The 54709-nt window shown below is 72.3% G+C and carries 49 protein-coding genes, 3 pseudogenes and 1 riboswitch; of the genes and pseudogenes, 33 read left to right on the plus strand and 19 right to left on the minus strand.

Going from position 1 to position 54709, the window contains the following annotated elements:
* Positions 1 to 124 precede the first annotated feature (124 nt).
* Positions 125 to 1330 (minus strand): ornithine--oxo-acid transaminase, encoded by a 1206-nt coding sequence (rocD, locus tag RZ84_RS22145; protein WP_043265746.1) that lies wholly within the window; start codon positions 1328 to 1330, stop codon positions 125 to 127.
* A gap of 170 nt (positions 1331 to 1500) precedes the next feature.
* Positions 1501 to 1591: riboswitch (ZMP/ZTP riboswitch) on the plus strand.
* A gap of 38 nt (positions 1592 to 1629) precedes the next feature.
* Between rocD and glyA the strand changes: the two genes are divergently transcribed.
* The 3 genes from glyA to RZ84_RS22160 all read left to right on the plus strand — a co-directional run bounded on the left by glyA (position 1630) and on the right by RZ84_RS22160 (position 4759).
* Complete coding sequence (glyA, locus tag RZ84_RS22150; protein WP_043265747.1) at positions 1630 to 2946, plus strand: serine hydroxymethyltransferase; 1317 nt, start codon at positions 1630 to 1632, stop codon at positions 2944 to 2946.
* A gap of 77 nt (positions 2947 to 3023) precedes the next feature.
* Entirely contained in the window at positions 3024 to 4037 is a 1014-nt protein-coding gene (gene trpS, locus RZ84_RS22155) for a tryptophan--tRNA ligase (RefSeq protein WP_043265748.1), read from the plus strand.
* A 113-nt stretch (positions 4038 to 4150) separates the two neighbouring features.
* Positions 4151 to 4759: a 2'-5' RNA ligase family protein gene (locus RZ84_RS22160; protein WP_043265749.1), complete on the plus strand. Its 609-nt coding sequence runs from the start codon at positions 4151 to 4153 to the stop codon at positions 4757 to 4759.
* Positions 4760 to 4781: 22 nt separating this feature from the next.
* Here the strand turns inward: RZ84_RS22160 and RZ84_RS22165 are convergent, their stop codons facing one another.
* Together RZ84_RS22165 and RZ84_RS22170 are read right to left on the minus strand one after the other, a co-directional pair.
* Complete coding sequence (locus RZ84_RS22165) at positions 4782 to 5537, minus strand: decaprenylphospho-beta-D-erythro-pentofuranosid-2-ulose 2-reductase (protein WP_043265750.1); 756 nt, start codon at positions 5535 to 5537, stop codon at positions 4782 to 4784.
* 10 nt (positions 5538 to 5547) lie between these two features.
* On the minus strand, positions 5548 to 6930 hold the full coding sequence (locus tag RZ84_RS22170) for an FAD-binding oxidoreductase (protein ID WP_043265751.1): 1383 nt from the start codon (positions 6928 to 6930) through the stop codon (positions 5548 to 5550).
* 243 nt (positions 6931 to 7173) lie between these two features.
* Here RZ84_RS22170 and RZ84_RS22175 point away from each other — a divergent pair, with 243 nt between their 5' ends.
* Genes RZ84_RS22175 through RZ84_RS22190 form a run of 4 tightly spaced genes read left to right on the plus strand, consistent with a single transcriptional unit; the run spans position 7174 to position 10322 of the window.
* Positions 7174 to 7737, plus strand: coding sequence for a phosphatase PAP2 family protein (locus RZ84_RS22175; RefSeq protein WP_043265752.1), 564 nt, complete (start codon positions 7174 to 7176; stop codon positions 7735 to 7737).
* A complete protein-coding gene (locus RZ84_RS22180; RefSeq protein WP_043265753.1) occupies positions 7730 to 8701 on the plus strand; it encodes a decaprenyl-phosphate phosphoribosyltransferase in 972 nt (323 codons plus the stop codon). The genes RZ84_RS22175 and RZ84_RS22180 overlap by 8 nt, the downstream gene beginning before the upstream one ends.
* Positions 8702 to 8745: 44 nt before the next feature.
* Positions 8746 to 9228 carry a GtrA family protein gene (locus RZ84_RS22185; RefSeq protein ID WP_043265754.1) on the plus strand — a complete coding sequence of 161 codons (483 nt, stop codon included), beginning with the start codon at positions 8746 to 8748 and terminating at the stop codon, positions 9226 to 9228.
* A complete protein-coding gene (locus RZ84_RS22190; protein ID WP_043265755.1) occupies positions 9225 to 10322 on the plus strand; it encodes a YihY/virulence factor BrkB family protein in 1098 nt (365 codons plus the stop codon). Before RZ84_RS22185 ends, RZ84_RS22190 begins: the two co-directional genes overlap by 4 nt.
* Before the next feature lie 186 nt (positions 10323 to 10508).
* Here the strand turns inward: RZ84_RS22190 and RZ84_RS22195 are convergent, their stop codons facing one another.
* Both RZ84_RS22195 and RZ84_RS22200 read right to left on the minus strand, forming a co-directional pair.
* Entirely contained in the window at positions 10509 to 11993 is a 1485-nt protein-coding gene (locus RZ84_RS22195; protein WP_078894075.1) for a D-alanyl-D-alanine carboxypeptidase family protein, read from the minus strand.
* A gap of 824 nt (positions 11994 to 12817) precedes the next feature.
* The gene (locus RZ84_RS22200) at positions 12818 to 13081 is read right to left on the minus strand and encodes an SCO4848 family membrane protein (protein ID WP_043265756.1); all 264 of its coding nucleotides are present in this window, start codon (positions 13079 to 13081) and stop codon (positions 12818 to 12820) included.
* Between the two features lie 590 nt (positions 13082 to 13671).
* On the opposite strand from RZ84_RS22200, the gene RZ84_RS22205 reads away from it, so the two are divergent.
* The 3 genes from RZ84_RS22205 (at position 13672) to RZ84_RS22215 (ending at position 16234) form a co-directional block, all read left to right on the plus strand.
* On the plus strand, positions 13672 to 13980 hold the full coding sequence (locus RZ84_RS22205) for a hypothetical protein (protein WP_043265757.1): 309 nt from the start codon (positions 13672 to 13674) through the stop codon (positions 13978 to 13980).
* Between the two features lie 46 nt (positions 13981 to 14026).
* A complete protein-coding gene (locus RZ84_RS22210) occupies positions 14027 to 15526 on the plus strand; it encodes a hypothetical protein (protein WP_043265758.1) in 1500 nt (499 codons plus the stop codon).
* A gap of 189 nt (positions 15527 to 15715) precedes the next feature.
* Positions 15716 to 16234 carry an FBP domain-containing protein gene (locus RZ84_RS22215; protein WP_043265759.1) on the plus strand — a complete coding sequence of 173 codons (519 nt, stop codon included), beginning with the start codon at positions 15716 to 15718 and terminating at the stop codon, positions 16232 to 16234.
* A 101-nt stretch (positions 16235 to 16335) separates the two neighbouring features.
* Here the strand turns inward: RZ84_RS22215 and RZ84_RS22220 are convergent, their stop codons facing one another.
* The gene (locus tag RZ84_RS22220) at positions 16336 to 17109 is read right to left on the minus strand and encodes an alpha/beta fold hydrolase (protein ID WP_043265760.1); all 774 of its coding nucleotides are present in this window, start codon (positions 17107 to 17109) and stop codon (positions 16336 to 16338) included.
* Positions 17110 to 17297: 188 nt separating this feature from the next.
* Between RZ84_RS22220 and RZ84_RS22230 the strand changes: the two genes are divergently transcribed.
* Complete coding sequence (locus tag RZ84_RS22230) at positions 17298 to 17741, plus strand: MerR family transcriptional regulator (RefSeq protein WP_052230091.1); 444 nt, start codon at positions 17298 to 17300, stop codon at positions 17739 to 17741.
* Between the two features lie 162 nt (positions 17742 to 17903).
* Here RZ84_RS22230 and RZ84_RS41550 read toward each other — a convergent pair.
* From RZ84_RS41550 to RZ84_RS22255, 6 genes and pseudogenes are all read right to left on the minus strand, one after another.
* Positions 17904 to 18005: pseudogene (locus RZ84_RS41550) on the minus strand (HAD family hydrolase); the annotation flags it as partial.
* A 137-nt stretch (positions 18006 to 18142) separates the two neighbouring features.
* Positions 18143 to 18916 (minus strand): succinate dehydrogenase iron-sulfur subunit, encoded by a 774-nt coding sequence (locus tag RZ84_RS22235; RefSeq protein WP_043265763.1) that lies wholly within the window; start codon positions 18914 to 18916, stop codon positions 18143 to 18145.
* A complete protein-coding gene (gene sdhA / locus RZ84_RS22240) occupies positions 18916 to 20670 on the minus strand; it encodes a succinate dehydrogenase flavoprotein subunit (RefSeq protein WP_043265764.1) in 1755 nt (584 codons plus the stop codon). Before sdhA ends, RZ84_RS22235 begins: the two co-directional genes overlap by 1 nt.
* A 33-nt stretch (positions 20671 to 20703) precedes the next feature.
* Complete coding sequence (locus tag RZ84_RS22245; RefSeq protein ID WP_043265765.1) at positions 20704 to 21192, minus strand: succinate dehydrogenase hydrophobic membrane anchor subunit; 489 nt, start codon at positions 21190 to 21192, stop codon at positions 20704 to 20706.
* A gap of 6 nt (positions 21193 to 21198) precedes the next feature.
* Positions 21199 to 21579 (minus strand): succinate dehydrogenase, cytochrome b556 subunit, encoded by a 381-nt coding sequence (gene sdhC, locus RZ84_RS22250; protein WP_043265766.1) that lies wholly within the window; start codon positions 21577 to 21579, stop codon positions 21199 to 21201.
* Positions 21580 to 21761: 182 nt separating this feature from the next.
* Positions 21762 to 22319: a 2-oxo-4-hydroxy-4-carboxy-5-ureidoimidazoline decarboxylase gene (locus RZ84_RS22255; protein ID WP_078894079.1), complete on the minus strand. Its 558-nt coding sequence runs from the start codon at positions 22317 to 22319 to the stop codon at positions 21762 to 21764.
* A gap of 395 nt (positions 22320 to 22714) precedes the next feature.
* On the opposite strand from RZ84_RS22255, the gene RZ84_RS22260 reads away from it, so the two are divergent.
* The 3 genes from RZ84_RS22260 to RZ84_RS38300 all read left to right on the plus strand — a co-directional run bounded on the left by RZ84_RS22260 (position 22715) and on the right by RZ84_RS38300 (position 26787).
* Positions 22715 to 24418, plus strand: a complete 1704-nt coding sequence (locus RZ84_RS22260; RefSeq protein ID WP_043265767.1) for a beta-N-acetylhexosaminidase — start codon at positions 22715 to 22717, stop codon at positions 24416 to 24418.
* A 540-nt stretch (positions 24419 to 24958) separates the two neighbouring features.
* Positions 24959 to 25696 (plus strand): RNA polymerase sigma factor, encoded by a 738-nt coding sequence (locus RZ84_RS22265; RefSeq protein ID WP_043265768.1) that lies wholly within the window; start codon positions 24959 to 24961, stop codon positions 25694 to 25696.
* Positions 25696 to 26787 (plus strand): hypothetical protein, encoded by a 1092-nt coding sequence (locus tag RZ84_RS38300; RefSeq protein WP_043265769.1) that lies wholly within the window; start codon positions 25696 to 25698, stop codon positions 26785 to 26787. Before RZ84_RS22265 ends, RZ84_RS38300 begins: the two co-directional genes overlap by 1 nt.
* 246 nt (positions 26788 to 27033) lie before the next feature.
* On the opposite strand, the gene RZ84_RS22275 is transcribed toward RZ84_RS38300, so the two are convergent.
* Positions 27034 to 27411 (minus strand): peptidoglycan-binding domain-containing protein, encoded by a 378-nt coding sequence (locus tag RZ84_RS22275; protein ID WP_078894081.1) that lies wholly within the window; start codon positions 27409 to 27411, stop codon positions 27034 to 27036.
* Between the two features lie 100 nt (positions 27412 to 27511).
* On the opposite strand from RZ84_RS22275, the gene RZ84_RS22280 reads away from it, so the two are divergent.
* From RZ84_RS22280 to RZ84_RS22285, 3 genes and pseudogenes are all read left to right on the plus strand, one after another.
* Positions 27512 to 29092 (plus strand): acyl-CoA mutase large subunit family protein, encoded by a 1581-nt coding sequence (locus tag RZ84_RS22280; RefSeq protein ID WP_043265770.1) that lies wholly within the window; start codon positions 27512 to 27514, stop codon positions 29090 to 29092.
* Positions 29093 to 29216: 124 nt separating this feature from the next.
* A pseudogene (locus RZ84_RS36930) lies at positions 29217 to 29381 on the plus strand (zinc ribbon domain-containing protein); the annotation flags it as partial.
* A gap of 86 nt (positions 29382 to 29467) precedes the next feature.
* A complete protein-coding gene (locus RZ84_RS22285) occupies positions 29468 to 29692 on the plus strand; it encodes a hypothetical protein (RefSeq protein WP_043270542.1) in 225 nt (74 codons plus the stop codon).
* 19 nt (positions 29693 to 29711) lie between these two features.
* Here RZ84_RS22285 and RZ84_RS22290 read toward each other — a convergent pair whose 3' ends face one another.
* Positions 29712 to 30440 carry a FadR/GntR family transcriptional regulator gene (locus tag RZ84_RS22290; protein ID WP_052230094.1) on the minus strand — a complete coding sequence of 243 codons (729 nt, stop codon included), beginning with the start codon at positions 30438 to 30440 and terminating at the stop codon, positions 29712 to 29714.
* A 165-nt stretch (positions 30441 to 30605) separates the two neighbouring features.
* On the opposite strand from RZ84_RS22290, the gene RZ84_RS22295 reads away from it, so the two are divergent.
* Together RZ84_RS22295 and RZ84_RS22300 are read left to right on the plus strand one after the other, a co-directional pair.
* Positions 30606 to 31121: a gluconokinase gene (locus tag RZ84_RS22295; RefSeq protein ID WP_043265771.1), complete on the plus strand. Its 516-nt coding sequence runs from the start codon at positions 30606 to 30608 to the stop codon at positions 31119 to 31121.
* Between the two features lie 87 nt (positions 31122 to 31208).
* Positions 31209 to 32636, plus strand: a complete 1428-nt coding sequence (locus RZ84_RS22300) for a GntT/GntP/DsdX family permease (protein WP_043265772.1) — start codon at positions 31209 to 31211, stop codon at positions 32634 to 32636.
* A 104-nt stretch (positions 32637 to 32740) separates the two neighbouring features.
* On the opposite strand, the gene RZ84_RS22305 is transcribed toward RZ84_RS22300, so the two are convergent.
* Positions 32741 to 34288 (minus strand): FAD-dependent monooxygenase, encoded by a 1548-nt coding sequence (locus tag RZ84_RS22305; protein WP_052230095.1) that lies wholly within the window; start codon positions 34286 to 34288, stop codon positions 32741 to 32743.
* A 74-nt stretch (positions 34289 to 34362) separates the two neighbouring features.
* Here RZ84_RS22305 and RZ84_RS22310 point away from each other — a divergent pair, with 74 nt between their 5' ends.
* Positions 34363 to 35043 (plus strand): TetR/AcrR family transcriptional regulator C-terminal domain-containing protein, encoded by a 681-nt coding sequence (locus RZ84_RS22310; protein ID WP_043265773.1) that lies wholly within the window; start codon positions 34363 to 34365, stop codon positions 35041 to 35043.
* Between the two features lie 39 nt (positions 35044 to 35082).
* On the opposite strand, the gene RZ84_RS22315 is transcribed toward RZ84_RS22310, so the two are convergent.
* Genes RZ84_RS22315 through RZ84_RS22325 form a run of 3 tightly spaced genes read right to left on the minus strand, consistent with a single transcriptional unit; the run spans position 35083 to position 38605 of the window.
* Positions 35083 to 36258 (minus strand): acyltransferase family protein, encoded by a 1176-nt coding sequence (locus RZ84_RS22315; protein WP_043265774.1) that lies wholly within the window; start codon positions 36256 to 36258, stop codon positions 35083 to 35085.
* The gene (locus tag RZ84_RS22320) at positions 36255 to 37616 is read right to left on the minus strand and encodes an alpha-2,8-polysialyltransferase family protein (protein ID WP_043265775.1); all 1362 of its coding nucleotides are present in this window, start codon (positions 37614 to 37616) and stop codon (positions 36255 to 36257) included. The genes RZ84_RS22315 and RZ84_RS22320 overlap by 4 nt, the downstream gene beginning before the upstream one ends.
* Positions 37616 to 38605: a glycosyltransferase family 2 protein gene (locus RZ84_RS22325; protein WP_043265776.1), complete on the minus strand. Its 990-nt coding sequence runs from the start codon at positions 38603 to 38605 to the stop codon at positions 37616 to 37618. The genes RZ84_RS22320 and RZ84_RS22325 overlap by 1 nt, the downstream gene beginning before the upstream one ends.
* A gap of 188 nt (positions 38606 to 38793) precedes the next feature.
* On the opposite strand from RZ84_RS22325, the gene RZ84_RS22330 reads away from it, so the two are divergent.
* The 12 genes from RZ84_RS22330 (at position 38794) to RZ84_RS22385 (ending at position 53074) form a co-directional block, all read left to right on the plus strand.
* Positions 38794 to 40158, plus strand: coding sequence for a DUF6716 putative glycosyltransferase (locus tag RZ84_RS22330; RefSeq protein ID WP_043265777.1), 1365 nt, complete (start codon positions 38794 to 38796; stop codon positions 40156 to 40158).
* A 35-nt stretch (positions 40159 to 40193) separates the two neighbouring features.
* Positions 40194 to 41405 carry an acylneuraminate cytidylyltransferase gene (locus tag RZ84_RS22335; RefSeq protein WP_043265778.1) on the plus strand — a complete coding sequence of 404 codons (1212 nt, stop codon included), beginning with the start codon at positions 40194 to 40196 and terminating at the stop codon, positions 41403 to 41405.
* Between the two features lie 97 nt (positions 41406 to 41502).
* Positions 41503 to 42453 carry an N-acetylneuraminate synthase family protein gene (locus tag RZ84_RS22340; protein WP_043265779.1) on the plus strand — a complete coding sequence of 317 codons (951 nt, stop codon included), beginning with the start codon at positions 41503 to 41505 and terminating at the stop codon, positions 42451 to 42453.
* A gap of 167 nt (positions 42454 to 42620) precedes the next feature.
* Positions 42621 to 43703: a hypothetical protein gene (locus tag RZ84_RS22345; RefSeq protein WP_043265780.1), complete on the plus strand. Its 1083-nt coding sequence runs from the start codon at positions 42621 to 42623 to the stop codon at positions 43701 to 43703.
* Positions 43704 to 43842: 139 nt separating this feature from the next.
* Positions 43843 to 45054, plus strand: a complete 1212-nt coding sequence (locus RZ84_RS22350) for an amidohydrolase (RefSeq protein WP_043265781.1) — start codon at positions 43843 to 43845, stop codon at positions 45052 to 45054.
* A 254-nt stretch (positions 45055 to 45308) separates the two neighbouring features.
* Entirely contained in the window at positions 45309 to 46340 is a 1032-nt protein-coding gene (locus RZ84_RS22355) for a BMP family lipoprotein (RefSeq protein ID WP_043265782.1), read from the plus strand.
* Between the two features lie 198 nt (positions 46341 to 46538).
* Complete coding sequence (locus RZ84_RS22360; protein ID WP_043265783.1) at positions 46539 to 48053, plus strand: ABC transporter ATP-binding protein; 1515 nt, start codon at positions 46539 to 46541, stop codon at positions 48051 to 48053.
* A 44-nt stretch (positions 48054 to 48097) separates the two neighbouring features.
* Positions 48098 to 49279, plus strand: a complete 1182-nt coding sequence (locus RZ84_RS22365) for an ABC transporter permease (RefSeq protein WP_052230529.1) — start codon at positions 48098 to 48100, stop codon at positions 49277 to 49279.
* Complete coding sequence (locus RZ84_RS22370; RefSeq protein WP_043265784.1) at positions 49276 to 50556, plus strand: ABC transporter permease; 1281 nt, start codon at positions 49276 to 49278, stop codon at positions 50554 to 50556. The genes RZ84_RS22365 and RZ84_RS22370 overlap by 4 nt, the downstream gene beginning before the upstream one ends.
* Before the next feature lie 46 nt (positions 50557 to 50602).
* Positions 50603 to 51004, plus strand: coding sequence for a cytidine deaminase (locus RZ84_RS22375; RefSeq protein WP_043265785.1), 402 nt, complete (start codon positions 50603 to 50605; stop codon positions 51002 to 51004).
* A 101-nt stretch (positions 51005 to 51105) separates the two neighbouring features.
* Complete coding sequence (locus tag RZ84_RS22380; protein ID WP_043265786.1) at positions 51106 to 52383, plus strand: thymidine phosphorylase; 1278 nt, start codon at positions 51106 to 51108, stop codon at positions 52381 to 52383.
* Between the two features lie 97 nt (positions 52384 to 52480).
* Positions 52481 to 53074, plus strand: coding sequence for a Uma2 family endonuclease (locus RZ84_RS22385; RefSeq protein WP_052230096.1), 594 nt, complete (start codon positions 52481 to 52483; stop codon positions 53072 to 53074).
* A gap of 95 nt (positions 53075 to 53169) precedes the next feature.
* On the opposite strand, the gene RZ84_RS22390 is transcribed toward RZ84_RS22385, so the two are convergent.
* The gene (locus RZ84_RS22390; RefSeq protein WP_043265787.1) at positions 53170 to 54489 is read right to left on the minus strand and encodes an MFS transporter; all 1320 of its coding nucleotides are present in this window, start codon (positions 54487 to 54489) and stop codon (positions 53170 to 53172) included.
* Positions 54490 to 54584: 95 nt separating this feature from the next.
* Here RZ84_RS22390 and RZ84_RS41555 point away from each other — a divergent pair.
* Positions 54585 to 54709 (plus strand): annotated as a pseudogene (locus RZ84_RS41555) (LysR family transcriptional regulator); the annotation flags it as partial.

Raw genomic sequence — 54709 nt, forward strand, 5'->3', positions numbered from 1 at the left:
GCAGTGCTGTTCGTGCCTGAGGGCAGTGGTGCCGTGAAGGCGTGCCCGTTTCCCTGCTCGGCCTGCCGCCGGGCGGGCCGGCAGGTGCCCGGCGGGCCGCCCGGCCCTGACCCGCCCGTCGCCCCTACGCCCCCAGCACCCCCCGCAACCGTCCCAACCCCCAGTCCAGGTCCTCCTTGCTGATCACCAGCGGTGGGGCGATCCGGATCGTCGCGCCGTGGGTGTCCTTGACCAGGACGCCGCGGGCCAGCAGCCGTTCCGAGACGGCGCGGCCGTCGCCGCGCGACGGGTTGATGTCCACCCCGGCCCACAGGCCGCGCCCGCGGACCGCGTCGACCGCGCCGCCGTCCACCAGCGGCGCCAGTTCGCGGTGCAGGTGGTCGCCCAACTCCGCGGCCCGCTGCTGGAATTCGCCGGTGCGGAGGATCGCGATGACCTCCAGCGCGACGGCGCAGGCGAGCGGGTTGCCGCCGAACGTGGAGCCGTGCTCGCCGGGCCGGAACAGTCCGAGCACCTCGCGGGAGGACACCACCGCCGACACCGGCACCACACCGCCGCCCAGCGCCTTGCCGAGTACGTACACGTCGGGCACCACGCCCTCGTGCTCGCAGGCGAAGGTCCTGCCCGTACGGCCCAGGCCGGACTGGATCTCGTCGGCGATGAAGAGCACGTTCCGGTTCCGGGTCAGTGCGCGGACCCCGGGCAGATAGCCGGGCGGCGGTACCAGGACGCCCGCCTCGCCCTGGATCGGCTCCAGCAGCACCGCCACCGTGTCGTCGTCGACCGCCGCCTCCAGCGCCGCCAGGTCGCCGTACGGCACGATCGCGAAACCGGGGGTGTACGGGCCGAAGTCGGCGCGCGCCTCGGGGTCGGTGGAGAAGGAGACGATGGTCGTGGTGCGGCCGTGGAAGTTGCCGCCGGCGACGATGATCTTCGCGCGGCCGTCCGGGACGCCCTTGACCCGGTAACCCCACTTGCGGGCCGTCTTGATCGCGGTCTCGACGGCCTCGGCGCCGGTGTTCATCGGCAGCACGAGTTCCATCCCGCAGAGCTCGGCGAGCTGGGTGCAGAAGTCGGCGAAGCGGTCGTGGTGGAAGGCGCGGGAGGTGAGGGTGACCCGCTCCAGCTGGGTGCGTGCGGCGTTCAGCAGGCGGCGGTTGCCGTGCCCGAAGTTCAGCGCGGAGTACCCGGCGAGCAGGTCCAGATAGCGCCGGCCCGCCACATCCGTCATCCAGGCGCCCTCGGCGGTGGCCACGACGACGGGGAGCGGGTGGTAGTTGTGCGCGCTGTGGGCCTCGGCGGCGGCGATGAATTCTTCCGGGGACGTCACGGGGACTCCGATCGGTAGGCCGTACGGGCCGGTGCGGTGGTACGGGCGGCTGCGCTCCGGCCCCGGCAGCCGTGCTCCGGCCCCCTCCCATTGTTCCCGCCGGGCGGGAAGGGCGCCCGGTCAGGCCGTACGGGCCCGAACGCATCGGGCGGGCAGCCCGTAGACTTCCCGGTGCGCACCGCGACTGGCGTACGGGGAAGCGACCCCGAGGGAGCGGTGCGCGGCGACAGACGCGAGGTGCCGCCCGCCTGGGTACCCCGGGACCACGACCGACCCGATCGATCGCCCCGGAGGACGCCATGACGGCACATCCCCCCGCCCATCCCGCGCCGCCTGCCCCCGCCCATCCCGCCCTGCGGACCGCCGATCCCGAACTCGCCGCGCTGATCGGCGCCGAGGAGCGGCTCCAGGCCGACACCCTGCGGCTGATCCCCAGCGAGAACTACGTCTCGGCCGCCGTGCTGGAGGCCACCGGCACCGTCCTGCAGAACAAGTACAGCGAGGGGTACCCGGGCCGCCGCTACTACGAGGGCCAGCAGAACATCGACCTCGTGGAGACCCTGGCCGTCGAGCGCGCCAGGGCCCTCTTCGGCGTCGAGCACGCCAACGTCCAGCCGTACTCCGGCTCGCCCGCCAACCTCGCCGCCTACCTGGCCTTCGCCGCGCCCGGCGACACCGTGCTGGGCATGTCGCTGCCGATGGGCGGGCACCTCACGCACGGCTGGGGCGTCTCGGCGACCGGGACGTGGTTCCGCGGCGTGCAGTACGGCGTCCGCGGCCCTGTGACATCGGAAGGGGGCGGCCGGATCGACTTCGACGAGGTCCGCGACCTGGCCCGTAAGGAGCGCCCGAAGATCATCTTCTGTGGCGGCACGGCCGTGCCGCGCACCATCGACTTCGCCGCCTTCGGCGAGATCGCCCGCGAGGTCGGCGCGGTGCTGGTCGCCGACATCGCCCATATCGCCGGCCTGGTGGCGGGCGGCGCCCACCCCTCGCCGGTCCCGCACGCCGACGTGATCGCGACCACCACCCACAAGACCCTGCGCGGTCCCCGCGGCGCCATGCTGATGTCCCGCGCCACGCACGCCAAGGCCATCGACAAGGCCGTCTTCCCCGGCCTCCAGGGCGGCCCGCACAACCACACCACCGCCGCCATCGCGGTCGCCCTGCGCGAGGCCGCCGCCCCCTCCTTCCGGGACTACGCGCACGCCGTCGTCGCCAACGCCAAGGCGCTCGCCGAGGCGCTGCTGGCCCGCGGCTTCGACCTGGTCTCCGGCGGTACCGACAACCACCTGGTGCTGATCGACCTCACCTCCAAGGAGGTCCCGGGCAAGGTCGCCGCCAAGGCGCTGGACCGGGCCGGGATCGTCGTGAACCACAACACCGTCCCCTTCGACCCCCGCAAGCCCTTCGACCCGTCCGGGATCCGGATCGGCACCCCGTCGCTGACCTCGCGGGGACTGGGGACCGAGCAGATGCCGCGGGTCGCGGAGTGGATCAACCGGGGCGTCTCGGCCGCCGCCAAGGGCGACGAGGAGGCGCTGGCGGCGATCCGCACCGAGGTGGCGGAGCTGATGGCCGCGTATCCGGCGCCGGGCCTCGCCACCGCCGGCTGAGCGGCCCGGTGAGCGTCGGCCGAGCAGGCCGGCGACCGCCCGCCGGGGAGTACCGCGGACCTGAGACAATCGGTGCCATGGCTCACCATCGTCCGCGTGTACTCTCCGGTATTCAGCCCACGGCCGGCTCCTTCCACCTCGGCAACTACCTCGGTGCGGTGCGCCAGTGGGTGGCGATGCAGGAGTCCCACGACGCGTTCTACATGGTGGTCGACCTGCACGCGATCACCGTTCCGCAGGACCCGGCGGAGCTGCGCCGCAACACCCGGGTCGCCGCCGCCCAGCTGCTGGCCGCCGGCCTCGACCCGGAGCGCTGCACGCTCTTCGTGCAGAGCCATGTGCCCGAGCACGCGCAGCTCGCCTGGGTCATGAACTGCGTCACCGGCTTCGGCGAGGCGTCCCGGATGACGCAGTTCAAGGACAAGTCGGCCAAGCAGGGCGCGGACCGCACCACGGTCGGCCTGTTCACCTACCCGGTGCTGATGGTCGCCGACATCCTGCTCTACCAGGCCGACCAGGTGCCGGTCGGCGAGGACCAGCGCCAGCACCTGGAGCTGACCCGCGACCTCGCCGAGCGCTTCAACACCCGCTTCGGCCAGACCTTCACGATGCCGAACCCGTACATCGTCAAGGAGACGGCGAAGATCTTCGACCTCCAGGACCCGACGATCAAGATGAGCAAGTCGGCGTCCTCGCCCAAGGGCATCGTCGACCTCCTCGACGACCCCAAGGTCACCGCGAAGAAGATCAAGAGCGCCGTCACCGACACCGACACGGTGATCCGCTTCGACCGCGAGGCCAAGCCCGGCGTCAGCAACCTGCTCACCATCCTGTCCACCCTCACCGGCCAGGACATCCCCTCGCTGGAGCGTTCCTACGAGGGCAAGATGTACGGCGCGCTGAAGACCGACCTGGCAGAGGTGATGGTCGACTTCGTCACACCGTTCCGGGACCGTACGCAGGAATATCTGGACGACCCCGAGACGCTGGACACGATCCTGGCCAAGGGCGCCGAGAAGGCCCGCGCGGTGGCGGCCGAGACCCTCGCCACCGCCTACGACCGGATCGGGTTCCTGTCGGCCAAGCGCTGACCGAACCGGACAGGGCCGGGGACGCCGCCACGTAAGGTGCGTCCCCGGCACACTGAGCAGGAAGCGTGGGCGCCCGCGCGGGGCGCACCGCGAACGTCAGGAGGGAGAACGCAGTGGGGACCGTCACGCTCGGCGTTTCGCTCGCGGTCCCGGAGCCGCACGGCAGCTTCCTCCAGCGGAAGCGCGAGAGCTTCGGGGACCCGGCCGCCTCCGGCATCCCCACCCACATCACCCTCCTCCCGCCGACCGAGGCCGACGCCGCGGCACTCCCCGGCATCGAACGGCACCTCGCCGAGGTGGCCGCCGCCTGCCACCCCTTCCCGCTCCGCCTGGAGGGCACGGACACCTTCCGGCCGCTCTCGCCCGTCGTGTTCGTGAAGCTGGCCGAGGGGGTGGGCGCGTGCACCGTCCTCCAGGCCCGGGTGCGCGCCGCCTCCGGGCCGTGCGCCCGCGAGCTCCAGTTCCCGTACCACCCGCACGTCACCGTCGCGCACGGCATCGCCGAGGACGCCATGGACCGCGCGCAGGCCGAGCTCGCGGACTTCTCCGCCACCTGGACGGCCGGCGGCTTCGCGCTCTACGAGAAGGGGCCCGACGAGGTCTGGCGCCTGGAGCGCGAGTATCCGTTCGCCGGCGCGGGCCGCACCGGCGGTCCCGCGGTGGCGGTGCCCCGGCAGCCCGGCCAGGCGGACCGCTCGCGCCCGCCCGCGCCCTCCCGCTGAGCGGACGCCCGCCCCGGCCGGCTCACAGCGGCAGCCGGCGGAACACCGCCCGCGGCACATGCCGCAGCACCGCCATCACCCCGCGCAGCGCCCCCGGCACCCACACCACCTCGCTGCGCCGCCGCAGCCCGTGCTCGATCGCCTCGGCGACCGCCTCCGGCGTGGTCGCCAGCGGCGCGGCGGGCAGCCCGGCCGTCATCTTGGTGTGCACGAAGCCGGGGCGGACGACCAGTACGTGCACGCCGGTACCGTGCAGCGCGTCGCCGAGGCCCTGGGCGAGGGCGTCCAGGCCCGCCTTGCTGGAGCCGTAGACGAAGTTCGAGCGGCGGGCCCGTTCACCGGCGACCGAGGACAGCACCACGAGGGAGCCGTGGCCCTGGCGGCGCAGCGCACGGCCGCAGATCAGCGCGGCGGACAGCGCGCCGGTGTAGTTGACGGCGGCCACCCGGACCGCGCCGGCCGGCTCCCGCTCGTCGCGCGGCTGGTCGCCGAGCACACCGAACGCCAGCAGCACCATGTCGAGGTCGCCCTCGGCGAAGACCTTGCCGAGCACCTCCTCGTGGCGGTCGGTGTCCAGCGCGTCGAACGGGACGGTACGGACCTCCGCGCCGAGTGCGCGCAGCCGCCCGGCCGACGCCTCCAGCGCCGGGGAGGGCCGCCCGGCCAGCCAGATGGTGCGGGTGCGCCGGGCGGCCAGGCGCGCGGCGGTGGCCAGCCCGATCTCCGAGGTGCCGCCGAGGACGAGGAGGGACTGGGGGCTGCCGAAGGCGTCTTTCATGGGAGCGTCCTCACGGGTGGGTCCGGAGCCGGTGGGCGATGCCGAGCCGGCGGGCGAGGTCCGAGGTGAAGACCCCGCGCGGGTCGAGCTCGGCGCGCAGGGCGCGGAAGTCGGGGAGCCGGGGGTACATCGCGGTGAGCAGGTCGGGCCGCAGCCGGGAGTCCTTCGCCAGGTAGACCCGGCCGCCGGCCGCCGCGACCCGCTCGTCCAGCTCGTCCAGGAAGCCGCCCAGGCCCGGCAGCCCGGCCGGCACGTCCAGCGCCAGCGTCCACCCCGGGGCCGGGAACGACAGCCAGCCCGGATCGGCGGCCCCGAAGCGTTTGAGGACCGCGAGGAAGGACGGGCAGCGCCGGTCCGCGATCCGCAGCACGATCCGGCGCAGCGCGTCCTCCTGGCCGTACGGCACGACGAACTGGTACTGGACGAAGCCGCCGTGCCCGTAGACGCGGTTCCAGTACGGCAGCCCGTCCAGCGGGTGGAAGAAGGCGGCGAGCCTGCGGAGTTCACCGGTGCGGTGGAGCGGTGCGGTGCGGTACCAGAGCGCGTTGAAGAGCGCGACGGACTGCCGGTTGAGCAGCCCCCGCGGCAGGTGGCGCGGGGTGGGCGGCAGCTGCGCCGGGCGGAAGGCGAGCGGATCGCGGCGGGCGCGCGGCGGCAGCGCGCCCGCGGGTGCGTGGTCGCCGCGGGTGAGGACCGCCCGGCCCAGTGTCCGGCCGCGCGCCAGCAGGTCGATCCAGGCGACGGAGTAGCGGTAGCGGTGGTCCCCGGCGTCCAGACGGGACATCACATCGTCCAGGTCCCGGGCGCGTTCGGTGTCCACCGTCATCAACGAGGTCTGTACGGGCAGGAGTTGGACGGTCGCGGCGAGGACGACACCGGTCAGCCCCATTCCGCCGCAGGTGGCGGCGAAGAGGTCGGAGCCCGGGGCCGCGGTGCGCACCTCGCCGTCCGCGGTGAGCAGTTCAAGGGATCGCACATGCCGGGAGAAGGAGCCCGCGACATGGTGGTTCTTGCCGTGGATGTCGGCACCGATGGCGCCGCCGACGGTCACATAGCGGGTCCCCGGCGTGACCGGTACGAACCACCCCAGCGGCAGCAGCACCCGCATCAGCCGGTGCAGGCTCACGCCCGCTTCGCAGACCACCACCCCCGCCTCCGCGTCGACGGACCGGATGCGGTCCAGGCCCGTCATGTCCCAGACGGTGCCGCCGGCGTTCTGCGCGGCATCGCCGTACGCCCGGCCGAGCCCGCGCGGAATGCCGCCGCGCGGGCCGCAGCCGTGCACCGCGGCGACCGCCTCGGCCACCGAGCCGGGCCGGACGATCCGGGCCGCGGTGGGGGCGGTGCGGCCCCAGCCGGTGAGGGTGCGGGACGCGATGTCGGGTAGCGGCATGGCAGCGACGGTAGTGCCGCGGACCCGGAGGGATCTGCCCGGGTAACCGCATGTTTCCCCGACTCGCTCCGAAAAGAGTGATTAATGGCGTGGATGGGCTAATCACCGGGAAACCCGGCCCCCGGCCAGAGACAGTCGGAAGGGACCACGACCACCGCCCGCCGAGCCCCCTGCCCGAAAACCCTGCCCGCCGAGACCCATACCGCCGACGCCCCGACCCGCAGACGCCCTCATGGAGACCGGATGGACCACCGCCTGCTCCTGGCCCTGCGCGACTGCGGCACGAACCCGCGGATCGCGACCGCCGCCCGCGCCCTCTCCCGTATCGGCGAACACGGCGCGCTGTGGCTCGCCGCCGCACTCGCGGGCGCCGCCGCCGACCGGCCGCGGCGCGCCGCCTGGCTGCGCGGCACCGCCCTGATCGGCACCGCCCACCTGGCCGGCGCGGCCGTCAAACAGGCCGTCCGCCGCCCCCGCCCCCGCCTCCCGGACCGGCCGCCCCTCGTCGGCACGGTGGGCGGCCACTCCTTCCCCAGCGCACACGCCACCTCCGCCGCCGCGGCCGTCGTCGCGCTGCGCGGACTCGGCCCGCCCGGTACGCGCAGCGGCGCCGGTCTGCGGACCGCGCTGCCCGTCCTGGCCGGCGCGGTCTGCGTCTCCCGGGTGGTGGCCGGCGTCCACTACCCGACCGACATCGCGGCCGGCGCCGCCCTCGGCGCGCTCACCGCGCGGCTGGGGGCGGGATGGATGCACGCGGCGGCGGGGGTGCCGGGGACCGGCGCGGCGCGCGGCGGCCCCCATGGCTGAGCGCACCGCCCTCATCGACGACCAGCCGCGGCAGCCCGGCCCGTCGGCCGCCCCGGGAGCCGCGCCGGTCCGCCGCCCGCGCCCGCCGCGTCTGCCGCTCGCCCTGCTGCGCACCGCGCGCCCGCACCAGTGGGTCAAGAACGTTCTCGTGGCCGCCGCCCCGGCCGCCGCGGGCCGCCTCTTCCGTTGGCACACCCTCGCCCAACTGGCGCTGGTATTCGTCCTGTTCACCGCCGCCGCAGCCGCCGTCTACCTGATCAACGACGCCCGGGACGCCGCCGCCGACCGCGCCCACCCCGACAAGTGCCGCCGCCCGGTCGCCGCCGGCGAGGTCCCCGTCCCGCTCGCCCACGCCCTCGGCGGACTGCTCGCACTGCTCGCCCCGGCCGCCACCGCCGTCCTCTGCAACCCCGCGACGGCGGTGCTGATCGCCGTCTACGTCGCGATCCAACTCGCCTACTGCGTCCGCCTCAAGCACGTCCTCGTCGTCGATCTCGTCGTCGTCACCAGCGGCTTCCTGATGCGCGCGATGGCCGGCGGACTGGCGCTCGGGATCCCGCTCTCCCGCTGGTTCCTGATCACCGCGGGATTCGGCGCGCTGTTCATGGTCGCCGCCAAGCGCTACTCCGAGGCGGTCCGGATGGCCGGCGCGAAGGGCGAGACCCGGGCCCTGCTGCGCGAGTACACCGAGGGCTACCTCCGCTTCGTCTGGCAACTGGCCGCCGGCGGCGCGATGCTCGCGTACTGCCTGTGGGCCCTGGAGAGCGGCCGGCCGGACGCCGGCCTGCTGCCCTGGCGCCAGCTGTCGATGGTGCCGTTCCTGCTCGCCGTCCTGCGCTACGCGGTCTTCGCCGACCGGGGCACGGCCGGCGCCCCCGAGGACGTCCTCCTCCGCGACCGCGCCCTGGCCGCCATCGGCCTCGGCTGGCTCGCGGTGTACGCGATGGCCGTCGCCCACGTCTGACGTCTCCCCTCTCCGGAGGGAGGGGTATCCGCGGAGGAATTCCGATGAGCGAACGCCGCACTCCCCGGCCCGCCGCGGCCCCCGTGCGCCGCGGGCTCTGCGCCGAACTGCTCGGCTTCGCCCTCGCCGGCGGCTGTGCGTACGCCGTCGACCTGGCCCTGTTCGTGTGGCTGCGCGGTGCGGTCGGCGCCGGGCCGGTGTACGCGAAGACGCTGTCGTTCCTCGCGGGCTGCCTGGTCGCCTACGCGGGCAACGCCGCCGGCACCTACCGCGGCGCCGCCACGGACCACAGCCGCCCGCGGCAGCTCGGCGTCTTCGTCGTGGTGAACCTGGCCGGCGCCCTGGTCCAACTCCTCTGCCTGGGCGTCTCGCACTACCTGCTCGGCCTGACCTCGGCGCGCGCCGATGTGGTCTCCGGCGCGGGCATCGGCATGGCGCTGGGTACGTGCCTGCGCTTCTGGGGTACGCGGAAGCTAGTGTTCCGGATCGGCCGGGACACCTGCCACGGGAGGGCGACGCGGGCATGAAGGGCGTACGGGGCGAACGGGGTGTTCCGGGGGACGGGAACGAGGACGGGAACGGCCACGGGGACGGCGGAGGGGATCGGAAAGGGGCCGGGGGAGGAGCCGGGGGACGGGACGGCGGGGCCCGCGAACGGCCGGAGTCCGGCGCGAGCGGTGAGCCCGGCGCGGACCGGGGGGCCGGCGAGGAGGCCAATCCGTTCGCCTGGCTGACGCGGCTCCCCGTCGTCGGCCCGCCGCTGGCCCCCGCCGTCGACCGGCTGCTCGCCACCCACCTCTGGCGCGCCTACGCGCGGATGCTCCGCGTCCACTGGACCCGGCTCGCCGCCGCCATCACCTTCACCAGCTTCATCGCGCTCTTCCCGCTGCTCACCGTCGCCGCCGCGATCGGCGCCGCCACCCTCACGGACGGGCAACTGCACAAGCTGGAGGCCAAGATCGCCGAGCAGATCCCCGGCATCTCCGGCCAACTCGACCTCGCCGCACTGGTCGAGAACGCCGGCACGGTCGGACTGATCGCCGGCGCGACCCTGCTCTTCACCGGCATCGGCTGGGTCCAGTCGCTGCGCGACTGCCTGCGTGCCGTATGGGAGGCACCCGAAGAGGAGGGCAATTTCTTCCTCGGCAAGCTCCGCGACGGCGCGCTGCTGCTCGGCCTCGGCGCGGTCGCCCTGGTCTCGGTCGGCTGTTCGGCCTTCGCGTCGGCGGCGGTCGGCAGGGTGGCCGAGGCGATGGGGCTGCCGGCCGGCGGCGCGGCCAGCGTCCTGCTGACGGCCGCCGGCTTCTGCATCGCGGTGCTCGCCGACTTCGTGCTGCTCGCGTACGTGCTGACCAAGCTCCCCGGCGCCCATCCGCCGCGCCGCGCCGTGATCATCGCCGGCCTCATCGGCGCGATCGGCTTCGAGCTGCTGAAGCTGCTGCTCAGCGGCTATCTGCGGGGCGTCGCGGCACGCAGCATGTACGGCGCGTTCGGCACCCCGATCGCGCTCCTCCTGTGGATCAACTTCACCGCGAAGCTGCTGGTCTTCTGCGCGTCCTGGACGGCGACCCGGCCTTCGGCGCCCCGGCGTTCGGGAGCGGGGCCCGCCTCCGGCGCCTAGTCCCTGTGCCTTGTCGTCAAACTCCCGTCGTCCGCCCGCAGGGCGGGGCGGGCGGCGTCCGGTGCAGCGAGAGCACGTGCAGGGCGGCGGCAGGCAGGCGGGGGTTTGACGACAGGGCCCAGCGCCGGTCCGAGCGCTCGCGGCGCTCGGACCGGGGGCGGGGGGCGGGCTCCGGCCCCGTCCGGCTCACTTCCGCCGATGGCCCCGGGAACCCCCGGAACCTCCGGGGCCCTCGGAACCTCCGGCGTCCCCGGGGCCCCCGGCGTCCGCGGGCCCCTCCGCACCGCCCCGGCGTGCCGCCGCCAGCGTCCGTCGCCTCCGTACCGCCACCGCGACCACGCTGAGCAGCACCAGCGCCCCGCCGGCGATCCCCGCTGCGGTCAGGGCGCCGCCCGAGCCGTCGGTGGAGTCCAGCGCGGCCTGCGCACTGCGGTCGCCGTCCTTCGTGCCGCCGCTGCCGCCGTTCGCGTCCTTCGGGTCGACCAGGTTGCCGACCGGTTCCACCTTGCCGTCCGCGGCGAAGCCCCAGTCGAAGAGCTTGGCGGCCTCCTTGTACGCCTCGTTGTGGACCCTCTTCTCCGGGTGCATGACCGTGACCAGGAGTTTGCGGTCACCGTGCTGGGCGACACCGGTGAACGTCGACCCGGCATTGGTCGTCGACCCGTTCTTCACCCCGGCGATTCCCGGATACGGCTTGATGTCGTAATCCCCGCTGAGCAGCCGGTTGGTGTTCTGGATCCCGAATGTCGCCCGCTTTCCGTCCTTGCCCTCGTCGCCCGGGAACTGTGCGCTGGCGGTGGAGCAGTACTCCCGGAAGTCGGCGTTCCGCAGTCCGGCCCGTGCGAAAAGGCTCAGGTCGTACGCGCTGGACACCTGCCCCGGCGCGTCATATCCGTCCGGGGTGACGACATGCGTATCGGTCGCGCTCAGCTCTTTCGCGCGCTGCTGCATCTCCTTGACCGTGGCCTCGGTCCCGCCGTTCATCGCGGAGAGCGTGTGCACCGCGTCGTTTCCGGACCGCAGGAATACCCCCAGCCACAGATCGTGGACGGTATAGGTGAGGTTCTCCTTTATCCCGACGAGGCTGCTGCCGGCGCCCATTCCCGCCAGGTCGGCCGCCTTGACCGTGTATTTCTTGGTCTTCGGGAATTTCGGCAGCACGGTGTCCGCGAACAGCATCTTCAGCGTGCTGGCGGGGGCGAGCTGCCAGTGCGGATTCTTGGCGGCCAGCACCTGTCCGGACTCGGCGTCCGACACGATCCACGAACGGGCGGTGATCTGGTCCGGCCCCGGAAGCTTCGGCGCCCCGTCCTTCGGCTGCACCTGTACGCCGGGCAGGCCCAGCCGGTCCCCGCCGACCTGCGACATCTTCGCGGGCGGCACCGGGGCCTTGGGCGGCTGCCCGCCGTCATGGGGCCGGGCGTACGCGGTGCCCGCCAGCAGTGGCGACGCCAGCAGCGCGGACGTCGCCAGCGCGGCGACCGCCCGTACGGGAGTACCCGAGCGCGACCCCGGGGACGGGGTCGCGCGCGGACCGGCGGACCGGGCCGGTCGGCCGTCGGGCGCGGCGGAATCGGAGTCGGGACCGGAGGCGGCACCCGCGGCGGAAGCAGAGAAGGTCGTCGGCACGTCCGTGAACGTACCCGCCCTGAGCCGCATCGCCGAACGCATGCCACGGAAGAGTGCCCCTCCCGACGGCCGGATGGAGCCGCGGTCGGCAGGGGAACCCGTGAAGCTCTCGCGCCCCGTGTCCTGGTTCCCGCTCGCCTTCGGGGCGGGGAGCTGGTGCATCTGGTTCACCTTTCACAAACAACTAACCGTCACGGCCCGGGGACCGGTCGAAAGGGCAGGTCAGAGCGCATGACACGGTGCGTGTCGGGGCCCGGCGGCGAGCACCTGGCCACGGTTCGCACCGCCGCGTACGGCCGACGGTCCGCCGCGTACGCCGGGCGGTCCGCCGCGTACGCCTGACGGTCCACGGCACGCCCCGACGCCTCCGAAGCGTCGCCCGAAGCGCGGGTCGCCGCCGCTGGGGCGCCGGCCGGCGGTCGGGGTCGGCAGGTGGTCCACAGGTTCAAAGACGCCGGCCGGTCCCGTGAGGATCCCGAAGCCCTCGGTCAGCGACGTGAATCACTCAGGGACGCGGGGCGCGCCGGCGAGGTCGACGTGGGCAGGGCAGGTCCGCACCGAGGGCCCGACGAACCGGTCAGGTGACGGGCGACCATGGAGCGGTGGGCGGGCAACCGTGGAGCAGCAGGCGGACACCCATGGGGCAGCAGGCGGACGCCCGTGGGGCAGCAGGCGGGCAACCAGGGAGCGGCACCGGGCGTCCGAGGGCGGCAACCGCCCGCCCGGACAGTGGAGTTGGGCACCGTGACCGCGCCGGCCGTCCGGACTCCGGGCCGGGCACCGCCCTCGCAACCTGTTCGGGTGAGCCCGCCCCACCGGTCGGTCCGCCGGTCGGTCCGCCGGTCGGTCCGCCGCGCGGGCCCCGCTCAGCCCTCCGCGGGAGCCTGCTGTGCCGACTCCCGGCGGAGTGCGCGAAGACCCCGGAGCCCGATAACGCCGATTGCGGTCCCCAGAATGAACGACACGATGGCCAGGGCGAGGTGGACCCAGAAATACGCGGTGGGGTTCCCGTGATCGAAGGCCAGTCCGCTGGCGTCCTTGATCAAATTCTTGACGAAGGTCACCCAGACCACCCATGACCAGGCGCCGAAGGCGAGCAGGAACCAGGAGACGGGGCGGCTGAGCTTCATGGGAATGTGTCCTCTGCTGCGGGGAGCCTTGCCCTGCCAGTATCCGACCGGCGGCACCGTGCCCTGCCGTCGGGGGTGCTCATCGTGAGTTACGGGCGAATCCCTTAGTTACGGGCGAATCCCTTCGCCCGGAAGCCCCGGAAGGGTGCCGGCGGCTCGCGCTCGACGGTGCCGGATGATCCGGCCGCGCGCTTCCGGGTTCGCCGGCGGCTCGGCGTGCTGTCCCCGCCCCGCCCTGCCCCGCCTCCCGCCCGGCACTGCCGCGCGCAGAGTTGACTGACGGTAAGTCAGCATGCCTACCAGCAGGCCCGGTTGAACAGTATGGGATGGGGGCTCCGCGCTACGGATCGCGCCGTGGTGGGTATGAGGAGTACGGGCGAGCGGGGGCCCTGCGGACCCTTGGTAACGACCTGTCTGTCAATGGCATTCGGAAATCGCCATGAATCGGACAGTTCACGACTTCCGATCTTGCTATTCGGACCGCCGACTCCCTAATCTGGATTGTCTTTACGGTGTCCTTAACGCGGTGGCTTCGCGGGGCGGTGCGAAGGAGCGGGCAGGGCGCGCGGGGAACGGGGAGAGCAGCGGAAATGGCTGAGCAGTTCAAGGTCGACCTGGAAGAGCTGGACACCGTCGTACGCCGGCTCAGGCGCCTTCAGCGCGATATGGACGACCCCGGCCAGAAGGTGAAGTACAGCACGACGATCCCGAAGTCGGCGTTCGGGATCGATTTCCTGGAGGCGGGGGAACTCGCCGGCGCGCACGACAACATGCAGGAGTACATGTCGCAGGTCATCGCGGCGCTCCAGGAGCTCCTCCACAAGTTCGGGGAGAAGACCGAGGCCAGCCGGGGCGCGTACGAGGACCTGGAGCACACCACCAGGTCCATGAACGGCTGACTCCGTGGCGGCGCGGCGGCGAGAGTGACGACGAAGGGGGGCGGGCGTGGCTGACGCCCGGCAGGAGTACGGCAGCGCCGGGGCGGCGGCGCAGCGGCGCACGGAGGCGGAGCGGGAGGAGCGGCTCGCGTCGCTCGCGGGGCAGGCCCACACCCCGCGTTCCCCGTCCGGTTTCCAGCACCGGACCATCGACGAGCTCCGGCGGATGATCGAGAACGCCAACCCGGCGGCCGTCGACACGGCGGGCCTGCACTGGCGCTCCGCCGCCGACGGGATCGGCGGCCAGGACGGACACGGCGGCATCCGGAAGTCCTTCCTGGACGCCGTCGACCACGCCTCGGCGCACTGGGAGGGCTCGGCGGCCCAGGCGTTCCGCAGGGAAGCGGCCAAGGTCCTGGCGAAGATCGACCGGACGTATGCGCACGCCAGGGTCGTGGAGCGCACCCTGGTCGGCACCCGGGGCACCGGGCCCGAGCACGGCGTCGCCCACAATCTGCGCGAGGCCAAGCAGGCCATGGCGAAGATCCACGACCCGGGCACGGCCGGCAGTGCGCTGGAGGCCGGCGACGACAGCCAGTTCCAGCGGGACATGGCCAACCCCAAGATGGACACCCGCACGGCGCTGGAGCTCAACCGGGGCAGCCTGCCCATGAGCAAGCAGCGCCAGGTCGAGGCGGCCATCGTGATGGACGAGCTGGCCGCCAACTACCACGGTCACGCCAAGGTCCTCAGGGAGAGCTACGACCCGCGGGGTGTGGCCGGCGACTGGCCCAAGCACCCCTCGTCGAGCCCGTCGCCGGCCCCCGTGAACGTGTCGGTGGCGGGTGGCAGCGTGGAGCACCAGCCGGCGCGGCAGGCGCCCAACGGCGCGGGCGGCGGTGCCGTGCCGGCCGGGTTCGACGGCCCCAAGGCCAGCCGGCCCGAGGTGCCGACCACCACCGGTCTGGCCGGTGTGCAGGGCGGCACCCTCGCCCCGCCGCACGGCGGCACCGGCGCGGTCGGGGCGGTCGGCGCGGTCGGTCCCGTTGGTGCCGGCACGCCGGGCGGCGGGCACGGCGGGGTCTCCGGTCCGGGCGGTGGCTTCCCCGCCGGCGCGATTCCGCCGGGCGTCCTCGCCATACCGGGCGCCGGTACGGGCTCCGGCAGCCCGCGCGCGACCGGGGGCGGGGTCCGCAACCCCGGTGCCCGCACCGCCGGGCGTCCCGGTGGCACGGCCGGTGGCACGGCCGGTGGCGGCGCGGTGCCGGCCGGCGGCGGCGCCAAGGGCCGGGCGGGCGCGCCGGGTTCGGCCGCCGGACGCGGTGGTGCGCCGGCGCGGGCCCGCGGTGGCGCGGCCGGCACACCGGGCGGTCCGGCGGGCGGCACCCGGCAGGGCGGATCCGCGCTCCACCGCAGCCGCGGCGGTGCGAAGGCGGCCGAAGCGGGCACCCAGGGGAAGGGCAAGGCCGAGAAGGAGCGCACCGGTGGGCAGCGGCCGGACCACCTCATCGAGGACGAGGAGCCCCGCGCGCCGGAGCGCACGGTGGCGCCCCGCGTCATCGAGTAGTCGGGAGTACCCGTAGCACCGGGAGTACCGGGAGCACGCGTAGTACCGGGAGCACGCGTAGTACCGGGACACCGGAGTACCCGGAGCACCGGGAGCGGACGGCGCCGCCACCGCCGACCCGGCGTGCGGCGCCCGGCGGGGGATAAATCGGGAGACGGCCTCCCGGCCGCCCTGTTAGCTTCCCCGTCCATGGACCCCGTAGGTGAAAAAGCGATACGTACCTCCTTCGTCAACTGCTCGAAAGGCGAGGCGAACCGGATCAATCTGCCGGCACTGCCGGACGTCTCCTGGGGGGACCTGGACTTCCTGGGGTGGCGTGACCCGGGCGCCCCGGACCGCAGCTATCTGGTCGCGCCGCGCGGTGACGGGCTGATCGGCGTCACGCTGCGGGTGCCGCAGGGCGTACGGCGGACCTTCACCAAGACGACGGTGTGCTCGGTCTGCCTGACGGGGCACCCCGGTTCCGGGGTCAGCCTGCTCGCCGCCCGCCGCGCCGGTCCCGCGGGCCGCCAGGGCAACACTGTGGGGACGTACCTCTGCGCCGACCTCGCCTGCTCCCTTTACGTCCGCGGGCGCAAGCGGTCCCAACTGGCCGGCCGGCACGAGGAGACGCTTCCGCTGGCGGAGCGGATCGCCCGTACGGTGCGGAACCTGGACGCCTTCCTGGACAAGGTCCTGGAGGGCGAGCACCGGGGGCCCGCCAAGTAGACGGCCCCGGCTCCCGGCCCCCGACCCCGGCCCCGGCCCCCGACCCCGGGGGCCCGGCCCGCCCGCCGGTCCCCGGGCGCTGCCCACGGCCCGCGCGCTGCTCACAACCCGTGCTCGGCGAGGAAGTCCGTGATCAACGCCCGCCACTCCGCGCCCCGTTCCACCATCGGCAGATGGCCGCTCGCGATCTCCGCGTACGCGGCTCCCGGTATGTGGTCGGCCAGGTAACGGGAGTGGTCGGGGTGCAGCAGCCCGTCCCGCGTCGTGGCGATGACCAGGGTCGGGACCGAGATGCCCGGGAGGTCGGCGGTGGTGTCCACGGCCCGGACGAGGGCCGCCTGCTCGGCCGAGCCGCGCGGCGGCAGTGCCGGGTCCGGATCGAGAACGGCCGCCAGTTCGGCCGGCGGCAGCGCACTGAGGTACTCGGGCGCCAGCCCGCTCAGCGCGCGGGCCTGCGCGAATCCGGCGTAGTCGCCCCGGTCCAGGAGGCTCAGCCACAGGTCCAGCCAGATCCGCGCACGGGCGTCCGGCTTCGCCAGGCCCGCGGTCAGGACGAGGCCGCGCACCCGTTCGGGGTGGCGCGCGGCGGCCCGTACGGAGACCGCGGTGCCCATGGAGAAGCCGATCAGGGTGAAGGTCTCCAGGCCCGCCGCGGTGGCCAGCGTGACCACCGCGTCGGCCAGCGCGTCCAGCTCCAACGGGCCGGTGGCGCGCGGGGTTTCGCCGGACCCCGGGTAGTCGGGGGCCACCACGCGGTGGCCGGAGGCGGTGAGAGCGGGGATGAGGGTGCCGTAGTTGTCCCGGACGCTGCCGGTCGCGCCGTGGGCGAGCAGCACGCCGGGGCCGGCGGCCGGGCCGGCGAGGGCGGTGGACAACGGCGGCAAAGCAGCCGGCACGGAACCCGAACCGGAACCCGAACCGGAACCGGAAGCGGACGTCGGAGAGGAAGCGGACGGAACCTGCGATACGGGATTTCGCGAAACGGGAATCTGCGTCATGCGGAAGACGTTGCCGTTTGACACCGGTGTCAAGGTCAAGCCGGCCCGGGGGAGAGGAGCACCACATGACGGACGCGGCGCGACAGCAGACCGGGAAGCGGCCGGCGGACCGGGTGCGCATCGGCGAACTGGCCCGCCGCGCCGGCGTCAGCACCCGTGTGCTGCGCTACTACGAGCAGCGCGGCCTGCTCCCTGCCGAACGTGACACGAACGGCTACCGAACCTACGCCCCCGACGCCGTCGAGGCCGTTGCCCGCATCCGCGAACTGCTCGCCACCGGCCTGAACACCGAGTCCATCCGCGCCCTGCTCCCCTGCGCCCAGGGCGGCCCGGGATTGCAGCCCTGCACGTTGTCGTGGCGCGTCGTGGAATGCCAAATGGTTCAACTCGACACAGAAATAGCCGAGTTGCAGCAACGTCGTGCCGCCCTGGAGGCGTACGCCGAGACCATGCGCAAACGCCGCGCCCAGGACGAGGCACCGGCGACGATGGCACTACGGGAGGCGTGACGATGCGCGCGCCTCACGGGGCCCGGCCCGCCCCGCGGCGCGCACGACGACCTGCCCGCGACTGCCCCTCGCGAGGTGATGTGCCATGTGATGCGCCAACAGCCACTGGCAGTCCCGGGCGAGCTGGTGCAGCTGAACGTGCGCCGAACTCCGGGTCCTGCAAAGTGTGTGCCGACTGACGCCGAGCCAGTCGGCACACGCGCCCCACCCGCGGTCGTCGCGGATGAGGGTTTCACCTACGTCGAACGCCACCGCACGGATCACGCGGGCAGCCTACGCCGGGGCAGCTCGCGCCCATGGCCGCTGCCTGGCCGTACGGTCCGCGACACGGCAGAGCGCCCCGCCCCTGCCGAAGCAGGCGCGGGGCGCTCAGCCAAGTCCCGCAGGGCTCGACCCGGCCGTCAGAAGCGGCGGGTGATCAGCGCCCGCTTGACCTCCTGGATCGCCTTGGTGACCTCGATACCGCGCGGGCAGGCGTCCGTGCAGTTGAAGGTCGTACGGCAACGCCAGACGCCGTCCTTGTCGTTGAGGATTTCGAGCCGCTGCTCGCCGCCCTCGTCGCGCGAGTCGAAGATGAAGCGGTGCGCGTTGACGATCGCCGCCGGGCCGAAGTACTGGCCGTCGTTCCAGAACACGGGGCACGAGGTGGTGCAGGCCGCGCACAGGATGCACTTGGTGGTGTCGTCGAAGCGCTCGCGGTCCTCGGCGGACTGGAGGCGCTCGCGGGTCGGCTCGTTGCCGGTCGTGATCAGGAAGGGCATCACGTCCCGGTACGCCTGGAAGAAGGGCTCCATGTCGACGACAAGGTCCTTCAGCACCGTCAGGCCCTTGATGGCCTCGACGGTGATCGGCTTCTCGGGGTTGATGTCCTTGATCAGCGTCTTGCAGGCCAGGCGGTTGCGGCCGTTGATGCGCATGGCGTCGGAGCCGCAGATGCCGTGGGCGCAGGAGCGCCGGAAGGTCAGCGAACCGTCCTGGTCCCACTTGATCTTGTGGAGGGCGTCCAGGACGCGCTCCTTGGGGTCGATCTCCAGCTGGAAGTCCTGCCAGCCGGCGTCCTCCGAGACCTCCGGGTTGAACCGGCGGATCCGGAAGGTGACGCTGATCAGGTGCGAAGCGTCGTTCTCGGCCGCGTCCAGGGCCGCGGAGTGCTTGTCGATGGTCGGGGTGCTCATCAGTACTTACGCTCCATCGGCTGGTAGCGGGTCTGCACGACCGGCTTGTAGTCGAGCCGGATCGACTCGGAGCCGTCTGCGCCCACCTCGCGGTACGCCATGGTGTGCCGCATGAAGTTGACGTCGTCGCGGTTGGGGTAGTCCTCGCGGTAGTGGCCGCCGCGGGACTCCTTGCGGGCGAGGGCCGACACCGCCATGACCTCGGCCAGGTCGAGCAGGTTGCCCAGCTCGACGGCCTCCAGCAGGTCGGTGTTGAACCGCTTGCCCTTGTCCTGGATCGCCACGTTCCGGTAGCGCTCGCGCAGTTCGGCGATCTTCTCGACCGCGGTCTTGATGGTCTGCTCGGTACGGAACACCATCACGTTGGCGTCCATGGTCTCCTGGAGCTCCTTGCGGATCTCGGTGACCCGCTCGCCTCCGGTGGAGTTGCGCAGCCGCTCCACCTGGTCGGCGACGAGCTTCGCCGGGTCCTCGGGAAGCTCGACGAAGTCGGCGGTGGCCGCGTACTGCGCGGCGGCGATGCCGGCCCGGCGGCCGAAGACGTTGATGTCCAGAAGGGAGTTGGTGCCCAGGCGGTTGGCGCCGTGCACGGAGACGCAGGCGACCTCGCCGGCGGCGTACAGGCCCGGGACGACGGTGGTGTTGTCGGCCAGCACCTCGCCCTCGACGTTGGTCGGGATGCCGCCCATGGCGTAGTGCGCGGTCGGCTGGATCGGGATCGGGTCCGTGTAGGGCTCGATACCGAGGTAGGTCCGCGCGAACTCGGTGATGTCCGGGAGCTTGGCGTCCAGCTGCTCCGGCGGCAGGTGCGTCAGGTCCAGGTAGACGTGGTCGCCGTCGGGACCGCAGCCGCGGCCCTCGCGGATCTCCGTGTAGATGGAGCGCGAGACGACGTCACGCGAGGCGAGGTCCTTCATGACGGGCGCGTACTTCTCCATGAAGCGCTCGCCGTCCTTGTTGCGGAGGATGCCGCCCTCGCCGCGCGCACCCTCGGTCAGCAGGATGCCCATCCGCCAGATGCCCGTCGGGTGGAACTGGAAGAACTCCATGTCCTCCAGCGGCAGTCCGCGGCGGTACGCGGCGGCCTGGCCGTCACCGGTCAGGGTGTGCGCGTTGGAGGTCACCTTGAAGAACTTGCCGGTGCCGCCGGACGCGAAGATGATCGCCTTCGCCTGGAAGACGTGGATCTCGCCGGTCGCCAGCTCGTACGCGACGACGCCCGCGGACTTCTTGACGCCGTCGACGTCCTGGAGCAGCAGGTCGAGCACGTAGAACTCGTTGAAGAACTCCACGCCCTCCTTGACGCAGTTCTGGTACAGCGTCTGGAGGATCATGTGGCCGGTGCGGTCCGAGGCGTAGCAGGACCGGCGGACCGGGGCCTCACCGTGGTTGCGGGAGTGGCCGCCGAAGCGGCGCTGGTCGATCGTGCCGTCCGGGGTGCGGTTGAACGGAAGGCCCATCTTCTCCAGGTCGAGGACCGAGTCGATGGCCTCCTTCGCGAGGATCTCGGCGGCGTCCTGGTCGACCAGGTAGTCGCCGCCCTTGATCGTGTCGAAGGTGTGCCACTCCCAGTTGTCCTCCTCGACGTTCGCGAGGGCGGCGGCCATACCGCCCTGGGCGGCGCCGGTGTGGGAGCGGGTCGGGTAGAGCTTCGTCAGCACGGCGGTGCGGCTGCGCTTGGTCGACTCGATGGCCGCGCGCATGCCGGCGCCGCCGGCGCCGACGATGACGGTGTCGTACTTGTGGATCTTCATTGATTGGTACCTCGGTCCCTCGTGGCCCGGCGCCTAGCGGATGTTCGGGTCGAAGGTGAAGATCACCAGCGTGCCCAGAAGGACGGTGAACACCGTGGCGGTGTAGAGCAGCATCTTCAGCCAGAAGCGGGTGTTGTCCCGCTGCGCGTAGTCGTTGATGACGGTGCGCAGGCCGTTGGCGCCGTGCAGCATGGCGAGCCAGAGCATGCACAGATCCCAGCCTTGCCAGAACGGCGAGGCCCAGCGGCCGGCCACGAAGGCGAAGCCGATCTTGGAGACGCCGCCGTCGAGCACCAGCTGGATCAGCAGGTGGCCGAGGACCAGGACGACGAGCACGATGCCGGACAGCCGCATGAACAGCCAGCCGTAGAGCTCGAAGTTGGTGCGGGTCGCCTTCGGGGTCTTGGCGGTGCGCTTGCGCGGCGGCTCGATGACCGGTGCGGGGTTGTCCACGTCGTAGAGCGAGACGCCGTCGGACGCGCCTCCCGCGGTGGCACCTGCGGTGGTGGATTCAGCAGACATCTCGCGTCAGCTCCCGAACAGCGTGCGCAGCGTGTGCTGGAGCACGGGGTAGAAGGCACCGGCCATCAGCACGACCCAGACACCGACAACGGTCCACAGCAGCTGCTTCTGGTACTTCGGGCCCTTGGACCAGAAGTCCACCGCGATGACCCGGAGACCGTTGAGCGCGTGGAAGAGGATGGCGGCGACCAGGCCGTACTCCATCACGTTGACGATGGGCGTCTTGTATGTCGCAACGACGTTGTCGTACGCGTCGGGCGAGACGCGTACGAGAGCGGTGTCGAGGACGTGGACGAACAGGAAGAAGAAGATGAGGACGCCGGTGACTCGGTGAGCCACCCAGGACCACATGCCTTCCCGGCCGCGGTACAGCGTTCCAGCCGGCACGGAAGAACCCTCCGGGAGCGGGGACTAGGGCCGCGCCGGCTTCTGTGTCGGTCGGGCCCGGCCGGGTACGGTCCACCGGCCGCTCGTCATCGTATCGACGCGCTGTCGGTTCCTCGCGCGGGGGTCCTTAGGTGTGATCAAACAGGCACCAACGGGCTATCACACAAGTACGAAACGGGATATCACCGGCAATTGGCCGCAAGTCGCGCCAGTCGGCCGCGGGCCAGCCGGCGCAATTCCTCCGCGGTGACCGACCGCTCCTGGTCCGGTGCGTTGCCCAGCCGGGTGCGCAGCGCGTACAGCGTCCGGTCCAGCAGTTCCTCGTCTCCGTAGCCGTCCAGGCAGAGCGTGAAGACATGGCGGAAGCGGCGTTCGTACTCGGCGTGCGCGGCGCGCAGCGCGGTGGCGGCGGCGCGGGTACCGGGGCCGCGCTCGGCCCGCGGGAGCGGGGCGGCGGACTCGCGCGCGAGGGCCCCGGCCACCTCGGCCGCGGTGAGGTCGTAGCCGGCCTCGTCGCCGGCGGCCAGCAGGGAGCCCGGGTCCGGGTAGGGGCGGTGCGCGGCGATCCGCTCGGCCCAGCGGCGGCAGCCGCAGCACGCCAGCAGGGCGGCCACCGCGGCGTCGTGGGAGAGGGCGTTGAAGCGGTCGAGACCGCGCTGCTGGGGGTGCGCCGGCGGCGGCGCGATCCGGCTCTGCCAAGGTATGCCGCACCTCTGGAGGTGCGGATGCGGCCGCGTCATCGGGCGGGCGGCCGGGGTGTCGCCGGACAGCGTGGGCTCCTCGGACGGATGAGATCGGATGCGAAGGGGTCTGTTCGACGGGTGCGGAAGGGGCGACTGACGGAAGCTGGAGGGGCGCTTGAACGGAAATGAACGAAAAGCCTGATACGTACGGAAGTGGAGGCGGGTGCGGTGATCTGACCGACGATGACGATGCGGCACCCGGCGGATTTCCGGCGGTCCAGCAGCCCCCCGGAAGGGGGTGAGCGGCGGATTGCCCACGCTAACGACGCTTGTCGGCCACTGTCCGATGGATGCGCGATTTTCACCCGGATGAGAGAGCTTTTGCGCGCTCGGTGGACAGCCCGTTCCGCGCTCCTGGCAATACCTTCGCCCCGAAAAGTGAGGATTGCACGATGTCGAACCCGATGCGGCTGCCGCAGTTCCTGCGGCCCTCGGCCTCCCCGCCGTCCCCTCGGAAGCGCCGCCGCAGCAGCGGCCCGGCGGCCCGGTCCGCGGCGCTGGCCGCCCCGGTGCTCGCCGGAGCGCTGCTGCTCGGCGGCTGCTCGGGGGCGGCCGATTCCCAGTCCCCGGGGCGCGTCGCCTCCGAAGGCCGTGCCGCGCCCACCCCGACCTGGGCGAAGGTGACCGGTCCGCCGCACATCGTCCCGGCCGTACGGGAGTTCCGCCCGGCCGACGGAATCGGCTGGCGTCCGTCCAAGGGCGCCAGGGTGGTGGTACCGGCCGGGGAGAAGAGCACCGTCGCCGGTGAAGCGCAACTCATGGCCAAGGATCTCGGCGGGCTCCAGGTTGTGTGGGGAGAGCAGACCGTACGGCCCGGGGACGTCGAGGTGAAGCTCACCGGGAAGGACACCGGCCGGCCGGACACCGCACCGCCCGCGCGCACCGCCGACGAGTCCTACACCCTCACCGCCCGCGGCACCCGGCTCACCCTCACGGCCCCCACCGGCGCCGGAATCTTCAACGGCACCCGCACCGTCAAGCAGGCCGTCCGCACGGCCGGCGGGCTCCCCGAGGGCACCATCGACGACCGCCCGGACCGACCGGAGCGCGGGATGATGCTGGACAACGCCCGCAAGCCGTTCACCGCGGACTGGATCGAGGCCCGCATCCGGCAGCTCGCCGACCTCAAGCTCAACGAGCTCCAGCTGCACTTCTCCGACGACCAGGGCTTCCGCATCCAGAGCGACAGCCACCCCGAGATCGTCTCCGCGGACCATCTGACCAAGGGCCAGGTGCGCCACCTGGTGAAGGTCGGGCAGAGCCTGCACGTCTCGGTCATCCCGGAGATCGACTCGCCCGGCCACCTCGGCGCCGTGCTGGACCACTATCCCGACCTCCAGCTCCGCAGCGCCTCCGGCAGGGTGGTGCGCGGTGCGATCGACATCTCCAACCCGAAGTCCGGCGAGCTGGTCGACTCGCTGCTGAAGGAGTACGCCCAGCTGTTCCCGGGTCCGTACTGGCACCTGGGCGGCGACGAGTACCAGGCGCTGACGGCGAGCGACCCGGCGTCGTCGTATCCGCAGCTCGCCAGGGCCGCGCGGGACAGGTACGGGTCCGGCGCCACCATCAAGGATCTGGCGACCGGCTGGCTCAACGACCGGCAGAAGACCGTCCAGGCGGCCGGCAAGAGCCGGATCGAAGCCTGGAACGACGGCTTCTTCGCGGACGGCAAGGTGGCCGCGGACAAGAACCGCACGGCCGTCTACTGGACCGGCAAGGAGATCGGCGCCCGCGACCCGGCCGGGTACCTCGACGAGGGCCGCACGGTGCTGAACGCCAACGACGAGTACCTCTACTACGTGCTCGGCGAGCCCAACAACTTCACCTATCCGACCGGTGAGCGGATCTACCGGAGCTGGACCCCGCGGGTGCTGCGCGGCACCTCCCCGGTGTCCGCGCCGGCGAGTGCGACCGGGCCCGACCGTATCCCGGGCGGGCGGTTCGCGGTCTGGTGCGACCACTCGCAGGCGCAGACCGCGCAGCAGATCGCGGACGGCATCCGGCTGCCGCTGGCGGCGCTGGCGCAGAAGACCTGGGACCCGCGGACCCCCGCGCTGTCCTGGGCGGACTTCAGGGCGCTGGCGAACCGGGTGTGAGCGCTCCGGGGAGAAGGACCGGAGACCGGATACGAGGGACGGCCGGGGCCGCCACCCCCCACAGGAGAGGCCCCGGCCGTCGCTCTCGGGGAGCCCGCGACGGGCTCCTAATCGTTACAGCGCCGACGGGCCGAAAAGCGTCACACGGGGTACGGGCGGCGGCACGGCCAGTGGTCTGGACGCGGGCCGGGCAGGGCCCGTAACGTGCCAGAACGCGCCGGTGGGCGCACTGATCACGGCCGTTCCGGCGGCCGAAGAACGGCCAGTTAACCGGGAGTTCAGATGGAATCGTGCGCGCGTGAGGTTTGTGCGCCGAACGTCCCAAGAGGTGGGCCGGGTGCCGGAAGACCGATCTCACGGGTTACCGTCAGCAGACGCGGCCGGATTACCGGCGGTCCGCCGAGCGGCTGAGCGAGGCGATCGCGCGGCGGCCACGGCAGGACGGACGACGAACCATCGGCACCATCAGCGAAGAACCAGCGACAGCGCGAAGCGGCAAGGACCGGGCGGCGGACATTCAGCGTGCGACAGGATGGACCCGTGCGAGGGGACGACATTCAGCCGGACGACGGTCGGCTGACGGTTGCCGTACAGGCGGCGCAGGACGGCGACGAGGCGGCCTTCCGGCTCGTCTACCGCGCAGTACATCCCAGACTTCTCGGGTATGTACGGACGTTGGTGGGCGAAGCGGACGCGGAAGACGTGGCGTCCGAGTCCTGGCTCCAGATCACCCGCGACCTCGCCCGCTTCAGTGGCGACGCGGACCGCTTCCGCGGCTGGACCGCCCGGATTGCCCGCAATCGCGCGCTTGACCACATTCGGATGCGCGGACGCCGCCCGGTCATCGGTGGCGACGAGAGCGAACTCGCCGACACCCCCGGCGCGTCCGACACCGCGGGCGAGGCGCTGGAGGCGCTGGGCACCGGCCACACGCTCCGGCTGATAGCGCGGCTGCCGCAGGATCAGGCCGAGGCGGTGACGCTGCGGGTGGTCGTCGGGCTGGACGCGAAGAGCGCGGCACAGGTCCTGGGCAAGCGGCCCGGGGCGGTGCGCACGTCGGCACACCGCGGGCTGCGCAAGCTCGCCGAACTGCTGGCGGAAGGCGGTACGGACGGCGGGGGACCGGGCTCCTCCGGGGCGTCCGCGGCCGGTTCGGGCAAGGGTGGTGGAACCGTGGATGAGGTGCCCATACAGGGGCGAAGACGTCGCGACGGTGTGGCGGAATCGTACGTACCAGGTGTGACGGAAACGGCCGCACGAACGCAGAAGGACATGTGATGGCCGACGACCGGTACAGCTGGCTCGACAAGGACGCCGCGGAGCGACTGCTGCGCGGCGAGCCGGTCAGTTCCCGGGACGGCGACGGCGCACGCGAACTCGAACAGCTGCTGAAGGCCGCCGCGGCCGTCGGATCCGGCCTGCCCGAAAGCGCCGCGGCGCCCGGCGAGGAGGCGGCGCTGGCCGCCTTCCGCCGGGCCGGGCACGGCTCCGGCGTCGGCCTGCGCGACGCCGACGCACCGGGCCGGCTGCCCGCCCTGCGCCGCACCCGCTCCGCCGGCGCCGGGGAACGGCCCCGGCTCGCCCGCCCGTTCCGGCGCGGCTTCGCGGTCGCCCTCGCGGTCTGCGCGATCGGGGGCATCGCGGTCGCGGCCGGTACGGGCGTACTGCCGACCCCTTTCCGGGGCGGCGAACCCGAGCCCGGCGCCAGCGTCTCGGCGGCCGAGTCGCCGAGCCCCCTCGACGGCGGGCAGCCCACGCCGACCGGCGGCGAAACCAGCCGGACCCCTGGGTCCACCCCCGGCGGCCGGTCCACCGCCCCCGGCCCGACGCCCACCCCGGGCGGCAGCCCCGGGGGCAGCCGGAGCCCGGCCGCCCCCGGCGCCGGCGGCGGACTCCTCGGCGGAGCCATCGGCGCTCTCGACGGCGACGGCAAGAACGTGCCCGGCGGCGACAACAGCAGGAACAAGCTCTTGCTGCCGCTCTGCACGGCCTATGAATCCGGCAAACGCGGCGATATCGACCGCGACACGCTCAAGCGCCTGGAGAGCAAGGCCGGCGGCCCGGACAAGGTGCACGCCTTCTGCCGCCAGTACCTGGCGCAGAGCCAGAACGGCGGCGGCTCAGGTGACAACGATGGCGCGGGCGGTGGCGGCGGCCAGAACGGCGGCGGCCGGAACGGCGGCGGCCAGAACGGCGCCGGCGGTGGCGGCGGCCAGAACAGCGGTGGCGGTGGCGGCGACGAGGAGGGTGACTCTTCCCGCTCCCTTTCACCCTCCCTCTCCCCCTCCGGCACGCCGAGCGTGACCGCACCGCCGGCCGCCACCACCCCCGCGCCGGCCCCTTCCAGCGCCTCGCCCAGCCCTTCCTGAACGGCGCCCGCCGGCCAGGTGTGACGTTTTTTGAGCCAGTGACGCAGTAGAGAATGAGCCGACTGGTCATCGGCGGCGCAAGAGAGCCGGGGTTCCCCCCGTACCCACGGCTCAGCGCACACGGCGCGGGCGGGGCACGTTCCCCCGGCCCTGCCCGCGCCCAAGCTTCCCCCCTTTGCGCCTAAACCGGCGCCGCTTTCGCGGATGTGGTTACGCGAGGTGGGGGTTTCTCAATTTTCGCTTCGGTCAAAGACCATTCCCTGTGCGGGGGGGCGCCGTTGAGGGTGCGTCGCGGTCGGAGTTCCGGGGGTCCAGCTCGCCGTCTTCCGGCTTGCGGGTTCGGGAGAGCAGGGCCGAGCGGTCCGCCGTGGTGAATTCGCCGGTCGGGGGAAGTCCCGCCTCTTTCTGGAAAGTGCGGAGCGCCGTGGCGGTATCGGTGGTGTAGGAGCCGGTGGGGGAGTGGCGGAAGAGGCCCAGTTGGGTCAGCCGGGCCTGGAGGTCGCGTACGGGGGCGCCGTGCGCGCCGGTTCTCATCAGGGTGGTCGCCGCGGCCGGATGGCAGGCCGTGGCCAGGGCGAGCACCGCCAGCACCGCCGCCGTTCGCCGTCCTCCGCTCCGCCGCATGACCCACCCTCTGCCCAGCGGTGCGGCGGGACGAACCTGCGGGCATGCTGTGAATACGGCGGAAACCGGTACTGGTCACTCATTTGGAGGCGTACGGGATATGGCGCGGTACAGCGAGAGCGGGCTGCCCCTTGAGCCGGTGTACGGGCCCGAGGCGCTGGCGGGGTGGGACCCGGCGCAGCGGCTGGGGCGGCCGGGCGACTATCCCTACACGCGCGGGATCTATCCGTCGATGTACACCGGGCGGGCCTGGACGATGCGGCAGTACGCGGGGTTCGGTACGGCGCGGGAGTCCAACGCGCGCTACCGGCAGCTCATCGAGCACGGCACGACCGGACTGTCGGTCGCCTTCGACCTGCCGACCCAGATGGGGCACGACTCGGACACCCCGATCGCGGCCGGCGAGGTCGGCAAGGTCGGGGTGGCGATCGACTCCGTCGAGGACATGGACGTGCTCTTCGGCGGCATTCCGCTGGGCGCGGTCTCGACGTCCATGACCATCAACGCGCCGGCCGCGCTGCTGCTGCTGCTCTACCAACTGGTGGGCGAGCAGCAGGGGGTGGCCGGCGATCAGCTCAACGGCACCGTGCAGAACGACGTGCTGAAGGAATACATCGCGCGCGGCACCTATATCTTTCCGCCGCAGCCGTCACTGCGGCTGACCGCGGATATCTTCCGGTACTGCCGGGCGGAGATCCCCCGGTGGAACACGATCTCGATTTCCGGCTACCACATGGCGGAGGCCGGCGCCTCGCCGGTGCAGGAGATCGCCTTCACCCTCGCCAACGGCATCGCCTATGTCCGTACCGCGATCGCCGCCGGAATGGACGTCGACGACTTCGCGCCCCGGCTGTCGTTCTTCTTCGTCGCCCGCACCACGTTCCTGGAGGAAATCGCCAAGTTCCGTGCGGCGCGCCGGATTTGGGCGCGGGTGATGCGGGAGGAATTCGGCGCGCGGAATCCCAAGTCGCAGATGCTGCGGTTCCACACGCAGACGGCGGGGGTGCAACTGACCGCGCAGCAGCCGGAGGTGAATCTCGCCCGGGTGACGGTCCAGGGGCTGGCGGCGGTGCTCGGCGGCACCCAGTCGCTGCACACCAACGCGTTCGACGAGGCCATCGCGCTGCCCACGGACAAGGCGGCGCGGCTGGCGCTGCGCACCCAGCAGGTGCTCGCGTACGAGACCGATGTGACCGCCACCGTCGATCCGTTCGCCGGGTCGTACGCGGTCGAGGCGATGACGGACGAGGTGGAGGCGGCGACCGTGGAACTGATGGGGCGGGTGGCGGACATGGGAGGCGCGGTGGCGGCCATCGAACGGGGCTTCCAGAAGGACGAGATCGAGCGCAACGCGTACCGGATCGCGCAGGAGACGGACGCGGGGGAGCGGGTGGTGGTCGGCGTCAACCGCTTCCGAACCGACGAGGAGGAGGCGTACGAACCGCTGCGGGTGGACCCGGAGATCGAGGCACGGCAGGCCGAGCGGCTGGCGGCCCTCCGCGCGGGGCGGAGCGGGTCCGCGGTGACCGCGGCGCTCGGCGCGCTGCGCAAGGCCGCCGAAGGGACGGACAACGTGCTCTACCCGATGCGCGAGGCGCTGCGGGCGAAGGCGACGGTGGGCGAGGTGTGCGATGCGCTGCGCGGGGTGTGGGGGACCTATGTGCCGACGGACGCCTTCTGAGGCGCCGGTCGGTGGTCGGGGGCGTTTGGGGGCCCGGCCGGTCGGTCACCTGACTTCTCCCAGGAGGCCACGGCCTTCAGGCCGGGAACGGGTCCTGGGATCGGAGCCGCGAGGCGGCGGAGTGCACACCACGATGGACTGTGCACGGTGCGGAGCGAGAGCCAAGCACGCACTGCCCCTTGCCGAGAGAACGCATACGTGCACCGCGTGCGGAGCGGTGTCCTCCAGGGACGAGAACTCCGCCCGCGTGATGCTCGTCCGGGCTGGTCTCAACCCGGCTGGTGCTGATCTTGTAAGTCCTGCCTCTGCCAGGAGTCAGGCGAAGTGAGCCAGGAATCCCCTCCCTTCAGGGAGGGGAGGATTCAAACTGGTGGCATGTCGTCTACCACCACCTCACCCCGCCGGGCGTGCCCCGTCTGCACCCGAGAGATCGCCGTCGTCGGCGGGCACTTCGCTCGTCATGATCCTCCGGGGCGGCGCACCGGGATCGAGCTGATCTCCTGCCCGGGGTCGCGGCGGACGGCCCCGATGATGGCGCCGGCGGAGAAGCTGTTCGACCCGGAGGAGCCGCCGATGCCGGGTCAGCAGCCGCTGTTCTGAGGGCCGGCGAGCCGGTGAACTAGGGGGCCAGGACGTCCAGTTCGGCCATCGCGCCGGCCGTGATCTCCCGCGTCAGGGACTCCGCGCGGGCCGCGTCCCCGGTCCGTACCGCCTCGGCGACCTGGACGTGCAGGGTCACCGCGGCCGGGTCGGGATCGGTGAACATGACGTGGTGCTGGGTGCGGCCGGTGAGCACGGCGTCGACGACATCGGCGAGGCGGGCGAACATCTCGTTGCCGGAGGCGGTGAGCACCACCCGGTGGAAGGCCATGTCGTGGACGAGGTAGGCGTCGAGCTGCTGGCCGCGTGAGGTGGCCACCATGCCCATGGCGTGCTCGGTGAGCTGGGCGCACTGGGCGGGGGTGGCGTGGGTGGCGGCGAGCCCGGCCGCCACCGGTTCGACGGCCGAGCGCAGCACGGTCAGTGAGCGCAGCTGGCGGGGGCGGTCCCGGCCGGCCAGCCGCCAGCCGATGACCCGCGGGTCGTAGACGTTCCACTCCTCGGTGGGGCGCACGGTGACCCCGACCCGGCGCCGGGAGGCGACCAGCCGCATGGACTCCAGGACCCGGATCGCCTCGCGGACGACGGTGCGCGACACGTCGAAGCGCTGCGCCAGCTCGTCGGTGCGCAGGACCGTGCCCGGGGGATAGTCGCCCGCGGTGATCGCGTGCCCCAGGGACTCCAGCACGCGGCCGTGCAGGCCCTTCTCCCCGTTTTCCCCGGTGTCCGCGGGCGCCCCGTTTTCCATGGGCCAAGCCTACGGTCCCGCGCCTCGGCCAATTAAGTATGACTTTTGCGTCACAGGGGCTTGAATACGTCGTACCTAATGGGCTTCAGTGGGGGCGCACGAGGTCGAAGACGACAGCGTCATAGCGGTATGGCGCGGTACGTCCTGCTAGATGAGGTAAACGGGATGAGCAGCGCCGATGTCATCGTCGTGATGGGCGTGGCCGGGACCGGCAAGACGACGATCGGCCCCCTGGTGGCCGCCGCACTGGGCGTTCCGTACGCCGAGGGCGACGACTTCCACCCGCCGGCCAATATCGCCAAGATGACGGCGGGCACCCCGCTGGACGACGCCGACCGCGGCCCCTGGCTCGACGCCATCGGCGCCTGGGCGCACGGCCGGGCAGGGCGGGGCGGGGTGGTCAGCAGCTCCGCGCTCAAACGCGCCTACCGCGACCGGCTGCGGGCCGCCGCCCCGGGCGTGGTCTTCCTCCATCTCACCGGCGACCGCGCTTTGATCGAGGCGCGGATGGCCGAGCGCAAGGGCCACTTCATGCCGACCGCGCTGCTGGACTCGCAGTTCGCCACCCTCGAACCGCTCGGACCGGACGAGGCGGGCGTCGCCGTCGACGTCTCCGGGACGCCGGAGGAGATCGCCGGACGCGCGGTGGCCGCGCTGCGGGTATCGGCCCCGAACCCCTAGCTCCCGCCCCCGGGGCCGCACGCCCCTTTCCCTTCCTTCTCCCTCCGTCCGACTTCCTTCCCCCTCCGTCCAACCAAGGGAATCGCCGTGACTCATCTCAGCGTCGAGATGCTCGCAGCGGATGCGACCGCGCCCATCACCACGGCCGGTCATGCACAGCTGGGCATCGCCGTTCTGGCGGGTATCGCCGTCATCGTTCTGCTGATCACCAAGTTCAAGCTGCATGCGTTCCTGTCGCTGATCATCGGCTCGTTGGTGCTCGGCGCGGTGGCCGGAGCGCCGCTCGACAAAGCCATCGCCAGCTTCTCCACCGGACTGGGGACCACCGTCGCCGGGACGGGGGTGCTGATCGCACTGGGCGCCGTACTGGGCAGACTGCTCGCCGACTCGGGCGGTGCGGACCAGATCGTGGACACGATCCTGGCCAAGGCCGGCCGGCGGGCGATGCCCTGGGCGATGGTGCTGATCGCCGGGATCGTGGGGCTGCCGATCTTCTTCGAGGTCGGGATCGTGCTGCTGATCCCGGTGGTGCTGCTGGTCGCCAAGCGCGGCAACTTCTCGCTGATGCGGATCGGGATTCCGGCCCTGGCCGGGCTGTCCGTGATGCACGGGCTGATTCCGCCGCACCCCGGGCCGCTGGCCGCGATCGACGCGGTCAAGGCGAACCTGGGCGTCACGCTGGCGCTGGGCGTCGTCATCGCGATACCCGCGGCGATCATCGCGGGCCCGGTGTTCTCGCGGTACGCGGCCCGCTGGGTCGACATCACCCCGCCCGAGAAGATGCTGTTCTCCTCCGGGGAGACCCCGGACCCCCGGGCCGAGCGGGCCTCGGAGACGCCGGCGACGCGGCCGGGCTTCGGGATCACCGTGGCCACCGTGCTGCTGCCGGTGGTGATGATGCTGGCCAAGGCACTGGTGGACGTCGTCGTCGACGACCCGAAGGACGGCCTCCAGCGGGCCTTCGACATCGTCGGGTCGCCGCTGATCGCGCTGCTCACCGCCGTCGTCGTCGCGATGTTCACGCTCGGGTGCTCGGCCGGCTTCACCCGGGGCCGGATCGCCTCCACCGTCGAGAAGTCGCTGGGCCCGATCGCCGGGGTGCTGCTGATCGTCGGCGCGGGCGGCGGCTTCAAGCAGACGCTGGTGGACTCCGGCGTCGGCCGGATGATCCTGGAGATCTCCCAGCACTGGAACATCTCGACGCTGCTGCTGGCCTGGCTGATCGCGGTCGCCATCCGGCTCGCGACCGGCTCCGCGACGGTGGCCACCATCTCCGCGGCCGGCCTGCTCGCCCCGCTCGCCGCCGAGATGAGCACCACCCACGCCGCGCTGCTGGTGCTGGCCATCGGCGCCGGGTCGCTGTTCTTCAGCCATGTCAACGACGCGGGCTTCTGGATGGTCAAGGAGTACTTCGGGATGGACGTCGGCCAGACCCTGAAGACCTGGTCGGTGATGGAGACGCTGATCTCGGTGGTCGGGATCGTGGGGGTGCTGGGGCTGTCGCTGGTCGTCTAGCGGCCGGCGACAGCTCTCCGGGACGAGTCTCCGGGACGAGGCGGCCTCGCCGCGGTGCCGATCGCGCACCGCGGCGAGGCCGTCGCCGGTTGACTGATGGGTACTCAGGCCGGCTGTGCGGCGCCGAAGTACGTGCCCAGGGCGTCCGCCACCGGTGCCGTGGCGCCGTCCGCCGGGGCCGCGAGGGCGATATATCCGTCGGGGCGGATGAGGAACACGGCCGGCCCGGCGCCGTACGCGTCCCGTATGTGCCCGTCGGTGTCGAGGAGTTCGGGCTCCGGACCGCCCACTCGGACCGTGCGGAGCAGCGCCGGGTCGCCCGCCCCCGGAAGTGACGCAACGTCAAGATCCGTGGCGCCCAGGGTGATTACGGTGAAGTGCGGTCCCCGGAAGGCGTCGAAGAGGCGGGTGGGGGTGCCGTCGGCGGTGGTGCAGGGGGCGTCGGGGGCCCGGTCGCCGGCGGTGCGGGCGCCCTCGGGGAGGCCGGTGCGCAGTTCGCGGGTGAGCGGGCTGTCGGGGTAGCGGATGTCGAGCTGGTGCAGGTCCCGGCCGCGGCGGGGGTTGCCGGAGCGGTGCAGCCGGGTGCTGGTCTCCAGGATGCCGGCCGCGATCGGGCGGCGCTCGGTCTGGTAGGTGTCGAGGAGGCTGTCTGGGGCGCCGTGCCGCAGCACCTGGCCGAGCTTCCAGCCGAGGTTGTAGGCGTCCTGGACGCTGGTGTTCATGCCCTGGCCGCCCGCGGGCGAGTGGATGTGCGCCGCGTCGCCGGCCAGGAAGACCCGGCCGTGGCGGTAGGCGTCCGCCATCCCCGCCCGGGGGCGGTAGACGGAGGACCACACCACCTCGCGGACCTGCTCGGGGGCGAGGTGGGTGTGGCGCGCGATCAGGGCGCGGACCGCCTCGGGGGAGGTGTCCGGGTCGTCGGTGGCCGCCGCCGCGAAGCACTGGAACAGGTCGGTGCCGACGAGCGGGAGCAGCGTGACGAAGCCGTGCGGCGGCAGCATCCAGCGGTGCCAGTGGTCCCGGTCCAGCCCGTCGATCCGCACGTCCGCGACGACCCCGGTGCCGGGCGGCAGGTCCGGGCCGGTCATCCGGACGCCGAGCTGCTTGCGGACGGTGCTGCGCCCGCCGTCGGCGGCCACCAGATAGCAGGCGCGGACGGCGCGGACGGCGCCCTCCGCACCGGTCAGCCGGGCGGTCACGCCGTCCGCGTCCTCGGTGAAGTCCCGCAGCTCGGTGCCGAGCAGCACGCTGCCGCCCAGCTCCACCAGCCGGGCGTGCAGCACCTGTTGATTGCGCCACTGGGGGAGCATCAGGGCGTTGGAGTACGGGGTCGAGGGGGTGGGGTCGACCAGCTCGATGATCTCTTGGGTGTGGGCGATCCGGCCGTCCTCCCACAGTGCCATGTGCGGGTACAGGCCCCCCGCGGCCTGGGCGGCGGCGAGCACGCCGAGGTCGTCGTAGACCTCCTGGGTACGTGGCTGGACGCCGGTGCCGCGGGCGCCGCGGGAGAACTCCGGCTGCCGCTCGACGAGCAGCGCGCGCACCCCGCGGCGGGCGAGGTCGATGCCGAGGGCGAGGCCGGTCGGACCCGCGCCGGCGATCAGTACGTCGACGGCCGCGGTCGCGGTGGCGTCGGCGGTGTCCCCCGGCATGGTCTCAACGATGTCTTTAACGGTGTTAAGTTCCATGCTTCCCAGGCTGCAATTAACGGTGTTAAGTTGTCAACGTGGTTTCGCGAATCGACCGGAGGCAAGTGGCGGATACGGCGCTGCGGCTGCTGAACGTCGTCGGCCTCGACGGGCTGACCCTGCGTCGTATCGCCAAGGAGCTGGACGTCCAGGCCCCCGCGCTCTACTGGCACTTCAGGAACAAGCAGGAGCTGCTGGACGAGATGGCCACCGAGATGTTCCGCCGGATGATCGGGCCCCTGACGGCGAAGTACCGGTCGGGCGCCGGCCAGGTCCGGGAGACCTGGCAGGAGATGACGGTCGCCACCTGCTCCACGCTGCGCGAGGAGCTGCTCGGCTACCGCGACGGGGCCAAGGTGATCAGCGGTACGCGGATGACCGACGACAGCTTCGCCGCGCCGCTCGAACTCTTCATGAGCCGGTTCGTCGCGGCCGGCTTCGCGCTGCCCGAGGCGGCGCGCGCCTGGTGGACCGCGTACAACTTCACCATCGGCGTGGTGATCGAGGAGCAGTCGGTGTACCCCGATCCCGCGGCGCCGCAGGTGCGCGACCCCGCGTACGACTTCGCCGATCGCGAGCGGCGGTTGGCCGCGGACTATCCGCTCGCCGCGATGGCCGGGCGGCAGATGTTCGGTGACTTCGAGGAGATGTTCCACGCCGGGCTGCGGATCGTCATCGCGGGCATCGAGGCCAACCGTAGTACGGAGGCGGGGAGTTGAGGCATGTCGGCGGATCCGCTCGCGGCGGATCCGCCGACGCTACCTTCGCGGGTCGATCGCCCGCCGCAGCCGTGGCGTCAGCGGCCGTTCCACCCACCGGTGCATCGCCCACGCCAGCGCCAGCATCAGCCCGACGGTCAGCAGCAGGGTGGCGTACGACGGCAGTCCGGCGCCGTGGTGCAGGGCGTGGATCACGACCCAGCCCAGATGCTCGTGGACGAGGTAGAAGGGGTAGGTCAGCGCCCCGGCCACGGTCAGCCAGCGCCAGTTCGCCCAGTGCAGCTTGCCCAGCGCGATGGCCGCGACCAGCGCGAAGCCCGCGGTGACGACGGCGACGATGCCGGCCGCCGACCGGTAGGAGAAGGCGTGCACGTGCGCCGGGTGCCACAGGCCGGCGACCGCGTAGTGCTGCCCGATCAGCCAGCTGACCAGCACGATCGTCCAGGCGACCGGGTCCCGCGGGCCGTAGCGGTGCAGCAGGTAGAGGCCGACCCCGCCGATGAAGAACGGGGCGTACTGCGGCATCAGTACGACGTCGAGGAACGGCTCGTGGGCCGACTGGGCCAGTGCCGCGGCCAGCGTCCAGCCGGCGCAGAAGAGGACCACCCGGCCGCGGGTGGCGCCCGGCAGCACCACGCACAGCGCGAAGAGCGCGTAGAAGCGCATCTCGGCCCAGAGGGTCCAGCAGACGCCGAGGACCCGGTGCACGCCCAGCGGGTACTGGAGCATGGTCAGGTTCGTCAGCACCTCGCTGGGCGAGAGCGCCTTGTACGCGACCCAGGGGAGCATGAAGACCGCGGTGACCAGCAGGATCGCGACCCAGTACGCCGGGTAGAGGCGGGAGATCCGGGAGGCGACGAAGGAGCGCAGGGTCCGCCCCCAGCCGCTCAGGCAGATCACGAAGCCGCTGATCACGAAGAAGATCTGCACGCCCAGGCATCCGTATGCGAACAGCCCGGAGACGTAAGGGAATTGGTGGGCCGGCGAGCCGCCCCAGGCGCGCGATATGTCGCCGCTCCGGCCTCCGTAGTGGTACCCGGCGACCATCAGCGCGGCGATCAGCCGCAGTCCGTCCAGTGCGCGCAACCGGGCGGCGCCGCCCTCCTCGCGGCGGCTCGGTGGTGCGGTGGCGGGCGCGGTGGTGGCGGTGGCGTCCGGCGCCGCGGGGCGGGTGCCGGCCGCCGGTGTGGTGGTCGCCGGTGTGGTGGTGGTCATCCGAAAGCGGCCCGCTTCTTCAGTCGGCGCTGTACGGCCCGTGCCCGGCGCGCGACCCGGCGGACGGCGGCGTTGCGCGGGATGAACGACAGCTGGGAGGGGATCGCGCCGGGCAGCGCCAGCGCGGTGAGCCGACGGCGCTTGAAGTAGCGCCGGGTGTACGGGTCGAGGTGGGCCGCGAGATAGCGCTCGGCGGCCGGGCGCAGCTGCGGGTAGATCTGGTGCTGCATCGCGTAGCCGACGGCGGTGACCAGGCCGGTGATGCTCTCCGGGGTGCCGGTGCGCCGCGTGTTCCGCTCGTCGAGGTCGGGCACCAGCGCGTCCACGATGGTCACCGGCACCCGGTTGCTGTTCTGATACGGCGTCAGCCGCTCCAGCAGCAGCCCGGTCCCGGTCCGCGCGACCGGCAGGCCGTAGAACGCGGAGGCGGTCAGCAGCGCGGTGGAGAAGCAGCCGACGACCAGCGCGGGCCGCATCCGCCGGTAGAGCACCTCGGCCAGGACCGGGCGGTCCAGCACCGTCAGGGAGATCTCCAGCTTCTCCGCCTCCCGTTCGAGCAGCCGCGACCAGCGGGCCGGCGCGGACGGGTGCGGTTTGAAGACGATCTCGCGGTGGCCGCGCTCGACGGCGCCGCGCACCATCCGCACATGCAGCTCCTCCTCCTCTTCGGGAGTGAGGATGGACAGCGCCGAGAGGTACTGGCCCAGGAGCAGCGCTCCGCCGTCCGGCAGGCCGCCGAGGTCGGGCAACCCGTCCGCGTCCTCGGCGAGTTCGGCCAGCACCTTGGTGAAGGCCCCGGTCGGTACGGTCTCCGCCGGCACGCCGAACTCGGTGAGCAGCAGCGGCGTCAGACCCGGGACGAGGTCCAGGTGGAGCAGCCGGTTGATGCGGGTGCCGACGAGCGGATCGAGCTTGTTGCGGGTGGGGCCGTAGCTCATCAGCCCGTCCGCGTAGACGTCGACCGGTGCCTCCGGGAAGAGCTGGGCCAGCGCGAGGGCCGGGTTGACCTGGATGGACTCCACGACCAGCTCGATCCGGTCGTCGCCCAGGTCCCACAGCATCCTCAAGTACCGCTCCCACAGCGGGACATCGTCCGGGCGCGGCGACCAGCCACCGGGGTGGAACGGGCGGATGGTCTCGTTCCAGGACAGCACCCGGTCGAACCGGCCGCGCAGCTGCGCGAAGCCCGGCATGGTGTCCAGCGAGGCGGTGGTCTCCGGGTTCGCGGCGTTGTTGCTGAGCAGCAGCAGCCGGCGTCCGGCCGCCGGGAAGCGGTCCGCGTCCAGCGCGGCGGCCAGCGTCGCCGTGCCGTAGAGCGTCGACGCCAGGAAGATCTGGGTGCGGGGCCGGTTCGGCATCAGGCGGCGACCTCCGCCGCGGGGGTGCCGGGGGAGGGGCGGCGGCGCAGCCGCCGCAGCCGGGCCGCGCGCTGTACGTCCATCGAGTCCAGGGCTTCCTTCAGTACGTCCTGCGGCATGCGTTTCATGGCCGCGGCGCTCATCGCGCGCAATTTACGGGCCACCGGCGGCTCGAATCGTTCGATCGAACCGAGGTGGTGGGAAATGATCGCGCAATAGGTGCGCACCGCTTTCGGCAGCAGCAGCTGCGCATCGCGGTCCTGCGCGGTTTCCTCGATCACCTGGTCGAAAGCGCGGATGAAGTCCAATTGCCGTACGTCTCCGATCTGGGTCAGTGACGACGCCACACCGCGCCGGTAGAAAACCCCGAGCAGACCGGTCACCGCCATGGACCGCGCCTCGCGGTGCAGCCGCCAGATCCACGGGCGGTCCTCCGCGGTGCGCAGTCCGTCCCGGAAACGCAGCACCCCGCCGTCCAGCAGCCGGCGGTGGTAGATGCCGGCCCAGGCATAGGCGTAGTCGACCGAGGTGGAGCGGTCCGCGGGCAGGATCGCCGCCCGCGGGTCCAGCACCACCCCGCGCCGGCCGTGCGGGACCCGGTGCACGGTGCGCGCCTTGGCGGTGCACTGGACATGGTCCGTACGGACGAAGTCGCACCCCAACTCCGCGATCACACGGAGGAGTTCGGGAAGATATCCGGGGGCCAGCCAGTCGTCGCCGTCGAGGAAGGTGAGGTACTCGCCGCGGGCCGCGTCCAGACCGGTGTTACGGGCGGTGGCCAGGCCGCCGTTCTTCTCGTGCCGCAGCACCCGGGCGCCCGGCAGCTCGCGTTCGGCGCGCGCGAGAATCCGCGGGGTCTCGTCGCGGGAACAATCGTCGACGAGCAGGAATTCGAAGTCCTCGCGAGAGTTCGCCGCCAGGCTTTTCAGGGTGTCGGGCGCGTATGTCTGCACGTTGTAGAACGGCACGATGACGGAGAGCTTGACCACCCGGGTGACGTTAGGTCCGGCGCCCGGCATTCGTCTTGACGCGGTGCGTACTTCACGGTGAACGAAGAATGGCGGGATGGTTAACCCGGCCGATAATCGGGCGGGTTCGGAATCCGTCGGTGCGCTGTTTACCCTTTGTTGCTTCCCAGTTGGCCCGCGGCCCCCCGGGCCTTCCTAGCGTCTTCGACGTGCCATCACGTACCGATTCCCCGCCGCGGGTCGCGGTGCTCGCCGACTCGGACACCCGGTGGAAATGGGGCGCTTTGACAGCGTACCGCCTCCAACCGGGCAGCCGGCTCGACGGCTATCTGCTGCGCGGCCGGGCCACCCCCACGGTCCGCCAGCTCGACGAGGTCGGCGCCCGTGCGGACGCGCTGCGGGAAATCAGGGGAGTCGACTTCCTGGACACGATGGAGCGCGCCGCCCGCGGCGCCGGACCGGACCGCTGCGACGTGGTGGTGCTGGCCTGCGTGGGCGGTGCGGTGCAGGCGATGCTGCACGGTCTCGCCCGCGCCTGGCGAGGCGCGGAGCGCCGCCCCGTCGTCGTCACCGGTTACGTCGGCGTGGTCTACGAGAAGCTCGCCGACGGGCTGCTGCTGCGGCACGGCGCGGATGTGGTGCTCGCCAACTCCCGCCACGACGCGGACCGGTTCCGCGAGGTCTACCGCGGGGTGGGGGCCGCCACCGGCAGCGTCGTGGAGTGCGCGCTGCCGTTCCTCGGCGGCACCCGCTACGGCGGCGAACACGACCCGTACACCGTGGTGTTCGCCGCCCAGCCCTCCGTTCCGGAGAGCCGCGCCGACCGAACGTACCTGCTGCGTCGGGCGGTTGAGCACGCCCGCCGGCACCCCGGCCGCGAGGTGCTGGTCAAGCTCCGCAGCAGACCCGGCGAGCACACCACGCACATCGAGGAACTGCCCTACCAGAAGCTCGCCGGCAAAATGCCCGGCGGCCTGCCCGCCAACTGCCGCCTGGTGTACGGGAACATGGGCGAGGTCCTGGACCGCACCGACCTGATGGTCACGGTCAGCTCCACCGCCGCCCTGGAGTCGCTGCACCGCGGCATCCCCACCGCGGTCCTCACCGACCTCGGTGTCCGCGAGGCGCTCGGCAACCACCACTTCCTCGGCTCCGGCTGCCTGCTCTCCTGGGACGAACTCGACGCCGGCCGCCGCCCGGAGCCGGACCCGGCGTGGCTGGCCCGCCAGGGAGTCGCCGCGACCGGCACCCCCGGTGCCGCCCCGTACGAGGTGTATGAGCACGCCTTCGACGCCGCCCGCGACCGGGTCGGCGAGCTGCGCACCGCCGACCGGCTGCCGCCGATCACCCCGTACTACACCCCCCGCACCGCCCCCGGCTACCTCCCGGGCATCCTCGCCCGCTACGGCCTCGACCCGCAGGGCGCGCCGCTCGCCGGGTGTCCCGAGGCGCCTCAAGAGACCGGCGGGCTGCGGCGGTTGGCCCGCGACACGGTCCGCGAGGCCGCCCGCGGCGCCTACCGGCACGGGGTCCAGCGCATCGCGCCCGCCATCCGCCGCTGGGGGCAGCTGTGAGCGCCCCCCGGTCCCGCCCGACGAAGGAGTTCGCAATGCACCCCACCGTGGTGGCCGTCATCCCCGCCCGCGGCGGCTCCAAGGGCGTACCGGCCAAGAACCTCGCCGCCGTCGGGGGAGTGCCCCTGGTGGCCCGCGCGGTCCGCGAGTGCCGGGCCGCCCGGCTGGTCACCGACGTGGTCGTCTCCACCGACGACGCCGGGATCGCGGCGGCGGCACGCGGCGCCGGCGCCGTCGTCATACGCCGCCCCGGCGAGATCGCCGGCGACACCGCCACCAGCGAGGCCGCGGTACGGCACGCCATGGACGCCTACGAGGAGGAGCAGGGCCGGCCGGTGGACGCGGTGCTGCTGGTCCAGTGCACCAGCCCGTTCCTGGTCCGCGAGGACATCGACGCGGTGGCCGCCGCGGTCGTCGAGGGCGGCGCGGACAGCGCGCTGACCGTGGCCCCCTTCCACGGCTTCGTCTGGCGGGACGCCGAGCCCGATGACCCCGCCGGCCCCGAGGACCCGCAGGCCACCGGCGGCTTCGGCGTCAATCACGACAAGTCCTTCCGCCCGCGCCGCCAGGACCGCCCGCAGGACCTGCTGGAGACCGGGGCCGCCTACGCCATGGACGCGGCCGGCTTCCGCGTCAGCGGCCACCGCTTCTTCGGCCGTACGGAACTGGTGCGCACCGACCCCGCCCGGGTGCTGGAGATCGACGATCCGCACGACCTGGCCCGCGCCCGCGCGCTCGCCCCGCTGCTGGACGCTCCACGGCCCGGCGCGCTGCCGACGCGGGACGACATCGACGCCGTCGTCCTCGACTTCGACGGCACCCAGACCGACGACCGGGTGCTGATCGACGCCGACGGACGGGAGACCGTGGCCGTGCACCGCGGCGACGGCCTCGGGATCGCCGCGCTGCGCAGGGCGGAACTGCGGCTGCTGATCCTCTCCACCGAGCAGAACCCGGTGGTCGCCGCCCGCGCCCGCAAGCTCAGGGTGCCGGTCCTGCACGGCATCGACCGCAAGGACCTCGCCCTCAAGCAGTGGTGCGAGGAGGCGGGGGTGCAGCCGGAGCGGGTGCTCTACGTCGGCAACGACGTCAACGACCTGCCCTGCTTCGACCTCGTCGGCTGGCCGGTCGCGGTCGCCTCGGCGCACGACGCGGTGCGCGGCGCGGCCCGCGCGGTCACCGCGACGCCCGGCGGCAGCGGCGCCATCCGCGAGATCGCCGGCTGGCTCCTCGGCCCCTCCCTGTAACTCCGTTACGGCGCCTGCCCGTCAGCCCCCACCAGGTTTCCCACCCCCCTGTAACCCACCCCGACACCGCCCCCGTACCAGAGCAGAGGAACCTCCCATGAGCAGCAACTCCCGTCTCCGCGCCCTCGGTGACCGCCTGGCCGGCCCCGGCCGCCCCGTCTACGTCACCGGCGAGATCGGCATCAACCACAACGGCGACCTGGAGAACGCGTTCGCGCTGATCGACGCCGCCGCCGACGCCGGCTGCGACGCGGTCAAGTTCCAGAAGCGGACCCCGGAGATCTGCACCCCGCGCGACCAGTGGGACATCGAACGCGACACCCCCTGGGGCCGGATGACCTACATCGACTACCGCCACCGCGTGGAGTTCGGCGAGGACGGCTACCGCGCCATCGACGAGTACTGCACGAAGCGCGGCATCGCCTGGTTCGCCTCCCCCTGGGACGTCGAGTCCGTCGCCTTCCTGGAGAAGTTCGACGTCCCCTGCTACAAGGTCGCCTCCGCCTCGCTCACCGACGACGAACTGCTGCGCGCCATGCGCGCCACCGGCCGCACCGTCATCCTGTCGACCGGCATGTCGACCCCCCGGCAGATCCGGCACGCCGTCGAGGTCCTGGGCAGCGACAACATCCTGCTCTGCCACGCCACCAGCACCTACCCGGCCAAGGCCGAGGAGCTCAACCTCCGCATGATCCACACCCTCCAGGCCGAGTACCCCAACGTCCCGATCGGCTACAGCGGCCACGAGACCGGCCTGCAGACCACCCTCGCCGCGGTCGCCCTCGGCGCCACCTTCATCGAGCGGCACATCACCCTCGACCGCGCCATGTGGGGCTCCGACCAGGCCGCGTCCGTCGAGCCGCAGGGCCTGACCCGCCTGGTCCGCGACATCCGCACCATCGAGGAGTCCCTCGGCGACGGCGTCAAGAAGGTCTACGAGAGCGAGCTCGGCCCGATGAAGAAGCTGCGCCGGGTCGCCGGCGTGGTGGCCGAGGCGGAGGCCGCCGAGGCAGCCGAGGCCGCCGACCGCACCCCGGCGGCCGTCTGACGGCCTGACAGGAGTTCGACGTGAGCTCACCCGAAGGGACCCGCGCCGAGCCGCCCGCGGCCGGCGCGCCGGTCCCGCCCCAGGAGACGGCGGGGACTCCCGCCCGCCGTCTCCTCGGGGTACCCCGGCAGCGAAAGAGATCCGTGCCCTCGGGAGACGCGCCCCCCATGCCCGCTTCGGACACCGCCGGCGACACCGCCACCCTCGCCTTCGTCGAGAGCCCGGTGCAGCTGCTGAACGTCCTCGAATGGGCCCACGCCGACCGGGCCGGCGCGCTCACCGTCGTCGTGCTCGCCCCGCACGACCCGATGACCCGCGGCCAGCTGCGCCGGATGGCCGAACTCGCCCGCGACGAAGGCCACACCGTCCGCTGGGAAGAGGCCCGCGGCGGCCCGACCGCCCCGCTCCGCACCGTCGGCGGCCTGGCCCCGCGACTGCGCCGCGCCCGCCGCATCGTCATCGGCGACCCGTTCTCCCGCTACGTCCAGCTCCTTCTCGGCCTCGCCCGCGCCCGCGACCTGGTGGTGGTCGACGACGGCACCGCCACCATGGAGTTCATCTCCCAACTCACCCGCGGTGAACGGCTGGTGCGCTGGCACCGGCACGGCAGCGGACGCCGCCCGCGGGATCTGCTCTTCGCCCCGTTCGCCGCCACCGCCCGCCGCCGGCTCACCCCGGGGCCCGAGGACGCCCGGCGCCGCCGCACCGTCGCGCTCTTCAGCTCGATGCCCGTCGAGGCACCGACGGGCGTACGGGTCCAGGTCAACGAGTTCGCCTGGACGCGCGGGCGCTTCGGCCCGCCCCGCCCCACCCGCACCGCCGACATCGTCGGCACCTCGCTGGTGGAGACCGGCGTCGTCGACGCGGACCGCTACCTGGAGGCGGTCGCCGCGCTGGCCCGGACGCACGGCGCCACCCGCTACTTCGCCCACCGCCGCGAACGCCCCGGCAAACTCCGCCGGCTGGCCACCGAGACCGGCCTGGAGGTGGTGCGCCCCGACCTCCCCCTCGAACTCATCGCCCGCCGCGGCCCCATCGGTCGCCTGGTCCTCAGCTTCCCGTCCACCGTGGTCCACACCCTGCCGCTGGCCCTCCAGGGCACCGGCGTCCAGGTCGCGGTCTGCGACATCGACCCCGCGTGGCTCACCGCCAACGCCTCGCCGCGCGCCCAGGGTTTCCTCGACGACGTCACCGGAACCGCCCGCGACGTGCGGCGGCTGCCGTCCGCGGAAAGCGACGCGGCGCCGTAAAGCGCTACTTCATACCCTTCCCATAAACCGTCCATGCACCGAGCGGCCTAAATTTTCTTCCCCTAACGGGCTGAACTTTTGTTGATCGAGGGGTAGTTGCCCCGTTCGGGCCCGTACCCTTCAACGGGTGAACCAACTGATGTCCCGCGATGCCGACCACCCGCACGCCCCTGACCTCGCCGGCACCCTCCCCGAGGCACTTCTTCGCGAACTCATCGCGTTCCGCCGCGACTTGCACCGGCACCCGGAGCTCGGCAACCAGGAGTTCCGGACCACCGCCGCGGTCAAGGACCGTCTGGAGCGGGTCGGGCTGCGCCCCCGCGTGCTCACCACCGGCACCGGCCTCATCTGCGACATCGGTACGGACACCGGCGCCGGCGACCTGCTCGCGCTGCGCGCGGACATCGACGCCCTCCCCATCCCCGACACCAAGACCGTCGACTACGCCTCCGCGGTCCCCGGCCGGGCGCACGCCTGCGGCCACGACGTGCACACCACCGTCGTCCTCGGCGCGGGCCTGGTCCTCGCCGACCTGGCCCGGTCCGGCCGGCTGCGGCGGCCGGTGCGCCTGATCTTCCAGCCCGCCGAGGAAGTCCTCCCCGGCGGCGCCGCCGACGCCATCGAGTCCGGCGTCCTGGAGGGCGTCGGCCGGATCCTCGCCGTCCACTGCGACCCGCGGGTCGACGCCGGCCGGCTCGGGCTGCGTACCGGAGCGATCACCTCCGCCTGCGACCGCCTGGAGGTCGAACTCGACGGCCCCGGCGGCCACACCGCCCGTCCGCATCTGACGACGGACATGGTCACCGCCGCGTCCCGGGTGGCCCTCGACGTGCCGGCCCTCGTCGGCCGCCGGGTCGACGCCCGCTCCGGCCTCTCCGTCACCTGGGGCCGCCTGGAGTCCGGCCACGCCTGCAACGTCATCCCGCAGCACGCCGAACTCTCCGGCACCGTCCGCTGCCTGGACCTGGACACCTGGCGCCGGGCCCCCGACGTCGTGCACGCCGCGATCGACGAGGTCGCGGCGCTGTACGGCGCCAAGTCCCAGATCAACTACGTCCGCGGCGTCCCCCCGGTCGTCAACGAGCCGGTCAGCACCCAGCTCCTGCACGACGCGATGGCCGCCCGCCGCGGCGGCTCCGCCGTCGAGGGCACCGAACAGTCCCTCGGCGGCGAGGACTTCTCCTGGTACCTGGAACACGTCCCCGGCGCCATGGCCCGGCTCGGCGTCCGCCCGCCCGGCGAGCTGAGCCGCCTCGACCTGCACCGCGGCGACTTCGACGTCGACGAGCGCGCCATCGCCGTCGGCGTGGAGCTCTTCACCGCGGCGGCCCTGCTCGACGGGGGTCGATAGCTCTCGATTACCCTCCGTCCACTGTCGGTTGCTCTACGCGATAATGGTGGATGGAGCCGAGGGTGAGTGGAGCGTGACGTTCCGTGTATCCGGGCGGCCGGTGCCTGTCGGCCGCCCGCTGTTGTTTCCGTTCCGTGGCCTGAGAGACGAATCGATAACGGCCACGCAGCGGAGGGTTTTGCGCCAGGTCTACGCGCGTTAATCTCCCGACAAGCCAGCGCCACTGGGGGCGCTTAGAGCGAAGGGAAGGCCCCGTGCGTCGGGTCATCAGGATTGCCGCCGCGGCCACCGCCACCGCGTGTCTCGCCCTCACCGCCACCGCGTGCGGGCAGAGCTTTGCCGAGGTCAACCGTGCCAAGCACGCGGGTGTCGGGCTGGCCTTCGACATCGGCGGCCGGGACGATCACTCGTTCAACGAGGCGGCCGCCCGCGGTACGGAGAACGCTCAGAAGCAGTTGGGCGTCAAGGCCAAGATGCTCACCGCGAAGAACGGCGAGACCGAGGCCGACCGCGAGCAGCGGCTGACCTCGTTCGCGGAGGCCGGCTACAACCCCGTGATCGGGGTGGGCTTCGCGTACAGCCAGTCCGTGCAGAACGTGGCCAAGGACTTCCCGGACACGACGTTCGGTGTGGTGGACGCCGTGCCGACGGGCAAGAACGTCGATGCGATGGTCTTCGCCGAGCACGAGGGTTCGTATCTGGCCGGGGTCGCGGCGGCGCTGAAGAGCAGGACCCACCGGGTCGGGTTCATCGGCGGGGTGAACAACGCGCTGATCCAGAAGTTCCAGGCGGGCTTCGAGCAGGGCGTCCACGACACCGACCCGAAGGCCAAGGTCACCTCGCAGTACCTCTACCCCAACAACGACAAGGGGTTCAACGACCCGGCCGCCGCCAAGGCGAAGGCCCAGGGCATGCTCGACAGCGGCATCGACGTCATCTACTCGGCGGCGGGGCAGTCGGGCGCCGGCTCCATCGAGGCGATCAGCAAGGTCAAGGGCGCCTGGGCGATCGGGGTGGACTCGGACCAGTACCAACAGCCGGGGCTGGCCCGCTACAAGGACCACATCCTGACCTCGATGGTGAAGAACGTGGACGTGGCGGTCTTCGACCTGATCCGCAGCTATGAGCAGCACAAGCCGCTGACCGGGATCCGCACCTACGACCTGAAGCACGGCGGCGTATCGCTGGCCACCTCGGGCGGCTTCATCAAGGACATCCAGCCGCAGATCGACGCGGCCCGGAAGAAGATCATCGAGGGTCAGGTGAAGGTCAAGCAGACGCCGTAGCCCTCCGGGGGACGCCGGGACCCGCCCGCTTCCCCCAGGTCACCACTCCGATCGCTTCCCCCTTTCTCCTTCGTCCTTCCGCTCCTTCATCCCCGAGGGGAGTGCGCCATCAACGCAGCACCCACGAGCAGCAGCCCGCCCGGCCAGGACGCCCCTGCTGTCGAACTCCGCGGAATCACCAAAAGGTTCCCCGGCGTCGTGGCCAACCACGACATCCACCTCACGGTCCGCCGCGGCACCGTCCACGCCCTGTGCGGGGAGAACGGCGCCGGCAAGTCCACCCTGATGAAGATCCTCTACGGCATGCAGAAGCCGGACGAGGGCACCATCGCGCTCGGCGGCGAAGAGGTCACCCTGAACACCCCGGGTGACGCCATCGCCCGCGGCATCGGCATGGTGCACCAGCACTTCATGCTCGCCGACAACCTCACCGTCCTGGAGAACACCGTCCTGGGCGCCGAGAAGCTGCACGGCATCGGCGCCGGCGCCCGCGCGAAGATACGGGAGATATCGGACGCTTACGGGCTCGGTATCCGCCCCGACGTGCTGGTCGAGGACCTCGGGGTCGCCGACCGCCAGCGGGTGGAGATCCTCAAGGTGCTCTACCGGGGCGCCCGGACGCTCATCCTCGACGAGCCCACCGCGGTCCTCGTACCGCAGGAGGTGGACGCGCTCTTCGACAACCTCCGCGAGCTCAAGTCCGAGGGCCTGACCGTCATCTTCATCTCCCACAAGCTGGGCGAGGTGCTGTCGGTCGCCGACGACATCACGGTCATCCGGCGCGGTACGACGGTGGCGTCCGTCGAGCCGGCGAGGACCACCCCCAAGCAGCTGGCCGAGCTGATGGTCGGCAGCGAGCTGCCGTCGCCCGAGACGCGCGAGTCGACCGTCACCGACGAGGAGATGCTGAGCGTCCGCGACGTGCACCTGTCGGCGACCGACTCCGACGGGGTGGTGCGCACGGTGCTGGACGGCATCTCGTTCACCATCCGCAAGGGCGAGGTGCTGGGCGTCGCCGGTGTCGAGGGCAACGGCCAGGCCGAACTCGTCGAGGCCGTCATGGGCACCCGTATGCCCGACAGCGGCACCGTCACCCTGGACGGCAAGGACCTGTCGCGGTCCTCCACCCGGGCCCGGCGGGAGGGCGGCATCGGCTACATCCCCGAGGACCGCCACCGCCACGGGCTGCTGTTGGACGCCCCGCTGTGGGAGAACCGGATCCTCGGCCATGTCACCGAGCGCCCCAACAGCAAGGGCAGGCTCCTCGACCTGGCCGGGGCCCGCAAGGACACCGAGCGGATCGTCGCGGAGTACGACGTCCGCACCCCCGGCATCGAGGTCACCGCTGCCTCGCTCTCCGGCGGCAACCAGCAGAAGCTGATCGTCGGCCGCGAGATGAGCCACCACCCCAAGCTGCTGATCGCCGCCCACCCGACCCGCGGGGTCGACGTCGGCGCGCAGGCGCAGATCTGGGAGCAGATCCGCACCGCGCGCCGCGAGGGGCTGGCGGTGCTGCTGATATCCGCCGACCTGGACGAGCTGATCGGGCTCTCCGACACCCTGCGGGTGATGTACCGCGGCCGGCTGGTCGCGGACGCGGACCCCGCCGCGATCACCCCGGAGGAGTTGGGCTCCGCCATGACCGGTGCCGCCAGCGGCCACCTCAGCGCGTCGGACGACGCCGACGGCCTGCAGGGGGGTGCGCAGAAGTGAGTACCTCCACGTCAACGCCCGCCACCAACCGCGCAGTCGACACCATCGGGCGCGGCGCCACCCGCGACAAGGTGATCCTGGCGATCGCCGCGCCGCTGCTGGCGATCGTCGCCGCCGTGGTGATCAGCTCGCTGGTCTTCCTGGCCTCCGGCGAGAACCCGCTCCGGGCGTACGGGATCATGGCCGACTACGGCCACTACAGCGACAGCCAGGTCTGGATCATCAACAAGGCGGTGCCGTACTACCTTTCGGCGCTGGCGGTGGCCATCGGCTTCCGGATGAACCTGTTCAACATCGGTGTCGACGGGCAGTACCGGCTGGCCGCCTTCGCCGCCGCCGCCGTCGGCGGGGCGGTCGCGCTGCCCGGTGCGCTCCAGATCATCCTGCTCGTCGTCATCGCGATGCTGGTGGGCGCGGTCTGGTCCGGTATCGCGGGTCTGCTGAAGACCACCCGCGGGGTCAGCGAAGTGATCACCACGATCATGCTGAACTCCATCGCCGCCTCGGTGATCGGCTACTTCCTCCAGGACGGCCGCCTCGCCATCAAGGACGGCAACCTCCTGCACACCAAGTTCCTGCCGGCGTCCGGCCACTTCTTCTCCTTCCCGACCCACCCCAAGCCGGTCGAGGGCTTCGTGGTCGTCGCGGTGGTGGCCGGTGCGCTCTATTGGTTCCTGATCAACCGCACCCGCTTCGGCTTCGACCTGCGCGCCGTCGGCGCCTCCGAGCCGGCCGCCGAGGCCAGCGGCGTCAGCGTCAAGCGGATGGTCGTCATCAGCATGCTGCTGTCGGGCGCCGCGGCCGGCCTGGTCGGCATGCCGACGCTGCTCGGCGAGTCCTTCCAGTACGGCACCGACTTCCCGGCCGGCATCGGCTTCACCGGTATCGCCATCGCCCTGCTCGGCCGCAACAACCCGGTCGGGATGGCGTTCGGCGCGCTGCTGTGGGCGTTCCTCGACCGCACCGGCTCCCGGCTGGAGTTCGAGGGCTACGCCCAGGAGATCGTCGGCGTCATCCAGGGCGTCATCGTGCTGTGCGTGGTCATCGCCTACGAGGTCGTCCGCCGCTACGGGCTGCGTCGCCAGCAGCGCAGGGTCGGCGAGGAACTGGCCGCCCGGTCCCGGACCGCGCCCGGCGCACCTGGGGCTTCCGACGCCGGCAGCGCCGACAGCGCCGCCGACGCCGACACCGCCGACAACAGTGACAAGCCCGAGGTGACGTCGTGAGTACGGAGCTCAAGTCCGCGGCGAAGCCCGCGGCCACCGGCCAGGGCGGACGGCGCAAGCTGACCTACCCCTGGGTGCTGCTGATCGTCGCCGGCGCGCTGGTCGCGCTCTCCGCCCTGCGGGCCGTATCCGGCGCCACCGACCTCACCTCCGCCGGCCAGTTCGGGGCCGCGCTGAGCGCCGCCGTACCGATCGGCCTGGCCGGTCTGGGCGGTCTGTGGGCCGAGCGGGCGGGCGTGATCAACATCGGCCTCGAAGGCATGATGATGCTCGGCTCGTTCGCGGCCGGCTGGGTGGGCTGGCAGCACGGCCCCTGGCTCGCGGCGCTGGCCGGTGTCGTCGGCGGTGCGCTCGGCGGCCTGGTCCATGCGGTCGCCACCATCACCTTCGGCGTCGACCACATCGTCTCCGGTGTCGCGATCAACATCCTGGCGCTGGGCGCCACCCAGTACCTGGCCACCCTGTGGTTCGGCCAGGAGGGCAGCGCCGCGATGCTGGCCGGCGGCAACGACAAGCAGTCCCCGCCGATGCCCGACATCCCGACCTTCACCGTCCCGGGACTCGCGGACTGGCTCAACGGGATCGAGGGCCACCACTGGTTCCTGGTCTCCGACCTCGCCGGGGTGCTCGGCGGCGCGGTCACCGGCGTCCCGTGGCTGACCCTGCTGACCGTCGGCCTGTTCATCGGCAGCTTCTTCCTGCTGTGGCGCTCGCCGTTCGGCCTGCGGCTGCGGTCCTGCGGCGAGGCCCCGCTGTCCGCCGAGACGCTGGGCGTCAACGTCTACCGCTACAAGTACGCGGCGATCCTGGTCTCCGGCGCCCTGGCGGGCCTGGGCGGCGCCTTCCTGGCGATCAGCGTGCACTTCTACCAGGACGGCCAGACCGGCGGGCGCGGCTACATCGGCCTCGCCACGATGATCTTCGGCAACTGGCGGCCGGGCGGCGTCGCCCTCGGCGCCGGCCTGTTCGGCTTCATGGACGCCATGCAGCTGCGCAGCGGCGGCCCGACCGTGCACGCCCTGCTGCTGGGGCTGGCCGCGCTGCTCGCCGGGCTCGCGCTGGTGCGGCTGCGGGCCGCCAAGCGCGCCCAGGCCGCCTTCGCCGCGGTGGCCGCCGCCGTTCTGGTGGTCTGGTACCTGCTCTCCGACAGCGTCCCGCTCGAACTGGTCGAGGCCAGCCCGTACATCGCTACGCTGCTGGTCCTGGCCCTCTTCTCACAGCGGCTGCGGCCCCCGAAGGCCATCGGCAGGCCGTACCGCCGAGGACAGGGCGGATGACGCGCCGAGTACGAGCAGCACGAGCAGCACGCGAAGGACACCACGCATGACGCACGAGGTGCCGGTCGACTGGACCGCACTGCGGACGCGGGCCCGGGACGCCATGTCCCGGGCCTACGCCCCTTATTCCGGCTATCCCGTCGGCGCCGCCGCCCTCGTGGACGACGGCCGCACGGTCACCGGCTGCAATGTCGAGAACGCCTCGTACGGCCTCGGGCTGTGCGCCGAGTGCGGGCTGATCTCCGCGCTGTTCGCCGGCGGCGGGGGCCGGCTGACCGCCTTCACCTGCGTCGACGGCGCCGGCGAGCCGCTGGTCCCGTGCGGGCGCTGCCGCCAGCTGCTCTACGAGCACGGCGGTCCCGAGCTGCTGGTCGACACCGCGCTCGGCATCCGCCCGCTGGCCGAGCTGCTGCCCGACGCCTTCGGCCCCGGCCACCTGGCCCGGTAGGCATCCCCGCCGGCCCCCCCGATGCCGTCGTGCCCGCCCCTTCTGGGCGCCGCCGGCTCTATGCGTGTAGAACGGGAGCCACCCCTTCGAAAGGAAGACCCATGGACGTCATCAGCGTCATCCGTACCAAGCGCGACCGCGGAGAGCTGACCGCCGATCAGATCGACTGGGTGATCGACGCCTACACCCGTGGCGAGGTCGCCCACGAGCAGATGTCGTCCCTGGCGATGGCCATCTTCCTCAACGGCATGAACCGTACGGAGATCGCCCGCTGGACCGCCGCCATGATCGCCTCCGGTGAGCGGATGGACTTCTCGTCGCTGCCCCGCCCCACCGCCGACAAGCACTCCACCGGCGGCGTCGGCGACAAGATCACCCTCCCGCTCGCCCCGCTGGTCGCCGCCTGCGGCGCCGCCGTCCCGCAGCTCTCCGGCCGCGGCCTCGGCCACACCGGCGGCACCCTAGACAAGCTGGAGTCCATCCCCGGCTGGCGGGCCCACCTCAGCAACGCCGAGATGCTGGACGTCCTGCGCGACGTCGGCTCGGTCATCTGCGCCGCCGGCGAGGGCCTGGCCCCCGCCGACAAGAAGCTCTACGCGCTGCGCGATGTCACCGGAACCGTCGAGTCGATCCCCCTGATCGCCTCCTCCATCATGTCCAAGAAGATCGCCGAGGGCACCGGCTCGCTCGTCCTGGACGTCAAGGTCGGCTCCGGCGCGTTCATGAAGAACATCGACGACGCCCGCGAACTCGCCTCCACCATGGTCGAGTTGGGCGCCGACCACGGCGTGAGGACGGTCGCCCTCCTCACCGACATGGCCACCCCCCTCGGCCTGACCGCCGGCAACGCCCTCGAAGTCCGCGAATCCGTCGAGGTACTGGCCGGCGGCGGCCCCCAGGACGTCGTCGACCTCACCCTCGCGCTGGCCCGCGAGATGCTCACCGCGGCCGGCCTGCCGGACGCCGACCCCGCCAAGGCCCTGGCCGACGGCTCCGCCATGGACCACTGGCGCCGCATGATCACCGCCCAGGGCGGCGACCCCGACGCGCCCCTTCCGATCGCCCGCGAGCAGCACACCGTCACCGCCTCCGCCACCGGCACCCTCACCGCCCTCGACGCGTACGCGGTCGGCCTCGCCGCCTGGCGGCTGGGCGCCGGCCGGGCCCGCAAGGAGGACCCGGTGCAGGCCGGCGCCGGCATCGAGCTGCACGCCCGGCCCGGCGACCCGGTGACCGCCGGCCAGCCGCTGCTCACCCTCCACACCGACACCCCGGAGAAGTTCGACTACGCACTCGCGGCGCTGGACGGCGGGGTGGAGATCGGCCCGGCGGACACCTCCTTCGAGGCGCGGCCGGTGGTGCTGGAACGTATTGCCTGACCTGCGGTTTTCCCATTCGGGTGAACGGGATCGGTGGACCGGCGCCGGTCCCGTTCGGCATGCTGGGATCGGTGACGTACCGACAGAGGAGCACACCATGGCAGGAGTGATCGCCGAGCGCCCCCACCAGGCTGATGAACGCGGCTGGAACGAGGCACTCCGCACATGGGAGCAGACTGACGCTCCGGAGGGCTGCAAGGTGGAGATCATCGAGGGGATCGTCACCGTGGCACCACCGCCAGAGAGCGACCACAACGACACCGCGGACGAGGTTCAACGCCTGCTGTATACCGTCATCCCCCGGGACTGGGGCATCTACCAGACGCAAGGGTTGACTGTCCCCAGCCAGCAGGGGCTGTACATCCCCGACCTGGCGGTCATTCCCAAGAAGCTGCTGCCGCGGCGCGGTGAGCGCCGCATGGCCGATGCGGCCGAGTTGATCGTTGAGATCACCTCCCGGTCCAACGCGAATCACGACCGGGTCGAGAAGCTCCACGGTTACGCCGACGCAGGCGTGCCCCTCTACCTGTTGCTGGACCCCTGGCACTCCGGAAGGCCCACCGCGACGCTGTACGGACAGCCGGCGGGTGGTGTGTATCGCGTGCTGGAAACCGTGAAGTACGGCGCCGAGCTGCACCTGCCGGCGCCGTTCGATGTCACGGTCGACACTGCGCTCTTCCCTGGCAGTTGAGGCTCTCTCACGACGAAGGGCCCGCCCCACCAGGACAGGTGGCGGGGCGGGCCCTTCGGCTCGCGGGGCCCCGGGGGGCGTGCCGGGCGGGCCGGTCAGGCGGCCTGCGCCAGGCTCAGCAGGCGGCGTTCGGCGACCGCCTTGCGGGTGGCGTAGAGGGTGATCCCGGCGGCGCCGGCCATCGCGGCCAGGCCGAGCAGGACGGTGCCCGGCCAGCCGGCGGCGCGGAAGGCGACCGCCCCGAGGGCGCCGCCCAGGCTGCTGCCGATGTAGTACGCGCACTGGTAGAGCGCGGACGCCTGTGCGCGGGCGGTCTGGGCGGTGCGGCTGACCGAGGACGAGGCGACCGCGTGGCCCGCGAAGAAGCCGGCGGTGATCAGTACCAGGCCGGCGAGCACCGCGGCGACCGAGTCGGCGAGGGTGAGCAGCAGACCGGCGGAGGTGGTGCCGACGGCCAGGTAGAGGGCGCCGCGGCGGCCCGTCCGGCCGACCAGCTTGCCGGCCGCGGCCGAGGAGACCGTACCGACCAGGTAGACGACGAAGATCGAGCCGACGATGCCCTGCGGCAGGTTGAACGGCGCGGCGACCAGGCGGTAGCCGATGACCGTGTAGACCGCGCCGAAGACCGTCATGAACAGGGCGCCGATACCGTAGAGGCGACGCAGCAGCGGGTCGGAGAGGTGACCGCCCAGCGTACGGGCCAGCGTCCGCGGGCCCACCGAGCGCGCCGCGAAGTGCCGGGCCCTGGGCACCAGCAGCCGGAACGCCACCGCGCACACCACGGCCAGCACCCCCACCGCGCCGAGCGCGGCCCGCCAGCCCCACGCCTGCGCGACCCAGCCGGTCACGATCCGCCCGGACATCCCGCCGATGCTGTTGCCGGCCACGAACAGGCCGATCGCCCCGACCAGCGCCTTGGCGCGTACCTCCTCCGCCAGGAACGCCATCGCCGACGCCGGCAGCCCGGCCAGCGCGACGCCCTGGACGGCGCGCAGCGCGATCAGCACGCCGAGCGTCGGCGCGAACGGGACCAGCAGCGCGATCAGCGCGGCGACCGAGAGCGAGGCCGTCATCAGCGTGCGGCGGCCGAAGCGCTCGGAGACCGCGCTCAGCGGGATCACACCCAGCGCCAGTCCGAAGGTGGCCGCCGAGACGGTCCAACTGGCCTGGTCGGGGGAGACGTTGAGGTCGCCGGAGATGGCGGGCAGCAGCGCCTGGGTGGAGTAGAGGAGGGCGAAGGTGGCCACTCCGGCGGCGAACAGGGCGAGGCTCATCCGGCGGTAGCCGGGGCCGCCCGGCCGCAGCTTGTCCGACTCGGGGTCGGGCGCGGCGGCGGTGGAAGAGGTGTCTGTGGACGACTGGGGAGAGGCGGCCGCACGGTCGGTGACGGACGCCCCGGTATCAGCGGGAGGCATGGCTCGAACGTATGCCCCCTTACTTCATGCGTCCAATGCATGGAAACGCCATAATCGATGCTGTGCCACATGACCACAGCTCACAACCGCCGCTGTTGCAAGCTCGCAACACAAAACACACTCCGGAGCGCCTGCGCGGCACCCCGCCCGGGGGCCCGGAGCCCGCCGAGCTGGGCCCCGGCTCCTGGGCGCCGGCCCTCGCCCCGCGGCTCCCCCCCGT

This window comes from Streptomyces sp. CT34 (genome assembly GCF_000805335.1).
GTDB lineage: Bacteria > Actinomycetota > Actinomycetes > Streptomycetales > Streptomycetaceae > Streptomyces.

Excerpts from the sequence above, each read along its gene's own strand:
- RZ84_RS22190 (WP_043265755.1), top strand. The coding sequence starts at position 9,225 with ATGAAGGGCGTACGGGGCGAACGGGGTGTTCCGGGGGACGGGAACGAG.
- trpS (WP_043265748.1), top strand. The coding sequence starts at position 3,024 with ATGGCTCACCATCGTCCGCGTGTACTCTCCGGTATTCAGCCCACGGCC.
- RZ84_RS22290 (WP_052230094.1), bottom strand. The coding sequence starts at position 30,440 with ATGGAAAACGGGGCGCCCGCGGACACCGGGGAAAACGGGGAGAAGGGC.
- RZ84_RS22195 (WP_078894075.1), bottom strand. The coding sequence starts at position 11,993 with ATGCGTTCGGCGATGCGGCTCAGGGCGGGTACGTTCACGGACGTGCCG.
- RZ84_RS22200 (WP_043265756.1), bottom strand. The coding sequence starts at position 13,081 with ATGAAGCTCAGCCGCCCCGTCTCCTGGTTCCTGCTCGCCTTCGGCGCC.
- RZ84_RS22215 (WP_043265759.1), top strand. The coding sequence starts at position 15,716 with ATGGACCCCGTAGGTGAAAAAGCGATACGTACCTCCTTCGTCAACTGC.
- RZ84_RS22205 (WP_043265757.1), top strand. The coding sequence starts at position 13,672 with ATGGCTGAGCAGTTCAAGGTCGACCTGGAAGAGCTGGACACCGTCGTA.
- RZ84_RS22390 (WP_043265787.1), bottom strand. The coding sequence starts at position 54,489 with ATGCCTCCCGCTGATACCGGGGCGTCCGTCACCGACCGTGCGGCCGCC.
- RZ84_RS22315 (WP_043265774.1), bottom strand. The coding sequence starts at position 36,258 with ATGACCACCACCACACCGGCGACCACCACACCGGCGGCCGGCACCCGC.
- RZ84_RS22180 (WP_043265753.1), top strand. The coding sequence starts at position 7,730 with ATGGCTGAGCGCACCGCCCTCATCGACGACCAGCCGCGGCAGCCCGGC.
- RZ84_RS22350 (WP_043265781.1), top strand. The coding sequence starts at position 43,843 with ATGTCCCGCGATGCCGACCACCCGCACGCCCCTGACCTCGCCGGCACC.
- RZ84_RS22295 (WP_043265771.1), top strand. The coding sequence starts at position 30,606 with ATGAGCAGCGCCGATGTCATCGTCGTGATGGGCGTGGCCGGGACCGGC.
- RZ84_RS22175 (WP_043265752.1), top strand. The coding sequence starts at position 7,174 with ATGGACCACCGCCTGCTCCTGGCCCTGCGCGACTGCGGCACGAACCCG.
- RZ84_RS22345 (WP_043265780.1), top strand. The coding sequence starts at position 42,621 with ATGCCCGCTTCGGACACCGCCGGCGACACCGCCACCCTCGCCTTCGTC.
- RZ84_RS22235 (WP_043265763.1), bottom strand. The coding sequence starts at position 18,916 with ATGAGCACCCCGACCATCGACAAGCACTCCGCGGCCCTGGACGCGGCC.
- glyA (WP_043265747.1), top strand. The coding sequence starts at position 1,630 with ATGACGGCACATCCCCCCGCCCATCCCGCGCCGCCTGCCCCCGCCCAT.
- RZ84_RS38300 (WP_043265769.1), top strand. The coding sequence starts at position 25,696 with ATGGCCGACGACCGGTACAGCTGGCTCGACAAGGACGCCGCGGAGCGA.
- RZ84_RS22280 (WP_043265770.1), top strand. The coding sequence starts at position 27,512 with ATGGCGCGGTACAGCGAGAGCGGGCTGCCCCTTGAGCCGGTGTACGGG.
- RZ84_RS22320 (WP_043265775.1), bottom strand. The coding sequence starts at position 37,616 with ATGCCGAACCGGCCCCGCACCCAGATCTTCCTGGCGTCGACGCTCTAC.
- RZ84_RS22170 (WP_043265751.1), bottom strand. The coding sequence starts at position 6,930 with ATGCCGCTACCCGACATCGCGTCCCGCACCCTCACCGGCTGGGGCCGC.
- RZ84_RS22255 (WP_078894079.1), bottom strand. The coding sequence starts at position 22,319 with ATGACGCGGCCGCATCCGCACCTCCAGAGGTGCGGCATACCTTGGCAG.
- RZ84_RS22340 (WP_043265779.1), top strand. The coding sequence starts at position 41,503 with ATGAGCAGCAACTCCCGTCTCCGCGCCCTCGGTGACCGCCTGGCCGGC.
- RZ84_RS22230 (WP_052230091.1), top strand. The coding sequence starts at position 17,298 with ATGACGGACGCGGCGCGACAGCAGACCGGGAAGCGGCCGGCGGACCGG.
- RZ84_RS22305 (WP_052230095.1), bottom strand. The coding sequence starts at position 34,288 with ATGCCGGGGGACACCGCCGACGCCACCGCGACCGCGGCCGTCGACGTA.
- RZ84_RS22335 (WP_043265778.1), top strand. The coding sequence starts at position 40,194 with ATGCACCCCACCGTGGTGGCCGTCATCCCCGCCCGCGGCGGCTCCAAG.
- RZ84_RS22185 (WP_043265754.1), top strand. The coding sequence starts at position 8,746 with ATGAGCGAACGCCGCACTCCCCGGCCCGCCGCGGCCCCCGTGCGCCGC.
- RZ84_RS22385 (WP_052230096.1), top strand. The coding sequence starts at position 52,481 with ATGGCAGGAGTGATCGCCGAGCGCCCCCACCAGGCTGATGAACGCGGC.
- RZ84_RS22380 (WP_043265786.1), top strand. The coding sequence starts at position 51,106 with ATGGACGTCATCAGCGTCATCCGTACCAAGCGCGACCGCGGAGAGCTG.
- RZ84_RS22165 (WP_043265750.1), bottom strand. The coding sequence starts at position 5,537 with ATGAAAGACGCCTTCGGCAGCCCCCAGTCCCTCCTCGTCCTCGGCGGC.
- RZ84_RS22275 (WP_078894081.1), bottom strand. The coding sequence starts at position 27,411 with ATGCGGCGGAGCGGAGGACGGCGAACGGCGGCGGTGCTGGCGGTGCTC.
- RZ84_RS22285 (WP_043270542.1), top strand. The coding sequence starts at position 29,468 with ATGTCGTCTACCACCACCTCACCCCGCCGGGCGTGCCCCGTCTGCACC.
- sdhA (WP_043265764.1), bottom strand. The coding sequence starts at position 20,670 with ATGAAGATCCACAAGTACGACACCGTCATCGTCGGCGCCGGCGGCGCC.
- RZ84_RS22260 (WP_043265767.1), top strand. The coding sequence starts at position 22,715 with ATGTCGAACCCGATGCGGCTGCCGCAGTTCCTGCGGCCCTCGGCCTCC.
- RZ84_RS22245 (WP_043265765.1), bottom strand. The coding sequence starts at position 21,192 with ATGTCTGCTGAATCCACCACCGCAGGTGCCACCGCGGGAGGCGCGTCC.
- RZ84_RS22375 (WP_043265785.1), top strand. The coding sequence starts at position 50,603 with ATGACGCACGAGGTGCCGGTCGACTGGACCGCACTGCGGACGCGGGCC.